We start from the raw sequence: 57,374 nt of genomic DNA, 5'->3' as shown, positions 1-57,374 counted from the left end.
GAACAATCGGTTTCGAAGGTCAGACGATTGCTGAAGTGCATCAGGGCGATGGCGGACGGGGCTGCGGGAATCTCGCGAACCAGGCTAGGCATGGGCTGTACTCCAAAGTCTCAGTGGGTGTGAGAAAACTTTATCTGCTCCGGCCTTGCCGCTACAGTGGCGCACAAGACACTCACCGGGAATTTTCCGCCAAATGCAGCCCACCCCAGGTTTAGTCGCGATTCTGGCCTACGACGGCCTCTGCACCTTCGAATTCGGCATTGCCGTGGAGATCTTCGGCCTGGCGCGGCCAGAGTTCGATTTCCCTTGGTACGAGCACCGCATCGTCGCCGTCGACCAAGGGCCGATGCGCGCCATGGGCGGCATTCAGGTGCTGGCCGACGGCGGGATGGAACTGCTTGAGCGCGCCCGAACCATCATCATCCCCGGCTGGCGCGACCGCAGCGCACCGGTGCCGGAGCCCTTGCTCGCCGCCCTGCGTCAGGCTCATGCCCGGGGCGCGCGGCTGCTGTCGATCTGTTCCGGGGTATTCGTACTGGCGGCCACCGGTTTGCTGGACGGTCACGGCGCCACCACCCATTGGCGCTACACCGCTGAACTGGCCGAGCGCTTCCCGAACATTCTGGTGGATCCGGACGTGCTGTATGTCGATTCGGGTCAGTTGATCACTTCGGCAGGCAGCGCCGCCGGCATCGATGCCTGCCTGCATCTGGTCGCGCGGGATTTCGGCACGCAGGTGGCCAACTCGGTGGCCCGGCGGTTGGTGATGTCGCCGCAACGCACCGGCGGCCAGGCACAGTTCATTCCGTCACCGGTCAGCCCGACGCCGCGCAGCGATCTGTCGCGGGTCATGCAGTGGGCGCGGGAACGTCTGCATGAACCACTGGAGGTTCGCGACCTCGCCAGCGAGGCGGCCATGAGTGAGCGCACGTTCCTGCGGCGGTTCACCGAAGCCAGCGGTATGCCGCCCAAAGCGTGGCTGCAGCATGAACGCCTGGCCCGGGCCCGCGAGCTGCTGGAGAGCACGAATCAAAACACTGACCAGATTGCCCAGCGCTGCGGTTATCGCTCGGTGGAGAGTTTCCGGGTGGCATTTCGCAGCGTGGTCGGCGTGCCGCCTTCGGTGTATAGGGAACGGTTCGGGCGCAAGGTCAGTGCTGTTTGAATCATCTCAGTCCGGGGGCGTTACAGACCGCCCCATCACTCTTTATCAATGGCGATAAAAACAATAAGGACTCATGAGGAATCGCACTAACTTATCGCCAATCTTAATATCAAATATCTCGACTGCTCACCCACCGCGATAAATAAAACAATATTAAAAATTACTCTTGCGCAGCCCATTGCATATTTATCGGCGCCTGCTTAACTGCAAAAACTGCTGATGACAGCAGTGCCCGCAAACACCACGGAAGGAATCGTTATGAGCACTTCAACTCGCCATAGCATGCCCCCCTATGGGGTGGCCATCCAAGGCGCGATCAAGGCAGGCGACCTGCCGCAAATGAAGACGCTGTTGAAACAACGCGATGCATCCACACCAGAAAATAAAGAGCTAAAAACTGCTTACGAGCAGTTGGTTAAGGAAATCGCACGCCTGGAAAAGCACTAATAGCTATTTCCGCTCCCCTTATTGCAACGGAGGCAATAATTATGTCTGGTTCTAATCAGCAACCTGTCGGCTTGTTCCCGCTCTGCTACCGAATTGGTACTTCGGCCGCGGGCGCACAAAACCTGGCACTCAATCTTCTGGTTTTTACCCCAGATCAAACGGTAAGCGGCACTGCCGAAATTACTCAGGCCACTAACCCGCCATTGGATGTGCACTCCGATGTCTGGGGCGAATACACCTACCTGACGGTCATGAGCCCTGGCGTCAGCAAGATCCTGATCACCGCTCAAGGTAATAACGGCGGCCCAGGCTCGAACTCAATCGTGAATTTCAAGCTGCACTTGGTGGTCGGTAGCGACTGGAGAGAAGGCGTCGCCAATTACGAGTACTTCAATGGTGAACGGTGGGTCCAGGTCACTGCTCCCGCTCATCTTGTCGAGGCGGTACCCTCCAACGCTTATAAATCGGTGCCTTTGGAGCCCGGCCCGGTCATTCCAGCCTATCCACCGATCATGCCGCTGTACGCCGCACCGATTCAAAGTGCCATTGCCAGCGGTGACCTGGCCCAGATGAAAAACCTGGCCCGCCTGGCCCAACAACAACTGGATCAGCAACCCCAACTGCAGAGCGCGCTTGAAACGGCCAAGGGCGAAATCAGCCGGCAGGAACGCCGCTGACCCGCTCACGAAACATGCCCGAGTTGTCCAGAATACAAATAAGGGAGTAGCACCATGTCAATCGGACTTTTTCATACCCGCCTGAATGTCAGTAGTCACCTATTGGGCGCACCGGTTTTAACCCTGGACCTGCTGGTAGATACCGTAAAGAAAAAAGTCAGCGGGGTTGCCAGCATTTTCCAAAGCACCTATCCGCCTCTCAACTTCCGTGCCCGTGTATGGGGTGAATACTCCGAGGCCAAACTGGTGCCGACGGCCGAAAACCACATCATCCTCACCTTGGCGGGCAGCCCGAGCGGCCCTCTCAGCCAGATCGCCCAGACTTTCGGCTTGAAAGGCATTTTAGGCGCCGACTGGGCGAGCGGTTATGTCGACTACAAGTACCAGGACCAGGGTATCTGGCATTACGTGAAACACGCAGCTGTCAGCCAGGCCCCAGTGATTGAGCGCCCAGAGCATCCGCACCATGCGGTGCCGCTCTATGCCGTCGCGGTACAGCAAGCGCAAACCAGCGGTGACCTGGCGCAACTGAAGTCCGTGGTGAGCCAGGGTGAACAGCAATTGGCCAACAGCGGTGCCCTGCGCAGCGCTCTGGAGCAGCTGAACGCTGAAATCGCCCGCCTGGAGGCCCGCTAACCCCAGGCAGTTAAGCGCAACCCCCTGTGGGAGCAGGCAAGCCCGCTCCCACAGACTCCGCGCTATAGACCAACAACAAAAGGTAAATCCGGTCGCGCCATTGACTCAAGGAAGGCGCGAACACTTCGATGGATTCGTGCCGCGCACGCGTTGGTGCGCAAGGATTTCCCATGTCAGACAGTCGCCCTGCCCGCTACCTCAGTGAAACCGACCTCAAACGCTACGTGCCGGTGCATGTGGTCTGGGAAATCACTCTGGCTTGCGATCTCAAATGCTTGCATTGCGGCTCACGCGCCGGCCATCGACGCCCCGATGAACTGAACACCCGGGAGTGCCTGGACGTCATCGATTCCCTGGCGGCACTCGGCACCCGCGAGATCACCCTGATCGGCGGTGAAGCCTATTTGCGCAAGGACTGGACCCAACTGATCCAGGCTATCCACGATCACGGCATGTATTGCGCGATACAAACCGGTGGGCGCAACCTGACGCCCGCAAAAATGCAGGCAGCGGTGGACGCCGGACTCAATGGCGTCGGTGTGTCACTGGATGGACTGGCCCCACTGCATGACGCAGTGCGCAATGTTCCGGGCTCGTTCGACAAGGCGGTGGACACCCTGCGACGCGCCAAACAGTCCGGGCTTGCGGTGAGCGTCAACACACAAATCGGCGCGGTCACGTTGCCCGACTTGCCCGAGCTGATGGACCTGATCATCGACCTCGGCGCCACTCATTGGCAGATCCAGCTGACGGTCGCCATGGGCAATGCCGTCGATCACCCGGAGCTGCTGTTGCAACCCTACCAACTGCTGGAAGTGATGCCGTTGCTGGCGCGCCTCTACCGCGAAGGGGTTGATCGCGGCCTGCTGATGAACGTGGGCAACAATATCGGTTACTACGGCCCTTACGAGCACATGTGGCGTGGCTTCGGCGACGAACGCGTGCACTGGAGCGGCTGCGCCGCCGGCCAGACCGTGCTGGCGCTGGAAGCCGACGGCACGGTAAAGGGGTGCCCGTCATTGGCCACGGTGGGGTTTTCGGGCGGCAACGTACGCAACATGAGCCTGCACGATATCTGGCATTACAGCGAAGGCATGCACTTTGGCCGCCTGCGGTCGGTCGACGACCTGTGGGGCTACTGCCGAGGCTGTTACTACAACGACGTCTGCCGTGGCGGCTGCACCTGGACCTCGCACTCCCTGCTCGGCAAACCCGGCAATAATCCCTACTGCCATTACCGCGCGCTGGACCTGCAAAAACGCGGGCTACGCGAGCGCATCGTCAAACTCGAGGACGCGGCAAAAACCTCCTTCGCCGTCGGACGTTTTGATCTGATTACCGAGCGCATCGATACCGGCGAGAAGGTGAACAGCGTCAGCGACAGCGGCCAGGTGATCAAACTGGCCTGGGCGAACCAGGGCCAGAAATCGCCTGACGAAGGACGTATTCCACCGCAACTGGCGCTGTGTCGTGGCTGCTTGCAGTACATCCATGCACACGAAGTGACGTGCCCCCACTGCGACGCTGATGTCGCCGCCGCGGAAGCCGCGCACCAGACAGACCGTGCCCGGCAACAAGCGATCATCAACACCCTGACCGGCCTGCTGGGGTTGCCGCAAAATAACTTGATGTGACGTTTATGCCGACGCATCACCAGGGAAGCGACCTCGAAGATCGCTTCCCTGGCACATCACCCGGCATGCGGGTCTGCGCATTGCGAAAAGGACGGTTACTGAGCCGTCGGGTGTTCGACGATCAGCGATTCGATGTTCATCTTTTTCGCCCGGGTCAGCGCCGCCGTTATTTCAGCTTGCCTGGCCTGCGCCTCGGCTTGCGAACCGAACGGCCCGACCAGAATACGAACCTTTCCATTTTCCTTCACGACGTTGGGAACGAAGCTGTGCTCAATCAACCAACCGCTCAGGTCACTGACCGCCTGGGGTGTCTCGCCGCGCACTTCGACATCCCACTGCGGGCCCGTTACCGCCGCGGGAACGGAGGCGACTGCCGGTTGCGGCTTTTGAGCGTCAACCCCTTTATCCTCACCGCATCCGGCCAGCGTCAGTACCGCGATTACCAAGACCATTTTGCGCACAACGCTTTCCTCCGAATGCTTAAAGCGGCGATTTTAACATCCATGGATCCATCCCGAGTGCCGCAAAATGGGCTCAAAACAACGAGAATGATGGTGGCGGCCTCTGTATAGTTACACCTTGGGAATTAATGCAGCATCTGCGCGTCAGAAAGAGGCACCCAAACCGTGAAACTTCGCACTAATCTATATCTAATACCGACCTCTGCACTGTCCGAATCAGGTGCCCTACAAAGCAATCAAGGAGAAAACCATGCTGATACTCACCCGCAAAGTCGGTGAAAGCATAAACATCGGTGATGACATTACGATCACCATCCTGGGCGTTAGCGGCCAGCAAGTCAGGATTGGCATCAACGCCCCGAAAGACGTTGCGGTGCATCGCGAAGAAATTTATCAACGCATCCAGGCTGGCTTGACCGCCCCGGACAAGCCGCAAACGCCCTGAATCCTGCTGCAGTCAGTAGCCAGCCCATTCTGCCTCGAGTAACGGCTGGCTAAGATTCAAGTGCCGCATCGTTCTGCGCTCCGTCTCTCTTTGCGATGCCATCGCAACACGGAGCCGATACTACTGCCCTGGCTCCTGCCATGACTGTCAGACGTTTCGGATTTGCAGCGAGAAAGAGCGCTCCCCTGCCCGGTTAGCCAAACGTCACACCACGCGCCATGCCCGTGGCCGCCACGACCATCAGCACCAGCAACAGCGCCTCGATATGACTGATACGGGCAAACAGCGTTGCGCGCCCGGTATCTATAGCCGCGCCGCGCCCCAGCGCAATCCGCCATTTGATCAGCGTCACCATCGGTGCAATCTCAAGCAACAGGATGAACACCAAGAGCGTCATCTTGAGATGAAACAGGGGTTGGTGAAGATAGTAATCAGTGCCTTTTTCGTACCCGCCAAAGGCTCGTAGCCCACCCGTGATCAGCAGAGTGACTGCAGAGATCCCCCACAGATTATCTGCAATCAAAACACGGCGAGCGTCCCCTGCCCCGGCACTCAGACGACGTAACGCCGTACCGCGGGTCAGTACAGCCCAAAAACCCAGACCAAAGGCCAAGAGGTGAACCGCCGCCAGAAACCAGTGAGCCAGCATCGACATACTCCCATCAGGACAAAGTTGAATCAGCCTTACAGTAGTAGTCCATCGTGTCGGATTTGCTCACGCATGTAGCTGGGCTGATCTCCCGCACCTCGCCATCGGGCAAATTGCAGGCGAAAAAAAACCGGGTTCCTGATGGATACCCGGTTTTTGAGAGTCCTGGACTTAATCCAGTCGTTTCGAGATCGAAGTACGAGCGCTGCTCAACCCTTTCGTGTTGTGATCGCCAGGCGTAGTGGCCGAAATGGCAGAGGCCTTGGCAACTCCTCGCGTGTCCCTGGAATGCGCAATGCCCGAAGTGACTGCGCCATGGCCACGGTCACTGTTACGTTCGCTACCAAAGTGGTTGCCATTGACGCCACGGTCCCGGACGGCTTTGCCGGCGTGATCACTGCTCAAGCCTGCGCCACGGCCGACATGGGTGCCACTCAAGCCTGCGCCACGGCCGACGTGGTCGCTGCTCAAGCCTGCACCACGACCGACATGGGTGCCACTCAAGCCTGCGCCACGGCCGACGTGGGTGCCACTCAAGCCTGCACCACGGCCGACATGGGTGCCACTCAAGCCTGCACCAAGGCCGACATGGTCGCTACTCAAGCCTGCGCCACGGCCATTGCTACTGACGCCGCCGGAATGGCCGGAACCGCCGTTGCCACCATGACCACCGCCGTTACCGCCGCCATTGCCACCACCGTTACCACCGCCGCCACCACCTCCATTGCCACCATCCTTCGCGTAGGCGGAGCTCATGATGGACAGTTCAGCGGGCAATAACGGGGCGGCTGCAAGCATCATCACGCAGGACATGACGGCAACAAAACTCTTGTTTTTTAATAGCATGGTGAGGTTCCGTGGAGGTTGATATTGCACGGAATAATTGACCGTCTCCACCCCACACAGTTCAAAGGCCGGCGACCAGCGGGCAAGCAATGTGCAGTGATCGAACCGGCACACTGCTTCCCGCGATGTTGCTGGTCGTTATACGGCAAGGGCGCAATTGAAATTTATCGCCCTCACATCAATCGAACGCACCATTGAGCACCTCGTAGATGATCCCGGTAGCGATGGCCACCAAAATCAAGTCAGTGCCAGCCTGCTGCCACTCATAGCCATCGTAGTGGGGAAGCTGGCCGAGCAGACGGCCATCGAGTTTTTTGGCGATCCCCGGCGGCAGAGGTTTACCGCGCGCGAGGTTTTTCTGAATACCGGGTGGCAAGGCGGGCCCGGGGCTCCAGTAGCCACGATAACCACCCACGATGCCAAGGACGTTACCGTGGTCGATGCTCGGGCCGTGACTCCAATCGCCCCCCCCTGAACCTTTCCCCTTGTTTCCATGGCCGGAGTTGCCATGGTCCTGGTTGTATTGTGGATTTCCCTTGCCACCTCCCTGGCCTTTCCCGTTTCCCGGGTCGGCCAATGCAGTCACTGAACCAGACACCAAGGCAAGACACGTCATAGCGGCGATCAACGAGCGAGATCTAAACATATCCATTCTCTCCGAAAGGGGATGTCCCCTGAAGAATGTAGACGGCTATGGCGGTATTAGTTCAGCAACAGTGTTTACTGGAAGTGAGGCGCCGAGTTGGCGTTTTTGAGGATTTTGCAAAAACCAGGTAAATCGCAGACAACAAAAAAGGGCCCACCTTTCGGTGAGCCCTTCTAGACCGCCCAGCAGAGCGGATTTTGTTTGGTAGGCGCGATTGGACTCGAACCAACGACCCCCACCATGTCAAGGTGGTGCTCTAACCAACTGAGCTACGTGCCTGCTGTGAGGCGGCATTCTACGGAATTCCGGAGGGGTGTCAACACCTTTTTTTCACCTAACCCTATGAATATGCAAAATATTTAATTTCTCTGTGGCAAAGAAGATTTTCCGGTGGCTGGCGGTCGATTTTTAACTCGGGTAGGATCAATGCACTCGTAAAATATATTAAACAGAGGCTGCAGGATGGCGAACACTCCCTACCCAGAGTCCTATTACGCCGCGTCGGCCAATGCGGCACCAGCGCGCCCGGCCCTGCAGGATGATGTAGAGACTGATGTCTGTGTAATCGGCGCCGGTTACACCGGCCTGTCCTCTGCTCTGTTCCTGCTGGAAAACGGTTTCAAGGTTACGGTGCTGGAAGCCGCCAAGGTCGGGTTCGGTGCGTCGGGACGCAACGGTGGCCAGATCGTTAACAGCTACAGCCGTGATATCGATGTGATTGAGCGCAGCGTCGGCCCCAAGCAAGCTCAGTTGCTGGGGCAGATGGCGTTCGAAGGTGGGCGGATCATTCGTGAGCGAGTGGCCAAATATAATATCCAGTGCGACTTGAAGGATGGCGGTGTGTTCGCCGCCATTACCGACAAGCAGATGGGCCATCTGGAGTCTCAGAAGCGCCTGTGGGAGCGTTTCGGTCATACGCAGCTTGAGCTGTTGGATCAGCGTCGCATCCGCGAGGTAGTGGCTTGCGATCAATATGTCGGCGGCATGCTCGATATGAGTGGCGGGCATATTCATCCACTCAATCTTGCCTTGGGCGAAGCAGCAGCCGTGGAGTCGTTGGGCGGCACTATTTACGAGCAATCGCCGGCAGTGCGCATCGAGCGCAGTGCCAACCCGGTGGTGCATACGCCTCAGGGCAAGGTCAGGGCCAAATTCATCATCGTCGCCGGCAACGCGTACATCGGCAATCTGGTGCCGGAGCTGGCGGCCAAGTCGATGCCCTGCGGGACTCAAGTGATCACCACCGAACCCTTGGGCGATGAATTGGCCAAGCGCCTGCTGCCTCAGGACTACTGCGTCGAAGACTGTAACTACCTGCTCGACTACTACCGCCTGAGCGCCGACAAACGCCTGATATTTGGTGGCGGCGTGGTGTATGGCGCGCGGGACCCGGCGAACATCGAGGCGATCATTCGACCGAAGATGCTCAAGGCCTTCCCGCAACTCAAGGACGTGAAGATCGATTACGCCTGGACCGGCAATTTCCTGCTGACCCTGTCACGTCTGCCTCAGGTCGGGCGACTGGGCGATAACATCTACTACTCCCAGGGCTGCAGTGGCCACGGCGTGACGTATACGCACCTGGCGGGCAAGGTATTGGCCGAAGCATTGCGTGGTCAGGCTGAACGCTTCGACGCCTTCGCCGACCTCCCCCACTACCCGTTCCCCGGCGGGCAATTGCTGCGCACACCGTTCGCCGCGTTGGGCGCTTGGTATTACGGGTTGCGGGACAAGCTTGGGGTCTGATCGACCGACTCAGGAGCGGCGACTTCTTGTAGCGAAGTCGCCGTCGAAGCCCAACAGATGTCAGTGGCGCGCAAAGTGACTCGGCCGTTGTAGCGCCGAGACTGGATGCAGAAGGATCAGAGCGCAAAGGCGCGAAAGAAGAAAAAGCCAAATCGCAGACACAAAAAACCCCGGTCTTTCGACCAGGGTCTTTGCTATCGACTCGAAGATTGCCAACGGCCTTCTTCGTAGCTTCAAGGCGTTCAGTGGGCCTTGAGGCAGATATGGCGCAGCGGACGGGACTCGAACCCGCGACCCCCGGCGTGACAGGCCGGTATTCTAACCGACTGAACTACCGCTGCGTATCGCTTTGAGCTGACGCTCAAGTAACTCGTCTGATTGAAACTTCGAGACTTTTCAATCTCGCTTTTCAATCTCGAACCAGGGTAAACCTGACTCGGAAAATATGGCGCAGCGGACGGGACTCGAACCCGCGACCCCCGGCGTGACAGGCCGGTATTCTAACCGACTGAACTACCGCTGCGCGTCGGTGGAGGCTTTTCAGCTTCCCTCTTGCTTACACAAGAGTCTCAAGAGTTGGTGGGTGATGACGGGATCGAACCGCCGACATTCTGCTTGTAAGGCAGACGCTCTCCCAGCTGAGCTAATCACCCTTTGCATCTCTGAGGCCGCGAAATTTACGCAGGTACCGAAGCTAAGTCAATACCCCGCTTGAAGTTTTTCTAAAAAAGACAAAATCGTGTCATTCCGGACTAGGCCGACAACCGTCAGACCGCTTTCGCGAGCACGCTCGCCCCCACAGTGGACCGCGCCTCTTCAGACAACAGGTTTTCTAATGTGGGAGCGACCCGACTCTCGGCGGCGAGCCGACGATGATGGCAACACATTCAACATCAATGCCGGGGACGGCGCCCCTGCCCTGTTACTCGCTGTAAATCATCTTCTTGGTCATGCCACCATCGACCACAAACTCCTGGCCCGTGACAAAACCAGCGTTCTTCGACAACAACCAGGCCACCATTGCCGCCACGTCCTCGACAGTCCCTACCCTGCCCGCCGGATGCTGCGCATGATCGGCGTCAGTCAGCGGTTCGGCGCGCCGTGCCGCTGGATCCCGCGCATCGATCCAGCCGGGACTGACCGCATTGACGCGAATCTCTGGCCCCAAACTGATGGCCAGGGCGTGAGTCAGGGCCAACAGGCCGCCCTTGCTCGCCGCATAAGCCTCTGTGTCGGGTTCCGACTGCGCGGCGCGGGTCGAGGCCAGGTTGACGATGGCGCCGCTGTGAGCGCGCAGGTACGGCGCACAGTGCTTGGCCAACAGCATCGGCCCACTGAGGTTCACTGCCAACACCCGGTTCCAGTAGGCCAGGTCGAGGCTTTCCAGGGTGATGTTGTGCGGATCGGCCACCGCCGCATTGCACACCAGCGCATCCAGACGCCCGAACTGCCCCAGCACCTCGGCCACACCCAGCGCCACCTGCGCTTCATTCGCGACGTCCATGGCGATGAACCAGGCGTTTTCGCCGAGCACCTTCGCCACTTTCGAACCACGCTCGCGATCCAGATCGGTCAACACCACCTGCCAGCCTTCGCTGATCAGCCAGGCCGCAATGCCCAGGCCAATGCCGCGCGCGGCACCGGTGACCAGCGCGACGCGGCCATGGGTACCCGTGGTCGGCGACGACAACTCGATCACAAGGCAGCCAACCCGCGCGCCAGATCGGCTTGCAGGTCTGCCACGTCTTCCAGACCGACCGCAATGCGAATCAGGCTGTCACGAATCCCCGCAGCTTCACGCTCTTGCGGCGCCAGACGGCCGTGAGAGGTGGTGCTCGGGTGCGTGATGGTGGTTTTGCTGTCGCCCAGGTTGGCGGTAATGGAGATCAGGCGAGTCGCATCGATAAAGCGCCAGGCGCCCTCTTTGCCGCCTTTGACCTCGAAGCTTACGACCGCACCGAAACCCTTCTGCTGACGCTGGGCCAGTTCGTGCTGCGGATGGCTCTTGAGGCCGGCGTAATGGACTTTCTCGATGCCGTCCTGCTGCTCCAGCCACTCAGCCAGTTGCTGGGCATTGGCGCAATGCGCCTTCATGCGCAGGCTCAGCGTTTCCAGGCCCTTGAGGAAAATCCAGGCATTGAACGGACTCAGGGTCGGCCCGGCAGTGCGCAGGAAACCGACGACTTCCTTCATCTGCTCGCTGCGACCCGCCACGACACCGCCCATGCAACGACCCTGGCCGTCGATGAACTTGGTCGCCGAGTGCACGACAATGTCCGCGCCCAGCTTCAGTGGCTGCTGCAGCGCAGGCGTGCAGAAGCAGTTGTCGACCACCAGCATCGCGCCCTTGGCGTGAGCGATTTCCGACAGGGCGGTGATATCCACCAGCTCGGCCAGTGGGTTGGAAGGCGATTCCACGAAAAGCAATTTGGTGTTGGCCTTGATCGCCGCATCCCAGCCGGACAAGTCCGCCAGAGCTACGTAATCGACTTCGATGCCAAAGCGCTTGAAGTACTTCTCGAACAGACTGATGGTCGAGCCGAACACGCTGCGCGACACCAGCACGTGATCGCCGGCACTGCACAGGCTCATTACCACCGCCAAGATCGCGGCCATGCCAGTCGCCGTAGCCACTGCTTGCTCGGCGCTTTCCAGCGCGGCAATGCGCTCTTCGAACGCGCGCACGGTCGGGTTGGTGTAGCGCGAGTAAACGTTACCCGGCACTTCACCGGCAAAACGCGCAGCCGCGTCGGCGGCGGTACGGAATACGTAGCTGGAAGTGAAGAACATCGGATCACCGTGTTCGCCTTCCGGCGTGCGGTGCTGACCGGCGCGTACGGCCAGGGTATCGAACGCTACACCTTCGAGGTCGCTGTCCAGCCGACCGGCATCCCAATCCTGACTCATGCTGTCACTCCTTGCCTTGCTCTTTATTTAGTAGATACAAAACCGGCCCCTCAGGGCCGGTAGTTACTCAGTTGTTGTACAGATCAATGATCGCACTGACTGCCTGGGTCTTGACCTTGGAGGCATCGTTACGTGCCTGCTCGATCTTGTTCAGGTAAGCCTCATCGACGTCGCCGGTGACGTAATGGCCGTCGAACACCGCGCAATCGAACTTGTCGATCTTGATCTTGCCGCCACCGACCGCTTCGATCAAGTCAGGCAGATCTTGATAGATCAACCAGTCAGCGCCGATCAGGTCGGCAACGTCCTGGGTCGAACGGTTATGGGCGATCAGCTCGTGAGCGCTCGGCATGTCGATGCCGTAGACGTTCGGGTAACGCACGGCCGGGGCCGCGGAGCAGAAATAGACGTTTTTGGCGCCGGCTTCGCGAGCCATCTGGATGATCTGCTTGCAGGTGGTGCCGCGAACGATGGAGTCGTCCACCAGCATCACGTTCTTGCCGCGGAACTCCAGTTCGATGGCGTTGAGCTTCTGGCGTACGGATTTTTTCCGCGCAGCCTGACCCGGCATGATGAAGGTCCGACCGATGTAGCGGTTCTTCACGAAGCCTTCGCGGAACTTGACGCCCAAGTGGTTCGCCAGCTCCAGGGCCGCGGTGCGGCTGGTGTCCGGAATCGGGATGACCACGTCGATGTCGTGGTCCGGACGCTCGCGCAGGATCTTCTCGGCGAGCTTCTCGCCCATGCGCAGACGCGCCTTGTAAACCGAAACGCCGTCGATGATCGAGTCCGGACGTGCCAGGTAGACGTGTTCGAAGATGCACGGGGTCAGCGACGGGTTGGTCGCGCACTGACGGGTGTGCAGCTTGCCGTCTTCAGTAATGTAGACCGCTTCGCCCGGTGCCAGGTCGCGAATCAGGGTGAAACCGAGCACGTCCAGGGAGACGCTTTCGGAGGCGATCATGTACTCGACGCCTTCGTCGGTATGACGCTGACCGAAAACGATTGGGCGGATGCCGTGCGGATCGCGGAAACCGACGATGCCATAACCGGTCACCATCGCCACGACTGCGTAACCACCGACGCAACGGTTATGCACGTCGGTGACGGCCGCGAACACGTCTTCTTCAGTCGGCTGCAACTTGCCACGCTGGGCCAGCTCGTGTGCGAACACGTTGAGCAGCACTTCCGAATCGGAGTTGGTGTTGACGTGGCGCAGGTCAGATTCGTAAATCTCCTTGGCCAATTGTTCAACGTTGGTCAGGTTACCGTTGTGCGCCAGGGTAATGCCGTACGGCGAGTTGACGTAAAACGGTTGAGCTTCGGCCGAGGTCGAGCTGCCCGCGGTCGGATAACGCACATGGCCAATGCCCATGTGGCCGACCAGGCGCTGCATGTGACGCTGATGGAACACGTCACGCACCAGGCCATTGTCCTTGCGCAGGAATAACCGGCCATCGTGGCTGGTCACGATACCGGCAGCGTCCTGGCCGCGGTGCTGGAGGACGGTTAGCGCGTCATACAGCGCCTGATTGACGTTCGACTTACCGACGATACCGACGATGCCACACATGCGACGCAACCCCTACTTAATGGATCTGAACTGAACACAACTCACTGAGGCGTTTTGGCCGTCGGCAAGAGGTGCTCCTTGAACGGAATATCAGCGGGTACGCTGATTCCGCTGGCAAGCCACTGACTGCTCCACCCGAGGATCAGGTTTTTGGACCAGTCTGCGACCAATAGAAATTTTGGCACGAGCTGTGACTCTTTCCACCACTCGTCCTGCTGTACCGGCCCCAGGCTCAACAGCCCGACCGCCACGACCACCAGCAACACGCCACGCGCCCCGCCGAAAGCCATGCCGAGGAATCGATCGGTCCCGGATAGCCCGGTGACGCGAACCAACTCGCCGATAAGATAATTGATCATTGCGCCTACGATTAAAGTGGCGACAAACATGATGGCACAGCCCGTGATCACACGAGCCGACGGCGTAGCAATGTATCCGCCCAGGTACTCGGACAATGAACCACCGAACATCCAGGCAACGACTCCTGCGATGATCCAGGTCAGCAGCGAGAGTGCTTCCTTGACGAAGCCGCGGCTCAGACTGATCAAAGCGGAGATGGCGATGATTGCAACGATCGCCCAGTCAACCCAGGTAAATGGCACAGTGCAGCCTACAGACAGATGAGGCGGCGCATTTTAGCAGAGCCCATGGCTGTCGGTAAGCTGAGATTGTCAGTGCTTTTCAAATCGGGGTGATAGATTTAGCCGCGCTCAGGCTGGAAACGCACCACAAAACCCTTGAGGTTCTGCTGGCGACTCAACAAATCACGCAGACGATCGGCTTCCGCACGCTCGATCAGCGGCCCGACGAACACTCGATTCTTTCCATCGGCGGAGCGAATGTAGGCGTTATAGCCTTGGCTGCGCAGGGTTTTCTGCAAACTTTCAGCGCTCTCACGGCTCGCCAGGCTGGCCAGTTGCACCGACCAGCTGACCGACAGGCCATTGGCATCGACGCGACTTGGAGTAGCGACCGGCTTGGTCGGTGCAACCGCGATTGGCTGGGCAGGTGCCGGCACAGGCTTGGCAACTGGCGCTGCTGGCGGCGCGACTGGCTTGGCAGCCGGCGGCGCTGGCGCTACGGGAGCCGTTGGTGCAATCGGTGCCGACGGCGCTTGCTGCTCGGCAATTTCATCGTCGCTTGGCACAGGCTCTTGCGGCAATGCCTGTGGTTCAGGCACCGCGACCGGCTCGATCTGCACTTGCGGTAACGAGGAGGCATGCGGTGCGGCAGGCGCGTCGACCCTTACCTGGCGCTGTTCGTCCTGACGGGAAAACAGCATCGGCAAGAAAATCACCGCCAGCGCCACCAGCACCAAGGCACCGACCATGCGCTGCTTGTACGCCTTATCCAGCAAAGCCATTTGCCGCTTCCTCCGTGGAGTGCCGGGCCAGCCACTCAAGGGCCTCGGCGACACAATAAAATGATCCGAATAACAGAATCTCGTCGTCGCTCGTCGCCTGCGCGCACTGCCCTTCCAGGGCAGCGGCCACGCTGTCATAGCACGTAACCGAGGCGCCAAGGTTCTGCAACGCTGCGTGCAACTGAGCTACCGGCCGTGCTCGCGGCGAATCCAGCGGCGCGACGGCCCAATGCTGGACACTAGCATTCAATTCACCGACAACACCATCCAGGTCCTTGTCCGCCAACAACCCGAACACCGCCAGACGCTTGCCGGCCAGCGGTCGACTGGCCAGACGCCGAGCCAGATATTCTGCCGCGTGAGGGTTGTGCCCCACGTCCAGCAGCAGATTCAGACGCTTGCCCTGCCAGTCGAACTGCCGACGATCAAGACGACCGACGATCCGCGTCGCTTTCAACGCTTCAATAATCTGCGCATCCACCCAAGGCAAACCGAGCAGAAGGTAAGCCTGCAACGCCAGTGCAGCGTTTTCCATCGGCAGATCGAGCAATGGCAGATCGTGCAATTCGACCGCACGCCCTTGAGCATCAACGCCGCGCCATTGCCAGTTGTAATCGGTGATACCGAGGTCGAAATCGCGCCCACGCAGGAAAAACGGGCAATTGAGCTCGCGCGCCTTATCCAGCAGAGGTTGAGGAGGATTCAGATCGCCGCACAGTGCAGGAGCGCCCTGGCGGAAGATTCCGGCCTTTTCGAAGGCCACGGATTCGCGGGTATCACCCAGGTAATCCGCATGGTCGACACCAATGCTGGTGACCAGCGCGATATCGGCGTCCACCACGTTGACCGTGTCCAGGCGCCCGCCCAGACCGACTTCCAGCACCACCGCATCGAGACCGGCCTGTTGAAACAGCCAGAACGCCGCCAGGGTGCCCATTTCGAAGTAAGTCAGGGATGTTTCGCCGCGACCCGCCTCGACCGCGGCAAAGGCTTCGCACAGCTGCGCGTCAGTGGCTTCGACACCATTGACCTGCACCCGCTCGTTGTAACGCAGCAGGTGCGGAGAATTGTAGACACCCACGTTCAGGCCCTGCGACCGCAGCAATGAAGCCACGAATGCGCAGGTAGACCCTTTGCCGTTGGTGCCGGTGACCGTGATCACCCGAGGCGCCGGCTTGCCCAGCCCCATGCGGGACGCTACCTGTTGCGAACGCTCCAACCCCATGTCGATGGCCGAAGGATGCAACTGTTCAAGGTAGGCGAGCCACTCGCCAAGGGTGCGCTCGATCATAGGTTCGCAGGTACCGGTGGGACCACGATCGGCTCGACTGGCGCGGCGACGAATTTAGGCGTCGGCTTGCCGGTCAGTTGCGCCAACAGGTTGCCCAGACGGGGACGCAGCTCCTGACGAGGGATGATCATGTCGATCGCGCCGTGCTCCAGCAGGAACTCGCTGCGCTGGAAGCCTTCCGGCAGTTTTTCGCGAACGGTTTGTTCGATCACGCGCGGACCGGCGAAACCGATCAGGGCTTTCGGCTCACCGACGATCACGTCGCCGAGCATCGCCAGACTGGCGGAAACACCGCCGTAGACCGGGTCGGTCAGCACCGAGATGAACGGAATGCCTTCTTCGCGCAGACGTGCCAGCACCGCGGAGGTCTTGGCCATTTGCATCAGGGAGATCAGCGCTTCCTGCATCCGTGCACCGCCGGAAGCGGAGAAGCAGATCATCGGGCAACGGTTTTCCAGGGCGTAGTTGGCGGCGCGCACAAAGCGCTCACCGACGATGGCACCCATCGAGCCACCCATGAAGGAGAATTCGAAAGCCGACACCACGACCGGCATGCCCAGCAAGGTGCCGCTCATGGAGATCAGTGCGTCTTTTTCGCCGGTCTGCTTTTGTGCAGCGGTCAGGCGATCCTTGTACTTCTTGCCGTCACGGAACTTCAGACGGTCAACCGGCTCCAGGTCCGCGCCCAGTTCGGCACGACCTTCAGCGTCGAGGAAGATGTCGATGCGCGCGCGTGCGCCGATACGCATGTGGTGGTTGCACTTGGGGCAAACGTCCAGGGTCTTTTCCAGCTCCGGACGATACAGCACCGCCTCGCAAGACGGGCATTTGTGCCACAGACCTTCAGGCACCGAGCTCTTCTTGACCTCGGAACGCATGATCGAAGGGATCAGTTTGTCTACTAACCAGTTGCTCATGCTTTCTTTCTCCAGTACCGGCGGCCCGAACGCTCTGGTTCGCAGCCCCGCGTATGCCCTTGAGCTAAATTCATATGTGTAGCGATGATCGATGGATTGCCGGGTCAGCGAGACGCTGACCTGCGTACGACCCAAAAATTCTCAGCCATGCCTGCTTTGTGCAGGTGCACCTCTTTTGTACAGAGCAGTGGACGGCGGCAGTCTGCCAGCCGTCACATCAACGACGTGCTACCGCGTACCGCTTTGATGAATGCCTGAATCTTTGCGTGATCCTTGATGCCCTTGCTCGCCTCTACCCCTCCGCTGACGTCCACCGCGTAAGGCCGAACCCGGGCAATCGCCTCGGCGACGTTATCTGGCGTCAAGCCACCCGCCAGGATGATCGGCTTGCTCAAGCCTTGCGGTATCAGTGACCAGTCGAAGGCTTCACCGGTTCCACCAGGAACACCTTCGACATAGGCGTCGAGCAAAATACCGCTGGCACTTGGGTATGCGTCACAAGCTGCCGCGATGTCATCACCGGCCTTGACCCGCAATGCCTTGATGTACGGTCGGTGCCAGCCTTCGCAATCAGCGGCGGTTTCGTCGCCATGGAACTGCAACAGGTCCAGTGGCACGGCGTCGAGGATTTCCCCCAACTCGCAACGGCTGGCGTTGACGAACAAACCCACGGTGGTCACGAACGGCGGCAAGGCCTTGATGATCGCCCTCGCCTGCTGGAACGTCACCGCCCGCGGGCTTTTGGCGTAGAACACAAATCCGATGGCATCGGCCCCGGCCTCAACCGCCGCCAACGCATCCTCTATGCGGGTAATCCCACAAATTTTGCTGCGAACGGCCGACATGTCGATAGAACCTCAGGGCAATTGCGGGAAAGTCCCGGATGGTATCAAAAGCGTTCGAAGGCGTCAGCCGTCAAGTTCCGAGAAGCCGGTGAGGAAGTGTGGGCCGATGTAACGCTCGGGCAATTCGAACTCGTCGCGATACTCGACCTGCACCAGATACAGGCCAAACGGATGAGCCGTCACCCCACCGGAACGGCGAATGCGACTCTCCAGCACCTCTTTCATCCACTCCACGGGACGCTCGCCAGCACCGATAGTCATCAAGACGCCTGCGATGTTGCGCACCATGTGGTGCAGGAACGCACTGGCACGGATATCCAGCACGATCATTTTGCCATGGCGGGTAACGCGCAGGTGATGCAGCTCCTTGATCGGCGACTTGGCCTGGCACTGGCCGGCGCGGAAAGCACTGAAGTCGTGGGTGCCGACCAGATACTGGGCGGCCTCGGACATGCGCTCAACGTCCAGCGGGCGGTGGTTCCAGGTGATTTCTTCGTTCAGGTGCGCCGGGCGGATCTGATCGTTGTAGATCACGTAGCGATAGCGCCGGGCGATGGCTTTGAACCGCGCATGGAAATGCGCCGGCATGACCTTGGCCCAGCTGACGCTGATGTCGTGCGGCAAGTTGATGTTGGCACCCATGACCCAGGCCTTCATCGAGCGCTCTACCTGGGTGTCGAAATGCACCACTTGGCCGCAAGCATGCACACCGGCGTCAGTGCGCCCGGCGCAATGCAGCGACACGGGTGAGTCGGCGACTTTGGACAAGGCCTTTTCAAGAAGCTCCTGCACCGTGTCCACACCGGAGGCCTGACGTTGCCAGCCGCAATAACGCGAACCTTTGTATTCAACGCCCAACGCGATCCGGAAAAAGCCGTCGGCCGCCATTTCGGCGGCCGGATTATCTATATTTGCCAAGGGGTGACAGCCTGCTGATCTACGCAAAGGCAGGCATTATAAGGCCGCTGGACCGGGATGCCAGTGTAACTGTGACACGGCGTTGAATGTACCAACCCTATCGCATCCCCCAAACAAAAACGGCAGCCTGGATGGGCTGCCGTTTTGTTTAAGCTTTACCGACGATTCACGCCAGACGCGAGAGCATTTCCTTGGCTTCGCTCTTCTGCCCCGCATCGCCCTCGGTCACCACCTCATTGAGGATGTCCCGAGCACCGTCATTGTCGCCCATGTCGATGTAGGCCTGGGCCAGGTCGAGTTTGGTGGCGACTTCGTCAGCGCCAGAGAGGAAATCGAGCTCGTCATCTGACGCGACCAACGCATCTTCCTCGGTGAAGCTTGGCTCGCCGAGGCTCTGGGACAAACGATCCAGCTCGGCATTGACGTCGTTGAGTTCGTTTTCAAAGGCGTCAGGCTTACCCTGGGCGGCGTCCATTTCATCGGCCAGCGACAGATCGAAATCAGCCGGCAACTCCAGATCGTCGAGCGGCGCCTCAGCCACCGTTGGCGCCTCAGTGACGGTCGGCACTTCAGCGACAGGCAAGTCCTTGAGGTCGTCATCCAGGCTCAGCAGGAAGTCGTCTTCAGCCAGAGTCTCCGGGGAAGCATCGCCGCCCAGATCCATGTCCAGGTCAAAGTCCGACAGGTCGTCGAGGCTTTCCTTGATTTCAGTCTGTTGTTGCAACACCGACTCAAAGCTCAGGTCGTCGTCCAGCGGAAACTCATCCAGCTCAGCCAGAGACTCTGGTTCTGGCTCAGGCTGTGGCTGCGGTGCCGGCTCGACTGCAACCGCAGGCGTGATCGGAGTAGCCGCTTCCAGATCGTCGAGACTCAGATCGAAAGCACTGTCAAAGTCAGCCAATGCCGGTTCCGGGGCTTGCGGCTCGTCCAGCAGCAGGTCCTTGACGTACTGTGCGTCCAGCTCGGCGGCGACAGCTGCGGCGGCCAGACCGCCCACCGCCGCGACCACCATGGCCGGGAAGCGGCTTTTCAGCTGTTCGACCCGGGCGAAGTTGTCGCCGTTGGCCACCAGTTGACGCTCCTGAGCGACGAACGCATCGCGATCGCCCTGCTGACCGTAGACTTCCATCAGCTTCAGGCGCAGGTCGCTACGTTGCGGCTCTTGCTTGATAGCGTCTTCCAGCAGCGCGGCAGCCTGATTCAGGCGACCAGCCGCGATGTGCGACTGAGCCTGGGCCAAGACGTCGTCAGAGCGTTCGGCGGCAGGCGCAACCAACGGTGCAGCGATCGGTGGCGTCATCACAACCGGGGCAATCACCGGGGCCGGTGCAGGTGCAGGCGTTGGTGCGGTCGCGAGTTTCACGCTTGGCGGCGGGACTTCCAGACCTTCGAAGCTGCTTTCCGGCAGGTCGAGGTCGGCGGAGAACTCTTGCTCCTCAGCCAAGGCACGGGCCATGCGCAGATGTTTTTCTGCTTCTTGCTGAGCTTTGCGGCGACGGGCCAGCAACAGCAGCAAGAGCAGCAGAACCACTGCACCGCCACCCACCAGACCCAGCAGGATCGGGTTGGTCAGCAGTTCGTTGAATTTCTGCTCGTCGGACGCCACAGGCGTCGGCTCGACGGCTGGCGCCGGAACGACTTCCGGCGCAGGAGCCGCCGGAGTCACCTCAACAGGCGTTGCCGCCGGGCTGGCTGCCAGCTCGGCCGACATCGCCGGAGCGGTCGTAGCCGCCGGTGCGCCCGCGCCGCCTTCGGCTTGCAGCTTGGCCAACTGATTATTCTTCAGTTCGATCAGGCGCTGCAGCTTGTCCAGCTGGCTTTGCAGGTCGTTCATGCGGCTTTTCAGTTCAGCGTTGTCACGGCGAGCCGTGTCGAGGCTTTCCTGGGTCACGGCCAGCTTGTTGCTCAAGGCTTTCGCATCACCGGCGGCACCTTTGCCACGGCCCTTGCCGGTGTCGGCAGAGACCAGGCTCAGCTTGTCCGTGGCGATTTGCGACGAAGCGCCGTCACCGCGAGCACGCTTGGTGGCGTCGAGTTGCTGCTGCCCGCTTCCAGGCTTCGCCACATAGCGACGACCGTGGCGCCATGCAGAGTTCTGCGCCGCGACTTCAGCGATGGCCTTGGGTTGCGGCAGGCTGGCGCTTTGCACCTGATCCGGCAGACGCAGCACCTGGCCGGCTTTCAGCCGGTTGATGTTGCCGTCGATAAAGGCATCCGGGTTCAGCGCCTGGATGGCCAGCATGGTTTGCTGGATCGATCCACCGTTACGCGCCTTCGCGGCAATTTCCCATAAGGTATCGCGCGACGTGGTGGTGTATTGCGTCGATTTGGTCGCGCCGGTGACTGGCGCGGTCACCGCCCGGGCTGGCGCCGGTTGCGCGGCGGCATCGGCGGTTTGCGGCGAGAATTTGGACGGATCGAGCAGCACGCTGTAATCACGCAGCAGACGACCGCTTGGCCACATCACCTGAACCAGGAATTTCACCATCGGTTCGGACAGCGGTTTGCTGGAGGTGATGCGCAGGATGCTTTTGCCGCTGGCGTTAAGCACCGGCGTGAAAGTCAGGTCGTTGAGGAACGCCTGACGATCGACACCGGCCTTGGCGAAATCTTCGGGCGAGGCCAGGCTCGGCACCACTTCGGCAGCCGTGAGATCCTTGACGTCGAGCAACTCGATTTCTGCTACCAGAGGCTGGTTCAGCGTCGATTTCAGGGTCAATTCCCCAAGCCCGAGGGCATGCGCCATACCGGAGGACAGCGCCGAGGCGGCCGCTATTGCTAACACCAGTTTGCGAACTTGAACCATAGCCTCATCCTTTGTTTGAACATTCCTCGGCCAGCGAGAAGGTGTTGATTGCCGCTGCCGTAAGGCGTTGCGCGCAACGGCGAAGGGTCGTCGCGCGCGATCGTTTCATTCATGCGACGAAAGCCCTGCGGGATGGCTCGCCTCAAGCATTCCAGCCAAACAGGGTGTTCGGCTGGAACCACTAGAAAAAATTGTTGCCAAGTATCTTTTACAGCAGGTCTTTTATCAACAATTCAGCCACCTGCACAGCATTGAGCGCGGCGCCTTTGCGTACGTTATCTGACGTCAGCCACACGTTAAGTTCCGCCGGGTCGTCGATCCCGCTGCGAACCCGACCAACGTAAACCACGTCCTGCCCTACCGCATCGCCTACCGGAGTCGGGTAATCGCCCGCCTCGACCAGCTCGATACCGGGCGCCGCTTCCAGTGCCGCGTTGACTTTCGCCAGGTCGACAGCGCTCGATGACTGCAAGGTCACGCTATAGCTATCGCCAAAAAACACCGGGGCTTGAATGCAAGTGACGGAAATCTTTAATAAAGGCAGCGACAAGACCTGACGCAGCTCGCGCACCAGACGCTTTTCCAGCAACGTGTGGCCCTGAGCATCGGGCGCACCGACTTGCGCCAACAGGTTAAAAGCCATCTGCCGATCGAAGAAAGCCGGCTCCAGCGGACGCACGTTGAGCAGTTCGGCGGTTTGCCGGGCCAGCTCGCTGACCGCTTCGCGGCCCTGGGCGGATACCGCCAGGCACGCCGTCAGGCTGATGCGTTGCAGGTCGAGCAAGTCGAGCAGCGGCGCCAGCACCACCGCCAGCGCTGTCGTCGAAGGGCTTGGGCTGCTGACCTGGAAGGGCTTTTTCAGGCCGGCAAGAATTGCAGCATTGGCCTCGGGCACCACTTGCGGCGCCTGATCGGCCGGCAACGCGCCGGACAGGTCGATCAGCGAGCAACCGGCGGCCGTAGCGCGCGGGGCGAAACTGAGGGTCACCGCCGGACCGGCGGCGAAGAACACCAACTGGACTTTGCTGAAGTCGAACTCATCGACTTCGCGCACCCGCACGTTCTTGCCGCGAAACGGCACCGAGTGTCCGGCCGATTCACTGCTCGCCAGCAGGTGCAGATTGCCGACCGAGAAGTCGCGTTCTTCGAGAATCTGGACGAGTGTTTCGCCGACAGTACCGGTGGCGCCGATCACGGCAATATCGAAGGACTGGCTCATGGTTCTACCTCTGGCGAAACGGGGGGAGCGGCACTTTACCGGGTGGTTGGTGGTGAGGCAATGAATGGGGAAGCCTTGTAGCAGCTGCCGAAGGCTGCGTTCGAGGACGAAGTCCTCGTCATGGCGATCCCGATCATTCAGGCAAACCGCGCGCGCAGGGTTTACGACTGCTGCGCAGCCGGACGCAGGCTTCGCCAGCTGCTACAGAAGTTGGATGGCGCGCATAAAAAACCCGCACCTCTTTCAAGGCACGGGTTCTTTCATTGCATCAATCGATCAACGCTCAAGCAGGATCCGCAGCATGCGACGCAGCGGCTCGGCCGCGCCCCACAGCAGTTGGTCGCCGACGGTGAAGGCACCGACGAATTGCGAACCCATGTTCAGCTTGCGCAGACGACCGACCGGCACGTTCAGGGTGCCGGTGACTTTCGTCGGGCTCAGCTCCTGCATGCTGATTTCACGGTTGTTCGGCACCAGCTTGACCCAAGGGTTGTGCTGGCTGATCAGCCCTTCGATATCAGCGATCGGCACGTCTTTGTTCAGCTTGATGGTCAGCGCCTGGCTGTGGCAACGCATGGCGCCGATGCGCACGCAGATACCGTCCACCGGGATCGGGCTCTTGAAGCGACCGAGGATTTTGTTGGTCTCGGCCTGGGCCTTCCACTCTTCACGGCTCTGGCCGTTCGGCAGTTCCTTGTCGATCCACGGGATCAGGCTGCCGGCCAGCGGTACGCCGAAGTTTTCGGTCGGGTACGCGTCGCTGCGCATGGCTTCGGCAACACGGCGGTCGATGTCGAGGATGGCGCTGGCCGGATCGGCCAGTTGATCGGCGACAGCGCCGTGGGTCACACCCATTTGCTTGATCAGCTCACGCATGTGCTGCGCGCCGCCACCGGAGGCCGCCTGATAGGTCATGGCGCTCATCCACTCCACCAGACCGGCTTCAAACAGACCGCCCAGGCCCATCAGCATCAGGCTGACGGTGCAGTTGCCGCCGATGTAGTTCTTGGTGCCCGCGTCGAGCTGCTGGTCGATAACCTTGCGGTTCACCGGGTCCAGCACGATCACCGCGTCATCCTGCATGCGCAGGCTGGAAGCGGCGTCGATCCAGTAACCCTGCCAGCCGGCTTCGCGCAGCTTCGGGAACACTTCGCTGGTGTAGTCGCCACCTTGGCAGGTCAGAATCACGTCGAGGGTTTTCAGCTCTTCAATGCTGTAAGCGTCCTTGAGCGGAGCAATGTCCTTGCCCACGGACGGGCCTTGGCCACCGACATTGGAAGTGGTGAAAAACACCGGCTCGATAAGATCGAAATCCTGCTCTTCCAGCATCCGCTGCATGAGCACGGAACCGACCATGCCGCGCCAACCGATCAGACCTACACGTTTCATCGCAACTACACCTTCTTGAAAAGTGGGCCGCTGCTTTCAAGGTTGAAAATTGCAGCGGGCCAGAGAGATTACAGATTCCGCAGCGCGGCGACTACTGCGTCGCCCATTTCCTGCGTACCGACCTTGGTGCAACCAGCCGACCAGATGTCTCCCGTACGCAGACCCTGATCCAAAACCAGGCTCACGGCCTTCTCGATGGCGTCGGCCGCATCCTGCAGATTGAAGCTGTAACGCAGCATCATCGACACCGACAAAATGGTCGCCAACGGGTTGGCAATGCCCTTGCCAGCGATGTCTGGCGCCGAACCGTGGCACGGCTCGTACATGCCTTTGTTGTTGGCATCCAGCGACGCCGACGGCAGCATGCCGATGGAACCGGTGAGCATCGACGCTTCGTCGGAAAGAATGTCGCCGAACAGGTTGTCGGTGACGATCACGTCGAACTGCTTCGGCGCACGCACCAGTTGCATGGCGGCGTTGTCGACGTACATGTGGCTCAGTTCGACGTCCGGGTAGTCCTTGGCCACTTGCTCGACGATTTCACGCCACAGCTGGCTGGAGGCCAGCACGTTGGCCTTGTCCACCGAGCACAGCTTCTTGCCGCGCACGCGCGCCATGTCGAAACCGACACGGGCGATACGGCGGATTTCAGTTTCGCTGTATGGCAGCGTGTCGTAGGCCTGGCGCTCGCCGTTTTCCAGCTCGCGCACGCCACGTGGCGCGCCGAAATAGATACCGCCGGTCAGTTCACGGACGATGAGGATGTCCAGGCCAGCAACGATTTCTGCCTTCAGGCTGGAAGCCTCGGCCAGTTGCGGGTACAGGATCGCCGGACGCAGGTTGCCGAACAGGCCCAGTTGCGCGCGGATTTTCAGCAGACCGCGCTCAGGGCGGATGTCACGCTCGATGGTGTCCCATTTCGGGCCGCCCACGGCGCCCAGCAGCACAGCGTCGGCTGCGCGTGCACGGGCCAGGGTTTCATCGGCCAGCGGCACGCCGTGCTTGTCGATGGCGGCGCCACCGATCACGTCATGGCTCAGTTCGAAGCCCAGGCTGTACTTGTCGTTCGCCAGCTCCAGCACCTTGACCGCTTCGGCCATGATTTCCGGGCCAATACCGTCGCCTGGGAGAATCAGAATCTGCTTGCTCATGCTTTCCTCATGTCATCAGTCGGCGCACCCGCGGGTGCGCCCGGAAAAATTCTATCGTTCAGCCATCAGCACCAGTACATCGGTGCTGAACGAACCATCGGCTTCAATCTCAAAATATTCGCGCACCTCGTTGCCCATCGATTGCTGCAACTCGAGGATCGCCGCGCGCATCACCTGCGGCGTACGCATGCGCTCGACCCAGGAGGTGTACTCCAGGCGCAACCGTTGACGCGTGGTACTGCGGGTATGCAACCCCGCTTCGCTGACCTGACGCAACCACTCGCCCGCAGAATAATCGCGCACGTGACTGGTGTCGCGCAGCACTTCGACGCTTTGCAGGTAAGTGTCGAACAACGGGCTGCCCGGCGACAACACATCGATGAACGCCGCCACCCCGCCCGGCTTCAGCACCCGGCGAACTTCGCGCAGGGCCACACCGAGGTCGCTCCAATGGTGCGCCGAATAGCGGCTGAAGACGAAATCGAACTCGCCATCGGCGAACGGCAGACGCTCGGCGGCGCCGTTGACCGTGGTCACATTGCTCAAACCCCGGTCGACAGCGGCGGCGGCGACCACATCGAGCATCTGCTGGGACAGGTCGTAAGCGACGACTTCCTTGACCAGCGAGGCCACATGAAAACTCACATGACCGGCACCGCAACCCAGGTCCAGTACCCGGGCATCGCCCTGCCCCGCCAGTTCAGCCTGTAGCAGCGCGAATTCGGTGCCTTGAGCGTGTACGGCGCTGCTCAGATAGGCCGAGGCCTGTTCACCGAATTGTTTTTGGACTACCTGGCTGTGCTGCGCGGTGCTGGTCATCGGGACTTCCTTTTTAGGTTTAACCTTGCGCTGTCTGGGCCTGCCCGCGAAGAGGCCGGCCCTGATTACATCGATTCCAGATCAATCTCAGGCGTCGCGAAACAACCATGGCTGGCTCGCGCGGTGCTTGGCTTCAAACGTGGCAATCGCCTCGTGATCCTGCAAAGTCAGGCCGATATCGTCCAGGCCATTGAGCAGGCAGTGCTTACGGAAGGCATCGATCTCGAAACTCAGCACTTTGCCGTCCGGACGGGTCACGGTCTGGGCCTGCAGATCGATCTGCAACTGGTAGCCCGGGTTCGCTTCAACCTGCTTGAACAGCTCATCGACTTCAGCGTCGCTCAAGATGATCGGCAGCAAGCCGTTCTTGAAGCTGTTGTTGAAGAAGATGTCGGCGTAGCTCGGCGCGATGATGCTGCGGAAACCGTACTCTTCCAGTGCCCACGGCGCGTGCTCGCGGCTGGAGCCGCAACCGAAGTTCTCGCGGGCCAGCAACACGCTGGCGCCTTGATAACGCTCGGCGTTGAGGACGAAGTCCTTGTTCAGCGGGCGCTTGGAGTTGTCCTGATACGGCTGGCCAACGTCCAGATAACGCCACTCATCGAACAGGTTCGGACCGAAACCGGTGCGTTTGATCGACTTCAAGAACTGCTTCGGGATGATCTGGTCGGTGTCGACGTTGGCACGATCCAAAGGCGCGACAAGACCAGTGTGCTGGGTAAAAGCTTTCATGCTGCGCTCCTTTAGATCAATTCACGGACGTCGACGAAACGACCGTTCACCGCGGCGGCGGCGGCCATGGCCGGGCTGACGAGGTGGGTACGACCACCGGCGCCCTGACGGCCTTCGAAGTTACGGTTGGAGGTCGACGCGCAATGCTCGCCCGACTCCAAACGGTCCGGGTTCATCGCCAGGCACATCGAGCAGCCAGGCTCACGCCATTCAAAACCGGCCTCGATAAAAATCTTGTCCAGGCCTTCGGATTCGGCCTGAGCCTTCACCAGCCCCGAACCCGGCACCACGATGGCCTGCTTGATGGTCGAAGCCACTTTGCGGCCCTTGGCGATCACCGCGGCGGCGCGCAGGTCTTCGATCCGCGAGTTGGTGCAGGAGCCGATGAATACACGGTCCAACTGAATGTCGGTGATCGCCTGATTGGCGGTCAAACCCATGTATTTCAAGGCGCGTTCGATGGAATCGCGCTTGACCAGGTCCATTTCCTTGGCCGGATCCGGTACGTTCTGATCCACGGCCAACACCATCTCAGGCGAGGTGCCCCAGCTGACTTGCGGCTTGATCTGAGAGGCATCGAGCTCGACGATGGTGTCGAACTTGGCATCGGCGTCGGAGACCAGGTCTTTCCAGGCTTCGACGGCCAAATCCCATTCCGCGCCCTTCGGAGCAAATGGACGGCCCTTGACGTAAGCCACGGTTTTTTCGTCGGCAGCCACCAGGCCAACACGGGCGCCGGCTTCGATGGACATGTTGCAGATGGTCATGCGGCCTTCAACGGACAGGTCGCGAATCGCGCTACCGGCGAATTCGATGGCGTGGCCATTACCGCCGGCGGTGCCGATCTTGCCGATCACGGCGAGGACGATGTCCTTGGCAGTCACGCCGAACGGCAATTTGCCCTCGACCAACACCAGCATGTTCTTCATTTTCTTGGCGACCAGGCACTGAGTGGCGAGCACGTGCTCGACCTCGGAGGTGCCGATACCGTGAGCCAGGGCACCGAATGCGCCGTGGGTCGAGGTGTGGGAGTCGCCGCAGACCACGGTCATGCCTGGCAAGGTGGCACCCTGCTCCGGGCCGATGACGTGGACGATGCCTTGGCGGACGTCATTCATCTTGAATTCGACGATGCCGTATTCGTCACAGTTATCGTCGAGGGTCTGAACCTGCAAACGCGAGACCTGGTCGACGATCGCTTCGATGCCGCCCTTGCGCTCCGGGGTGGTCGGTACGTTGTGGTCCGGGGTCGCGATGTTGGCATCGATGCGCCAAGGCTTGCGCCCGGCCAGACGCAGGCCTTCGAAGGCTTGCGGCGAGGTCACTTCGTGGATGATGTGACGATCGATGTAGATCAGCGCAGAGCCATCGTCGCGCTGCTTGACCAAATGCGAATCCCAGAGCTTGTCGTAGAGCGTTTTGCCGGCCATCAGACGGTTTCCTCATCAGCTTGTTTCTATGCCCCGGATCTTGAGTAATTCAATAACCCCTTGGCTTGTGAGGTCGATCCTAGGGGGTTACATTAAATAACTCAAATTCATATTTTTTATGCTTTGCATAACCAACTGGAATGTCACTGAGACCTCATTATGGACCTCGCCAACCTCAACGCTTTTATCGCGATTGCCGAGACCGGAAGCTTCTCCGGCGCCGGTGAACGACTGCACCTGACGCAACCGGCCATCAGCAAGCGCATCGCCGGGCTGGAGCAGCAATTGAAGGTGCGACTGTTCGATCGACTGGGCCGGGAAGTCGGCCTGACCGAAGCCGGCCGCGCCTTGCTGCCACGGGCCTATCAGATCCTCAATGTACTGGATGACACCCGCCGCGCCCTGACCAACCTGACTGGCGAAGTGACCGGTCGTCTGACATTGGCCACCAGCCATCACATCGGCCTGCATCGCTTGCCGCCCTTATTAAGGGAGTTCACCCGACGTTACCCGCAAGTGGCGCTGGATATTCAGTTCCTCGATTCGGAAGTGGCCTACGAAGAAATCCTCCATGGCCGCGCTGAACTGGCAGTCATCACCCTTGCACCGGAACCTCACACATTGGTCAAGGCCACGCCCGTGTGGGACGACCCACTGGATTTCGTGGCCGCCCCAGAGCATCCGCTGATCAGCAACGGTGCGGTCAGCCTGGCGGACATTGCCTTGCACCCCGCGGTTTTCCCCGGCGGCAACACCTTTACCCACCACATCGTGCAACGCCTCTTCGAGGCCCAGGGCCTGACGCCGAACATCGCCATGAGCACCAATTATCTGGAGACCATCAAGATGATGGTCTCGATCGGCCTGGCCTGGAGCGTTTTGCCGCGCACCATGCTGGATGAGCAAGTGGCGCGCATACCTTTGCCGGGCATACAGCTCACTCGCCAGCTAGGCTATATCCTGCACACCGAACGGACGCTGTCGAACGCGGCAAAGGCCTTCATGGCTTTGCTGGATGCACAAATCGATCAGCCAGGGACTCGCGGCTAAGCTGTGCTTCTTCTTTTGTGCTACGCCTATAGAGCCCCAAAACCCTGTGCCTAACGCCCAATTCAGCCCAAGGCCTGTCATCCATGCCCAAATCTGTTGAACGTATGCCGCCAATGCCGCGAATTCAGGCAATTGACCCAAAACGGTCCGAGCAGAGCTGGGAAAGCGCCCCACAGTTGCTCGCGGCCCTCAATGGCGCCCGACTGGGCGCCTGGTATTGGGACATCGAGCGCGGGCAGATCAGCTGGTCACGGGGTACTCAGGCGTTGTTCGGCTTCGATCCCCGGCAACCGTTGCCCGAGGATCTGGAATACCTCGACCTGCTGCCCCAGGAGGATCGGGCGAAAGCCATCCGCGCCTTCAATGCAGTGATCGCCGGCGCTCCGCTGGAGCAGGCCATGCACCACCGCATCCGCTGGCCCGACGGCAGCCTGCACTGGCTGGAAATCAACGGCAGCCTGCTACCGGACAAAAACGGCCGGCCACGAATGATCGGGGTCATCCGTGAAATCACCCACCAGCGCCAGCGTGAACAAGCGCTGAGCAGCTCGGAAAAACGCTTCGCCACGCTGTTTCACCTGTGCCCGAATATGGTGCTGCTGACCCGTCAGGAAGACGGCCTGATCAGCGAAGCCAACCAGTATTTCGAAAGCCTGTTCGGCTGGCCGGTGCAAGACGCAATCGGCCGAACCACCCTGGAACTGGGCCTTTGGGTCAACCCGGAGCAACGGGCGGAACTGGTCAAGGCCACCAAGGCCAAAGGTGAGCTGATCAACATGGAGGTGCAATTTCGCGCCAGCAACGGGCAGGTTCACGACGGCATTCTCAGCGCGCAAAAGGTCGAGCTCGAAGGCCAGCCCTATCTGCTGAGCACATTCCTTGACACCACCGAACGAAAAATCGCCGAGCACGCCCTCAAAGACAGCCAGGAACGCCTCGACCTGGCCCTGGATTCAGCACAACTCGGCACTTGGGACTGGCACATCCCCAGCGGCATGCTTTATGGCTCGGCGCGGGCCGCCCAGCTGCATGGTCTGGAGCCCAAACCCTTCCATGAATCCTTCGATGCGTTTTTCGAAGGTGTACCCGGTGAAGAACGCGACACCATGCGCGACGCTTACCGCAGCTTACGCGAAGGCCCGGCCGGCAATTATCAACTGACGTACCGCGTGCAACTGCCGGACGGCAGTTCGCGCTACCTGGAAAGCCGCGCCAGACTCTACCGCGATGATAGCGGCAACCCGCTGCGCATGGCCGGCACATTGCTGGACATCACCGAGCAAGTGGAGCGCGAGCAGCAACTGATAGCGTCGGAAGAGAAATTCGCCACGTTGTTCCAGGTCAGCCCCGACCCGATCTGCGTCACGCGTCAGGACACCGGCCACTTCATCGAGATCAACTCCAGCTTCACCCAGACGTTCGGCTGGAGCACCACCGACGTCATCGGTCGCAGCGCCGACGAAATCGGCCTGTGGGACGCCTCGGCGAAAAGCCTGCAAAGGATTGAGCGAGTCATCCGCGAACAGGGCCTGAACAATGTGGCGATCATCGTTCAACACAAGGACGGGCAATCCCTGACCTGCGTGATCTCCAGCCGCCAGATCAGCGTCGGCGACCAGCCGTGCATCGTCACCACCCTGCGCGACATCACCCAACAGCAACGCTCGGAAGCGGCGCTCAAGGCCAGCGAAGAGAAGTTCGCCAAGGCCTTCCACTCAAGCCCCGACGCCATCACCATTACCGAGCGCGACACTGGACGCTATCTGGAGGTTAACGACGGCTTCTGCCGCCTGACCGGCTACCGTGCCGATGAAGTGGTGGGCCGCACGGTGTATCAGGTCGGCATCTGGGCCGAGGAGAAACAACGCTCGGCGTTGCTGGCCGAACTACAGATCAAGGGCCGGGTTCACCACCTGGAAATGCTCGGGCGCAACAAGCGCGGCGAGTTGCTGACCGTCGAAGTCTCGGTGGAACCGATCACCCTCAACGAAACTGCCTGCCTGCTGCTGACCGCCCGGGACGTCAGCCTGCTGAAAAATGCCGAAGCGCAGATCCGTCACCTGGCCTACCACGACCCGCTGACCAACCTGCCGAACCGCGCGCTGTTGATGGACCGCCTGAGCCAGCAGATCGCCCTGCTCAAGCGCCACAACTTGCGTGGCGCCCTGATGTTCCTCGACCTCGACCACTTCAAGCACATCAACGACTCCCTCGGCCACCCGGTGGGCGATACAGTGCTGAAAATCATCACCGCGCGCCTTGAAGCCAGCGTACGCATGGAAGACACCGTCGCACGCCTGGGCGGCGATGAGTTCGTGGTGCTGCTCAGTGGCCTGGAAGGCTCACGCAGCGACGTCAGCGCTCAAGTCCGGGAACTGGCGGATACCTTGCGCGAATTGCTGTCCGAACCGATGTTCCTCGATGGACAGCGCCTGCAAGTGACGCCGAGCATCGGCATCGCGCTGATCCCCGACCACGGCTCGACCCCGACCGACCTGCTCAAGCGCGCCGATATCGCCCTCTACCGCGCCAAGGACTCGGGCCGCAACACCACGCAGATGTATCACAACACCATGCAGAAGGCCGCCAGCGAACGCCTGCGCATGGAGACCGACCTGCGCCTGGCCCTTTCCCGGGGTGAATTCAGCGTGCAATACCAGCCTCAGGTGGACGCCCGCAACAACCGCATTACCGGCGCCGAAGCCCTGGTGCGCTGGCACCATCCGCAACTGGGCGCGCAATCGCCGACCGAGTTCATCAAGGTGCTGGAAGACAGCGGGCTGATTCTGGAAGTCGGCACATGGATCCTCGACGAAGCCTGTGCGGCCTTCAAACGCCTGATCGCCAAAGGCCTGATTGACCCGCTCAATTTCAGCCTGTGCGTGAATATCAGCCCGCGGCAATTCCGTCAGAACGACTTCGTCGAACGCATCGAGCACAGCCTCGGCAGCCACGACCTGCCCTGCTCGTTGCTGAAACTGGAAATCACCGAAGGCATCGTCATCCAGAACCTGGACGACACCATCAGCAAAATGCGACGCCTGAAAAAACTCGGCGTGAGCTTTGCCATGGACGATTTCGGCACCGGTTACTCCTCGCTGACCTACCTCAAGCGCCTGCCGGTCGACACCCTGAAAATCGACCAGTCATTCGTCCGCGACGCCACCACCGACCCCAACGATGCCGAAATCATTCGCGCCATCGTCGCCATGGCCCGCAGCCTGGAACTGGAAGTGATTGCCGAAGGGGTGGAAACCGAGGAGCAACTGGAGTTCTTGCAAGGGCTGGGCTGCCATTTGTATCAGGGGTATTTGCACAGCCGGCCGTTGCTGGTGGAGGAGTTTCAGAAACTGCTCAAATGAGCCCTGCTACCAACGGACAAAAAAAGGGCGCCAGTGGATGGCGCCCTTCTCATTTGCTCTGACCGATTAGTGTTGCAGAGCCGGTTTTTCCGCCCCATTGATCGGGATGCGTTTGGCTTTCGCTTCTTCCGGAATCACCCGCAACAGCTCAATATTCAACAAACCGTTGCGCAGTTCGGCGGCCTTGATTTCGATGTGGTCCGCCAGACGGAACGACAGTTTGAAGGCGCGCTGTGCGATGCCTTGGTACAGGTAAGTGACGTTTTCGTCCGCGTCACGTTTGCCGCCACTGATGGTCAGTACACCTTTTTCTACTTGCAGGTCCAGGTCGTCTTCCTGGAAACCGGCGGCCGCCACAACGATGCGGTATTGATCATCACCGTATTTTTCAACGTTGTAGGGTGGATAGGTGCTGCCTGGCTCATTGCGCAGGGCGGTTTCGAACAGGTCGTTGAAACGGTCGAAACCTACCGAGGAACGGAACAGTGGGGCCAAGGAAAATGCAGTACTCATGATTCAAATCTCCTGAACATAATCAGCAAGTTTTTTTGTCTCCGCGACCCGAATTCGGCATCGCGTAATCCTTAGATAAGGACCGCTGATTACTTTTCAAGAGATTATTTTCAGATTTTTTTCAAGCAGACTCAGGCGGCTTCAGACACCGGCAGCCCCAGTAAACGCGAGACCTGATCCAGCTCGGTTTCACGACGCAGGACGCCGAACAACTCTACTGCTTCGGGATAATTACGGGTCAGCATTGCCAGCCACTGCTTCAGGCGACCCGGCGATTGGCGTGGTGTCATCTGGGCCTTGGCTTGCAGCCAGAAATCCTGAATCAGCGGCAGCAGCTCGGTCCAGGTCATCTCGACGACCTCCTCACCGGCCCGCGCCGCAGCGATCTGCCTTGCCAGATCCGGACGCGACACCAGGCCACGACCGAGCATGATGTCTTCGACGCCGCTGATCTCGCGGCAACGGCGCCAGTCCTCGACGCTCCAGATGTCACCGTTGGCAAACACTGGCACCTTGACCACGTCCTGCACCCGCGGGATCCACTCCCAGTGAGCTGGCGGCTTGTAGCCATCCGTTTTGGTCCGCGCGTGAACCACGATGTGCGCCGCGCCGCCTTCGGCCAGGGCTGTGGCGCAAACCAGCGAACCATCGGGACTGTCGAAGCCCAGGCGCATTTTGGCGGTTACTGGAATGTGTGCTGGCACCGCACGGCGGACATGTTCGACGATTTCGTTGAGCAGCTCTGGCTCTTTGAGCAGAACGGCGCCACCGCGCGACTTATTGACGGTCTTGGCCGGGCAGCCGAAGTTCAAATCGATGACTTCGGAACCCAATTCGCAGGCCAGCGCAGCGTTTTCCGCCAGGCACACCGGATCGGAGCCAAGCAGTTGCACCCGCAGCGGCACGCCGGAGGCGGTACGGGCGCCGGTCAGCAGTTCCGGGCCGAACTTGTGGTAGTAGGCAGGCGTGAGCAACTGATCGTTGATCCGAATGAACTCGGTTACACACCAATCGATACCGCCCACACGGGTCAGCACGTCCCGCAGGATGTTGTCGACCAACCCCTCCATGGGCGCCAAAGCAATTTGCATGAAAAACACACTCGACGAAAAACGTGCGGCAGTTTACTGGTTTCGGCGTACAGAAGGTATTTCGTCAGACCGGGCGCTAGCAAATGTGCGGACTGTGTCAGCTTGGAACTTGCAACGCCGAGCCATAGCCCTCGATGAATTCCGCCGGCATGCGCTTGGGCTTGCCGGTCGACAGTTCGATGCACACGAACGTGGTCTGCGCCCGCAGCAACGTCGAGTTGTCACTGGGGCGGATCAGCTGGAAGTGTCGGGTCATTCTCAGGCGCTGGTCCCAATCGACGATCCAGGTCGCCAGCTGCAGCTCATCGCCTTCGTAGGCCGCCGCCAGGTAATCAATCTCGTGCCGCACCACCGCCATCGCCCGGTCCAGCCGCCGATACTCGACCAGGTCCAGGCCCAGCCGCTGCGAGTGACGCCAGGCACAGCGCTCGAGCCAGGTCACGTACACCGCGTTGTTCGCGTGGCCCAATCCGTCGATGTCTTCGGCGCCCACTTCCAGATCAATGATAAACGGCGTTGCCCGATCCCAGCCCATGCCCCACTCCCGGTCAGATTATTTCGACCGGGGCAGTGTAACGGAAGCTCAGGCCGATTGGCGCGATTGCAGGCTGCGACCGGCCAGCAGCGAGAGCACGCCATCGATCACCCGCGGATCGGCCAGGACCCGCTGATGACCGCCCTCTTCCAGGCGCAACAAGCGACTGTCGAACCAGGCTTCGTGAATCAATTGGGACTCCTTGACCGAGACAAAGCTGTCGTCCTCGGCATGGACAATCAGGCCTGGCATGTCGAGCTGATAGTGCGCGACATCCAGAGCAGCAGCACGCATGCCAACGTCTTTTTCGACCTGACGAATGAACGCCGAACGGGCTTTGGGCGGCAGGCGCACATAACGCGCAAAACCGCGCAACACCCCAAGGATTCGCGCCGGGGCGGCGATCGAGACCAGAGTTTCGGTGCGCAAGCCCAACTGCACCGCGAGCATGGCGCTGGCGCCGCCCATCGAGTGACCGATTACCGCTTGCAGCGGCGGTAGTTCAGCAGCTGCTTCAAGCATCGCCCGGGCGAACAGCACCACATTGGCTTCGCGTCCAGGCGAGCGACCGTGAGCCGGGCCGTCCAGGGCGACCACGGTGTAACCGGCATCGACCAGCGCCGTGATCAGCGCGGCAAACTGCGTTGGCCGGCCCTCCCAGCCGTGCATCAACAACACTGCCGGGCCCTGCCCCCAACGCAGCGCCGAGAGGCCGAAGCGCAAGGTGATCCGCTCGGATTTCGCCAGCAGCGGCAATTCCCAATCACGCGGCGGCAACTCCCGCGGGGTCATGAATGCCAGACGCATCTTGCTCGCCACCAGCTTCGGTGCGAACCAGCCCAAGGTGCCATTAACGCCACGAACCCAGCTCAACGTGTTCATCGCCCATCTCCTCAGGCTGGATGCCTTTAGGTCACAGCACCGCCGATTTGGCGGCGCGCAGCAATCGATCGGACAACTCTCCTGGCCCCAGCGCCCGCGCCAGCGCCAAACCACCCACCATCAAGGCGACGTCGGCCAAGACCTTGTCGATGTCTTCCGGACTGGCTGCCAACTGCGCGACCATCAATTCAATATGTTCATTCAACGCCACACGAAATTCGTCCGGCAGACGGCCCAGTTCACTGATCGACGCTGGAACCGGGCATGCCTGCTCGGTGGAATCACGGTGTTTGCGCGACAGGTAGAACGCTGCGACCAACGCGCGACGCTCTTCGCCGGTCAACTCGGCATCCATGTCGGCGATCAAGTCACGACGATGGCTGAGCAGCTGCTTGAACGCTTCCAGCATCAACGCGTCCTTGCTCTCGAAGTGCGCGTAGAAACCGCCGACCGTCAGCCCGGCCGCGCCCATCACTTCACCCACGCTCGGCTCGGCCGGGCCGCGCTGGATCAGCGCTGCACTGGCAGCCTTGAGGATGCGTTCGCGGGTTTGAGCTTTTTTATCGTTCATCGTTGCCTCCGAATATTACGACTAGAATATTATTCTCATAATAATTTTCCGCAAGTCGTGGATGTGACCGCTGGTCTGAAGAACAGTGTTGGGGAAAAAGGAGATTTGGCCAAACGCCAGACAAACAAAAGGGCCATTCAATAATTGAATGACCCTTAAAAATCCCGCAAAGCGGGTAATCGTGGCGTCCCCTAGGGGACTCGAACCCCTGTTACCGCCGTGAAAGGGCGGTGTCCTAGGCCACTAGACGAAGGGGACACAAACCCTTCTATACAACTGATCAGTGCTGAGAGCTGATCGATTCAAGGCCGGTGTGGCCAGACCTTGAACTGTAAAATTGGTGGAGCTAGACGGGATCGAACCGTCGACCTCTTGCATGCCATGCAAGCGCTCTCCCAGCTGAGCTATAGCCCCGGATTTTTCGCCTCGCGGCGGAGCGACATCTTGCAACATCGCTTCTGTAAAACTGGCGTCCCCTAGGGGACTCGAACCCCTGTTACCGCCGTGAAAGGGCGGTGTCCTAGGCCACTAGACGAAGGGGACGCAAACCCTTCTATACAACTGATCAACGCTGAGTGTTGATCGCTTCAAGGCCGGTGTGGCCAGACCTTGAAGTGTAAATTGGTGGAGCTAGACGGGATCGAACCGTCGACCTCTTGCATGCCATGCAAGCGCTCTCCCAGCTGAGCTATAGCCCCTCATCGCTGAGGACGGGGCGAATCTTAATGGCGCATCGGAAAGCTGTCAAACTTATTTTTCAAAAAATTTAAAATTTTTTGCCGACATAACAATCACTTACCGCCCTCCCCCCGTAAATTCGGGGGAAGCGCCGAAGATCAGGATCAAAAGATCGCGGCCTTCGGCAGCTCCTACTGAGTCAAACGCCGTCAGGCAATCGCGCCCAGAAGCTTTTCCCACTCTTTGTTTTCTTTCTTCGACACGCCGCCCAGCAGGTCAATGGCCTGGCGCAGACGGAAACGGGTCAGGTCCGGACCGAGGATTTCCATCGCGTCGAGTACCGATACCGAACTGGCCTGCCCAGTGATCGCGGCAAACATCAGCGGCATGGCGTCACGCAGCTTCAGCTCCAGGGATTCGACCACCGCCTGAATCGTTGCGGTGATGCTGTCCTTCTCCCACTGACGCAGGCTTTCCAGCTTCCACAGGATCAATTGCATCAACTGACGAACCTGATCGCCCGAGAGCTTCTTGGATTCGAACAGTTTAGCGTCCGGATTCACGCCACCAGCGAAGAAGAAGCCAGCCAGCGGTGCGACCTGGCTGAAGGTTTCAACCCGGCCCTGCACGTGCGGCGCGATCTTCATCATGTATTCAGGGTTCAGCGCCCACTTCTGCACGCGAGCGGCGAACTCTTCCACCGGCAGGTCACGCAGCCACTGGCCGTTGAGCCACGACAGTTTCTCGATGTCGAAAATCGGCCCGCCAAGCGAGACACGGCTCAGGTCGAAGTTGTCGACCATTTCCTGCAGGGAGAACTTCTCGCGCTCGTCCGGCATCGACCAGCCCATGCGGCCCAGGTAGTTGAGCATCGCTTCCGGCATGAAGCCCATGCGCTCGTAGAACGTCACCGAGGTCGGGTTCTTGCGCTTGGACAGCTTGCTCTTGTCCGGATTACGCAGCAGCGGCATGTAGCACAGCTGCGGCTGTTCCCAGCCGAAGTACTCGTACAGCAGGATCAGTTTCGGTGCCGAAGGCAGCCATTCTTCACCGCGCAGCACGTGGGTGATGCCCATCAGGTGGTCGTCGACCACGTTGGCCAGGAAGTACGTCGGCAGGCCGTCGGTCTTCATCAGCACTTGCATGTCCATGCGATCCCACGGGATCTCGACATCGCCACGCAGCATGTCCGGCACCACGCACACGCCTTCGGTCGGCACTTTCATGCGGATCACGTGGGGTTCGCCGGCAGCCAGGCGGCGCGCGACTTCTTCCTTGGACAGCAACAGCGCACGGCCGTCGTAACGCGGGGTCTCACCGCGGGCCATTTGCTCGGCGCGCATCTGGTCCAGTTCTTCGGCGGTGCAGAAGCATGGGAAGGCATGGCCCATGTCTACCAGTTGCTGGCAGTACTTCTGGTAGATATCGCCGCGCTCACTCTGACGGTAAGGACCGTGCGGGCCGCCGACATCCGGGCCTTCGCTCCAGTCGATACCCAACCAGCGCAGGGCGTCGAAAATCTGCTGTTCGGACTCGCGGGTCGAACGCAGTTGGTCGGTGTCTTCGATCCGCAGGATGAACTCACCGCCATGCTGCTTGGCAAAGCAGTAGTTGAACAAAGCGATGTAAGCGGTACCTACGTGGGGGTCCCCGGTAGGCGATGGCGCGATGCGAGTGCGGACGGTGGTCATGGCATGTCTCAAAAAGAATGAAAAGCGAAGATCAAACAAGGGGCGAATGGTAACAGGCGATAGCCGCCCGGCTCCAGTGAGTGCGGGATTTAAGCGCTGCAGGAGCTGCCAAGGCTGCGATCTTTTGACTTTGCCTGTAAAAACAAGATCAAAGGATCGCAGCCTTCGGCAGCTTCTACAGAGGGAGCGTCAAACCGCGATCAACCGCTCCCGCAGCTTGCCGATTTCGTCGCGCAGCTGCGCCGCGGCTTCGAACTCCAGGTCGCGGGCGAGCTGGTACATCTTCTCTTCCAGCTGACGAATGCGCTTGGTGATCTCGCTCGGCGAACGCAATTCGGCTTCGTATTTGGCGCTTTCCTCGGCAGCCTTGGCCATGCCTTTGCGCTTCTTGCTGCGCGAACCCGGCACAGTCGCGCCTTCCATAATGTCGGCGACGTCCTTGAACACCCCTTTGGGCGTAATGCCGTTGGCCAGGTTGAAGGCGATCTGCTTGTCGCGACGACGCTCGGTTTCGCCGATTGCCCGCTCCATGGAACCAGTAATCCGATCCGCATACAGAATCGCCCGGCCATTAAGGTTGCGTGCCGCCCGGCCAATGGTCTGGATCAGCGAGCGCTCGGAGCGCAGGAAGCCCTCCTTGTCGGCATCGAGAATCGCCACCAGCGAGACTTCCGGCATGTCCAGGCCTTCACGCAGCAGGTTGATCCCCACCAGCACATCGAAGGTGCCGAGGCGCAAGTCACGGATGATCTCGACCCGCTCCACGGTGTCGATGTCCGAGTGCAGATAACGCACGCGCACGCCGTGATCGGCCAGGTAATCGGTCAAATCCTCGGACATGCGTTTGGTCAGCGTGGTCACCAGCACCCGCTCTTCCAGGGCTACGCGCTTGGTGATTTCCGAGAGCAAGTCGTCGACCTGAGTCAGCGCCGGACGGATTTCGATCTGCGGGTCCACCAGGCCAGTCGGGCGCACCACTTGCTCGACCACGCGCCCTGCGTGCTCCGCCTCGTAATTGCCCGGCGTGGCCGAGACAAATATTGTCTGCGGGCTGATGCCTTCGAACTCGTCGAAACGCATTGGCCGGTTATCCAGCGCCGATGGCAGGCGGAAGCCATATTCCACCAGCGTTTCCTTACGGGACCGGTCGCCCTTATACATGGCGCCGACCTGCGGCACGCTGACGTGGGATTCGTCGATCACCAGCAAGGCGTCGGCCGGCAGGTAGTCAAACAAGGTGGGCGGCGCCTCGCCGGATGCACGGCCCGACAGGTAGCGCGAGTAGTTTTCGATGCCGTTGCAGTAACCCAGCTCCAGAATCATCTCCAGGTCGAAACGAGTGCGTTGCTCCAGCCGCTGGGCTTCCACTAGCTTGTTGTTGGAGCGCAGGTATTCCAGGCGCTCCTGCAACTCGACCTTGATCCCCTCGACGGCGTCGAGCAGGGTTTCCCGAGGCGTCACGTAATGGCTCTTCGGATAGAAGGTGAAGCGCGGCAGCTTGCGGATGACTTCGCCCGTCAGCGGATCGAAGGCGGACAGGCTTTCCACCTCGTCATCGAACAGCTCGATGCGGATCGCCTCAAAATCGGATTCCGCCGGGTGGATATCAATCACATCGCCGCGCACCCGGAAAGTCGCCCGGGCGAAGTCCACGTCGTTGCGGGTGTATTGCAAATCGGCCAGGCGACGCAACAGCGCACGCTGGTCGAGCTTGTCGCCGCGATCCACGTGCAACACCATCTTCAAATAGGTTTCCGGGCTGCCCAGACCGTAGATGCACGACACCGTGGTGACGATGATTGCGTCTTTGCGTTCCAGCAGCGCTTTGGTCGCGGACAGGCGCATCTGCTCGATGTGGTCGTTGATCGAGGCGTCCTTCTCGATGAAGGTGTCGGACGACGGCACATAAGCTTCGGGCTGGTAGTAGTCGTAATAGGAGACGAAGTATTCAACGGCGTTGTTCGGGAAGAACGCCTTGAACTCGCCGTACAACTGCGCAGCCAGGGTCTTGTTCGGCGCCAGCACCAGCGTCGGGCGCTGCACTTGGGCGATCACGTTGGCGATGCTGAAGGTCTTGCCCGAGCCGGTCACACCGAGCAGCGTCTGGTGCGCCAGCCCGGCCTCGATGCCCTCGACCATCAGACGGATGGCTTCCGGCTGATCGCCGGCGGGCTCGAAGCGGGTGACTAGCTGGAATTCAGACATACATACCTCTGGTTCACTCTTGCCCGGTTAAGCCGGACAGGAACGAGAAAGACCGCAAACGACCGATGTCGCCCGAGGAAAAAACTGGATTGTGCTCAATGTGGAGCCGATTGCCATCCCTTTCAAGGCAAACGTCCTACATCGGGTAAAACCTTTGACGACGTCGCTCGACCAACGATCGAAAAATAATTGGAAAAACTTACCGTAAAAGCCGAATCGCCTGTCGCCATCAATCGCTGATGGCCTCTATACTAGCTCCCCGTTTGTGCACCGCTCTAGTGCATTCGGCTGGAGCGCGACACGTCCCTCCACACTCCATTCAGAGCCGCCGCAATAATGAGCCTGTTCTCCGCTGTCGAAATGGCACCACGCGATCCAATCCTGGGCCTCAACGAAGCATTCAATGCCGATACCCGTACCACCAAGGTCAACCTGGGGGTCGGTGTTTACTGCGACGAGCAAGGGCGAATCCCTCTCCTGCGCGCCGTTGTCGAAGCCGAGACGATTCGCGCCGCTCAACACGTTTCCCGTGGCTACTTGCCGATCGACGGCATCGCCGCCTACGACCAGGCCGTGCAGAAACTCCTGTTCGGCAATGACTCGCCACTGATCGCTGCTGGCCGGGTCATCACCACCCAGGCCGTCGGCGGTACTGGCGCGCTGAAAATCGGTGCCGATTTCCTCAAGCAACTGCTGCCGAACGCCGTCGTGGCGATCAGCGACCCGAGCTGGGAAAACCACCGCGCACTGTTCGAAACCGCTGGTTTCCCAGTACAGAACTATCGCTACTATGACGCCGCCACCCACGACGTTAACCGCGCCGGCCTGCTGGAAGACCTGAACGCCCTGCCGTCCGGCTCCATCGTTGTGCTGCACGCTTGCTGCCACAACCCGACTGGCGTCGACTTGAGCCCGGCGGACTGGAAAAACGTGCTGGACGTGGTGAAAGCCAAAGGTCACGTTCCATTCCTCGACATGGCCTACCAGGGCTTTGGCGACGGTATCGATGAAGACGCTGCCGCTGTGCGCCTATTCGCCGAATCGAACCTGACCTTCTTCGTTTCCAGCTCGTTCTCCAAATCCTTCTCGCTGTACGGCGAGCGCGTTGGCGCCCTGTCGATCGTCAGCGAATCGAAAGAAGAAAGCGCGCGCGTGCTGTCGCAAGTCAAACGCGTGATCCGCACCAACTACTCCAACCCGCCGACCCACGGTGCAAGCATCGTCGCCGCTGTGCTGAACAGCCCGGTATTGCGTGCCCAGTGGGAAGAAGAATTGGCAGAAATGCGTCTGCGGATTCGTGGCATGCGCACCCAGATGGTCGACCTGCTGGCGAAAAACGCTCCACAGCGCGATTTCAGCTTCGTCGGTCGCCAGCGCGGCATGTTCTCCTACTCCGGCCTGACGGTTGAGCAAGTGACCCGTCTGCGCAACGAGTTCGGCATCTACGCCCTGGACACCGGCCGCATCTGCGTTGCCGCGCTGAACCAGAGCAACATCAACGCCGTGACCAAGGCCATCGTTCAGGTGATCTGAGTCGTCGCGTGACATGAAAACGGGAAGCCAAAATGGCTTCCCGTTTTTTATTGGCCTCAGATAAATCTCAAAGCAGCCGCTGCGCCCTTTAAACTCCCACAGGCTTTATGTACACCCGAGAATTCTTGCGAGAACCCACATGAAAAACGACGACCTACGCGCCGACCGCGATGAACTGGACCACTTCGTGCCCCGCTCCTCGGCCAAACGCGGTAATAACCTGGTGCTGCAAGTGGCCGCGGGCGTGTTCCTTGGCGGCCTGGCCTTGTGGCTGGTGCAACTGGCCGCCACGATGCTGTATGCCAAGCTGATGCTCGGCACTATCACTTTTGGCGGTTAGGCCAATTCGCTCGCACGCTGGCTGGCCGCGTCGTCATAGGCGACATAAAGCGACTCGGCCACCTGACTTTTGATCGCCTTGGTGCTTTCCAGGCCCAGGACAAAACCTTCGGCCTTGCCGCCTGCGCGGTTCAGTTCTTCAGCGGTGCTGGCCTGAGTGATTGCGTCGAACAGTTTCTCGGCGTGCGGGCCGACACCTTTGGGCAAGCTGATCTGAGCAATGCTCATGGGAACACCCCACTGTTTCGGGGTGTGAAGGCTGGGTGATTCATGGCGCGTACCTTTTCGGCTGAGGGCCGGCAGCGCGTGTCACCACTTCCGGGCAGCCATGGTAGACCTCTCCCGCGCTTCTGGTAACCGCCGATGGCCGATAAACCTCCCTCTGATCCGATGAAAACATAAAATTGCCAACAGAGGCTTGACTTCTCTTTTTGAATCAGTAACATACACGCCATTCCGCGATAGCTCAGTTGGTAGAGCAAGTGACTGTTAATCACTGGGTCCCTGGTTCGAGTCCAGGTCGTGGAGCCAGACAGCAAAACCGAAAAGCCCCTGAATCGAAAGATTCAGGGGCTTTTTTTGTGCTTGCCATAAAGTCAAAAGATCGCAGACCGCAATCTTTTGACTATCTATCTTTAGACATGCTCACTGCTTTTCGCATGCACCGCACGCAGCTCGGCATGCCCATGATCCGTCTCCACCACCGGAATCTCATTCCCGTCGCAGTCGCGCAGTTTACCCTCACTGAAGTAATCCCCTTCCCGCAGCGCCGCCAGGTCTTGATAACGCAGGACTCGTTCAGTACCGGCGGCAAATACCGATTGCTGGTCCGAGTTGCCGGCCGTGAGGTGGTTGAAGGTCAGGTTCAGCACGATGGCCATGATCGCCGAGGAGCTGATGCCCGAGTGGAAGATCGTCGAGAACCAGCTGGGAAAGTGGTCGTAGAAGTTCGGGGCGGCGATGGGGATCATGCCGAAACCGATGGAAGTGGCGACGATGATCAGGTTGACGTTGTTGCGGTAGTCGACCTTGGACAGTGTCCGAATGCCGCTGGCGGCGACGGTACCGAACAGCACGATGCCGGCGCCACCAAGTACGGAGGTTGGCACGGCGGCGATGACCCGGCCCATGAACGGCAGCAATCCGAGCACCACCAGAAACACACCACCCGTGGCCACCACGAAGCGGCTCTTGATCCCGGTGACCGCCACCAGCCCGACGTTCTGGGCGAAGGCGCTTTGAGTGAAGGAGCCGAAGATTGGCGCGATCATGCTCGACAGCATGTCTGCACGCAAACCGTTGCCCAGGCGTTTTGAGTCGACCTTGGTGCCGATGATTTCACCGACGGCGAGGATATCGGCCGAGGTTTCCACCAGGGTCACCATGATCACGATGCACATCGACAGGATCGCGGCGAAGTGGAAGGTCGGCATGCCGAAATGGAACGGCGCCGGAAAGCCGAACATCGGCCCTTGGGTAACGGACGAGAAATCCGCCATGCCGAGGAACACAGCGATGACCGTGCCGATGACCATCGCCAGGAGGATCGACAAACGGGAAACGGTCGCGCTGCCGATCTTGCTCAATAGCAACACCAGCACCAGCGTCATCGCCGCCAGACCGATGTTCGCCATGCTGCCGAAATCCGGCGCATGGCTGTTGCCACCCATGGCCCAGCGCGCGGCCACCGGCATCAGCGTCAAGCCGATAGTGGTGATCACAATGCCGGTCACCAGCGGTGGAAAGAACTTGGTAATCCTTGAGAACACCGGCGTGATCAGCAAACCGATCAACGACGCGGCAATCACCGCCCCGAGAATCGACTGAAAGCCACCCTCCCCGCCACTGCTGACTATCGCGACCATGGTCGCAACGCCGGAGAACGACACGCCCTGCACCAGCGGCAACTGACAACCGAAAAACGGCAAACCCAGGGTTTGCAGCAATGTCGCCAGCCCCCCTGCAAACAATGAAGCAGCAATCAACAAACCGATGTCTGCCGGCGAGAGCCCGGCCGCCTGGCCGATGATCAAAGGCACCGCGACGATACCGCCGTACATGGTCAGAACGTGTTGCAGGCCATAAGCCATATTCGCGCCGATCCCAAGGTTTTCGTCCTCGGGCCGCTGGTGTGAAACATGGGGCGTTTTCATGGTTGGGGGGTTCCCTGGTTTTTGTTATGCGCACACTGTATTCAATACTCAGGACAACTGTCTATAGAGTTGTATACAACTGCCCAGTCAGATTATGGACACTTGTCCACGCCACCCTTTGGCCATAGCGCGCCTCCAACCCCAAACGTCTTGAAATACATCCCTGCGCCCCTATCCCTCCTCACCGCTAATCTTTTGCTTTCCAAGCGACCGCCGGCACGGACGCCTCCTCGCTTATACATATAAAGTATGCATAATGAAGTCATTCGAGATTCAGTATCACAGGGCAAAGAACGCGGCCAACAAACTAAAACATCAAGGCATCAGCCTCGCAGAGACAGAACCGGTGTTTTATGACGAACGAGCCCTGACTTTTCAGGACAACCATCATGATGAGCAGCGGTGGATCATCATGGGGCTGGATGCCAAAGGTCGCTTGCTGGTCGTTGCGTACACCTATCGCGACCCGAATTTCGTGCGAATCATTTCCGCACGCGTCGCCACCAAAGGCGAGCGTCGCCACTATTTGGAGGCTTGAACGATGAAAGACGAATACGACTTCAGCAACGCCAAGCGTGGAGCAATTGCCACAAGCAAAGGCAAGACCCGAATCACCATCATGCTCGACGATGTCGTCATAGAGGCTGCACGCGCTCTGGCAGAAAACGAGGGGTATGGCTACCAGACAGTGATCAACAATACTTTGCGCCAGGTGTTGCTCAGCGATAAAGGTAAAGCGGCGAAGCCCGATGAGAACGCCGCAGGTACAAACGTCGGGCATTTCAAAAAAGGCATAACCGCCTCGGAGCTGAAAAGCCTGGAGAAAAAATTGTCAGAGGCCCTCAGCGAAATCCATCACGTGATGGAGCTAGAAGTTCGTTCCTAGACACAAACCGCTTGAGTCGGCCAAATAAAAAAGGGCGGATTGATCAGATCCGCCCTTCGCGTGGTGCTCAGTTTGCCTGCGGCACCGGCTCGATCAACCGCTCCAGCACCGGCTCCAACGCCTCCTTCGCTGGCACCCGAATGTCGAACTCACGTTCCAGCAACCCGATCAACTCATCCACATCCGTCACCTGCCGCCGCTCGCTCTCGCTGCCCAAGCGGTGAATGGCAAAACTGCCATTGTTCAGCGTGCGTCGCCATCCCTCCCCCGTCCGCGCCACCATCAATTGTTTGACGAAGGGCGATTCAGGATGAGTCGAGACGTACCAGTTACCGAGGGTGTAATCGATGTCTTCCTGACGTTGCAGATCGAAGATGTACATCGCCCGCCATTCACCGCCGACGTTGGCACGCAGGGTGTAACCGTCTGCATGCTGTTCGATGCGATAGGGTTCGTGGGGAGTGAGCTGTTCGTCCTCGGTGTCGAGGATCAGCGGTGCGGTGGGCACCATGCCGCCGAAGCCGACGTCGGTGATGTAGCGCACGCCGTCAAGGATCACCAGGCTCAAGCGGTGAGTGCGTGCGGTCCATGCGCCTTCGGGCTGGTTCATGACCACGCGACCGGTGATGCCGCGCGCCTCGAAACCCAGCGTCTGCAGCAAGGCCAGGAACAGGTTGTTGAGTTCGTAGCAGTAACCGCCACGGCCGTCGTGCAGGACTTTCTGCTCGATGGACGGCAGGTCGATGAGTACCGGTTGCCCTAACAGCGTGGTGAGGTTTTCGAACGGAAAAGCACCGGTGTGGCGCAACTGCAATTGATGCAGGGTTTCCAGGGTCGGCGCCGGGGGCGCGTCGAAACCCAGGCGTTGCAGGTACAGCGCAAGATTTGTCAGTCGTGGTTCGCTCATCGCTCAATCCTTATGCATGGAGCCCGCGGATCGCTCCGCCGATGGCCGCCATGTATAAGGGAAAAAGTGCTCGGGCCGATAATTGATTTCGCCAATCGCCGCTCACGCCAAAACTATCGCCGTTTGCGTGAACCCAATCGAATCCACGTCGGCGCGTGATCGCTGGCATGAGACTCGTTACGAACCCAGGCGTCGACGCCGGCCTCTTGCAGATAAGGACTCGCTGCCTGATTGAGCAGTAGATGATCGATGCGCAGTCCCGAGTTTTTCTGCCAGTGCTGCCGGAAGTAGTCCCAGAAGGTGTAGATCCGCTCCTCTGGATACAGATGACGCAGGGAATCAGTCCAGCCCTGATCCAGCAGACGCTGATAACACGCACGACTCTCGGGTTGCAGCAGCGCGTCCTTGAGCCAGGAGCGTGGGTTGTAGATGTCCATATCGGTGGGCACCACGTTGTAGTCGCCGGCCAGCACCACCGGATGCTCGCTGCCTTGCAGGTCCTTGGCGTACGAGATCAGCCGCTCGAACCACGCCAGTTTGTAATCGAACTTCGGCCCCGGCTGCGGATTGCCGTTGGGCAAGTACAGACACCCCACCAGAACCCCGTGCACGGCCGCTTCGATGTAGCGGCTATGGGTGTCACTGTCATCGCCCGGCAGACCACGCCGACGCTCCAGCGGTTGCGCATCGCGCGCCAGAATCGCCACCCCGTTCCACGCCGCCTGGCCCTGCCAGATAGCGCCATAACCGGCCGCCTCCAGCTCAGCGGCAGGGAATGCCCCGTCCACCGATTTGAGTTCCTGCAGGCAGGCGATGTCTGGCTGCTCCCGCGCCAGCCACGCCAGTAGATTGGGCAGGCGTACACGCATGCCGTTGACGTTGAAGGTGGCGATTTTCAGGTTGTTCATAATCCGATGCTCGCGCCGGATGGGCGGTATCCAATTGTGACCGGGGGCTGCCCCGGCAGTTGCCGCGGCGGATGTAACAGGCGACTAAAGGTGCGCGCTCTGCAGCGGGAAATCTTCCTGCGAGACCTTGAGCAACGGCAGCAGCGCATACCTGTCCACCGGACGACTGAGGTAAAAACCCTGCACTTCATGACACTGATCCGAGATCAGGAAGTCCAGTTGCTCCAGCGTCTCGACACCTTCTGCAGTGACGGTCAGGCCCATCGCCTTGCCCAGGTTGATGATCGCCTGCACCACGGCGCGATCATTGCTGCCGCTGCTCATGGACGAAATAAAGCGTTTGTCGATCTTGATCCCGTCGAACGGATACGTGCGCAAGTAACCCAGCGAGGAATAACCGGTGCCGAAGTCGTCCATGTTCAGGCGCACGCCCAACTCCTTGAGCGCATTCATGGTCGCCAAGGCGCCATCGACGTCGATGAGCATCACGTTTTCAGTGATCTCCAGCTCCAGCCGACTGGCGGGCAAGCGGGTCTGGATCAACGCTTCGCGCACGTCCTCGATCACATCGCTACGGGCGAATTGAACCGGTGACAGGTTGACCGATACCATCATCGCACCGGGCCAGGTCAGAGCGGTCTCGCACGCCTCGCGTAGCACCCAGCGGCCCAATGGCACGATCAGATCGGTTTGCTCGGCCAGCGGGATAAACGCGTCGGGACTCAACAAGCCTTGCACTGGATGCTGCCAGCGCAGCAGCGCTTCGACCGAGACGATGCGCTTGCCATCGACGTGATAACGCGGCTGGTAATGCATCACGAATTCGTTGTTCTTGATCGCCCGACGCAGGTCGTTTTCCAGTTGCCGGCGATGCTGGATCTGATCGTTCATGTGCGCGGCAAAATAGCACCAGGTCTTCTTGCCATCGGATTTGGCCTGATACAACGCGATATCGGCACACCGAATCAGCTCCTGTGGAATATGCCCCTGGCGCCGGCTCAAGGCGATACCGATGCTCGCGCCGATGTGCAGCGAGTGATGGTCGTAGTGAATCGGCTGATGCAGGCTGTCGAGCAAGCGCTCGCAAAACCGGTCGATTTCCGCGTGGCTGTCCATGCCATGGAGCACCAGCACGAACTCGTCGCCCCCCAGTCGGGCGACCAGATCAATTTCTCGTGTGCTCTCGCGCAAACGGGTGGCGACTTCCAGCAATACTGCATCGCCGGCCGGGTGGCCGAGGGAATCGTTGATCGGCTTGAAGTTATCCAGGTCGATCATCAACAACGTCAGCGCCGTCGACTGCTCTTTCAGTGCCAGCGCCTCATCGAGAAAACGCGCCAGTTTGTTGCGGTTCGGCAGGCCGGTCAGGGCATCGTGCAACGACAGATGCTGGATCTGCGCATGGGCGGCGACTTCGTCGGTGATGTCGCTGGCCGTTCCGCGATAGCCCAGCACTGCGCCCTTGCGCTGGATCGGCCGTGCCGACACCCGACAGACCCGCTGTTGCCCCGATTGATCGCGGTAGGAACAGCGCAAATGGCTGACGGCTTGCTCTTCATCGAGTTTGTTCAGCCACAGCGACAACGGCGTCGTATCGCAATTGAGCAATTGCCCGATGTTCTGTCCCAGCCACTGCTGATCGGAGAACCCGGTGACGGTGCTGAAGCGTCCCGACAGATAAGTGATGCAATGCTGGTCATCGATTTCCCAGATCCAGTCGGACGCGGCCTCGGCTACCGCACGAAAACGCTCTTCACTGGCCTCCAGTGCCTGGTTCGACAAATCGAGGCTGGTGTAACTGGCATCCACATGCCCGGACGTGCGCAGGACATAGCGAAAGAAATAAGCGGTCAACAACGCCAGAACCAGCAGCGCCCCGCCCAGTGGCGGCAAGAGTGACCAGAGCAATTGATGACCCGGCCGCTGGAGCCGGGAGACCAGACTGTAACCGGTGCCAGCGAGGGCAATAGCGGGCTGACCGGGAGCGATGACGTTGTCGGGCGTCAGGCTCAAGTCGTGCAAACCGTAATCGACGCTCAAGGCGCTGAGCTTTTCAGGGTTCAGCTGGTCAACGTATATAAGCACCGAAGTGCTTTTGGGATCGACCGCCGGGCGTTCGTCATTGGGCACAATCGCGGCGGCCGACAGCAGCGCGGGTTTGCCCTCGAACAAGGTGTAGTGGCTGACGGGCTTGATGAGGTTCTCCTGACCCTGAACCTCGTCAATGAGCGTCGCCATCGAGGTCGACAGATAGGCCGCCGCCTCGTCCTGCACCTGAAGCCCACGCACCACGGCGTATTTTGTTCGCTGGGGATCGACCACGAAAACACCCTCGTAGTGGTCCATGGTGAACAGGGTCTTACCCAGGTTCTGCTCGACGTAGGCCCATTCCACATCGACCTCGCCGTTCAGGTGATCATAGGCCGACGTCCAGTTGGCATAACTGGCAATGTAGTTTTTCGTGGAGGTAATGCGGTTTTCCAGCGCGCGCTGGGTATAAAACGTGGTCTTGGCCAGATCCTCGGCATCGAGCCGCCCGGCAATACTGAACAGGGCGATCAGCGCGATCAGCACCCCAACCACAAACAACAGACCGACCACCAACATCAGGTTGCGGGTAATCGGGGTATGGCGCGCAGGTGCAGCGGTGGTAACGGCAGACAAATCCATGCACTTGATCCTGTCAATCGATTGCTCGATCGGAATGAGACCGTTGGGCCGGTCGGTCAGGTGTGACAGCCAGGCTCTCTGCACTGACCATAGCAGGCATGCCCGATCATCGCTCCTGGACTGTAGCAGCTGCCGAAGGCTGCGTTCGGCTGCGGAGCAGTCGTAAAATCAGAGAGATCGCGGTACATCTGGCAGATCGCATTAGCCGGATTCACGACTGCTCCGCAGCCGAACGCAGCCTTCGGCAGCTGCTACACAGTGTGCATCGTTTTACCCCCCAGCCATGGTGGAAAGCGTCATCGATCCGAGCGCATCAGCGCCTCGACGCCCCCTTCCATCGACAACACCGCCGAGCGATTTCGCCCTGAATGCTTGGCCTGGTACAGCGCCGCATCCGCGCGCTTGATCAACACTTCGGTGCTGTCGTGCGCCGTCGGCACAAACGAATAACAGCCAAGACTGACCGTCAGATAGCCCGTGGGCGAACCGCTGTGGGTGATGTTTTTGTCCATGACGCTGCGGCGGATTTGCTCGGCGATCGTCAGTGCTCCATGAATGTCGGTGTCCGGCAGCAACACCGCGAACTCTTCACCGCCGTAGCGCACCGCCAGATCGGCTTTGCGGTGACAGCAACTCTTCAGGGCCCGCGCCACTTCAGCCAGGCAATGGTCCCCGGCCACATGACCGTAAGTGTCGTTGTAGCGCTTGAAGTAATCGATATCGAGCATGATCAGGCCCAGCGAACTCGACCGCCGGGCACCGCGCCCGAACTCTTTCTCCAGCGCCCGTTCGAACAAGCGGCGGTTGGCCAACCCGGTCAGGCTGTCGTGGGTGGCGATCAGTTCCAGGGTTTTCTGCGCCTCGCGCAAATCCGCCTCGATGCGCTCGCCCGCGCGAACCTGATGAATGAACACCCAACCGAACAACCCCACGCCGAGGACAACCAGAGCGACGATCACACCGGATTGAATCGCCGTGTCGTACCAGTCCTTGAGGACCGCGTCTTTGGAGGATGCCGCCGCGACCACCACCGGATAGGCATCGAGCTGACGATAGCCATACAGCCGAGGGATGCCATCCACCACTGAGTCGATCATGGCATTGCCGGATGTGGCGTTGGGCAAGAGTTTCTGAAAAATCTCGCCCTTAGCCAATGACCTGCCGATCTGCGATTCCACAAACGGCCGCCGCGCCAGCAGTGTTCCATCGGTCAATGCCAAAAACATCGCGCCGTTGTCGTCGAGGCTGAAGCTTTTGAAGAACTGATCGAAGTACGACATCTTGATCCCGGCCAGCAACACACCCTGGAAATGACCGCTCTGATCGTTTATCCGCCTGGAAACCGGAATGATCCACTCGCCATTTTCCCGACTACGAATGGCCGGGCCGATGTGCGCCAGGGTTGAGATGTTTTGCTGGTGAAACCTGAAATACTCGCGATCCGCCACACCAGCCCCGCGGGGTAGATCCTCGAACGACGTCACGGCCCATTGCCCCTGCCTGTCGAACAGAAATATCCCGTGCAACTGATGCAGCGCCTGCACCCGCCGGGCGAAGGTTTTCTGCAGGCGTGGCGTCTGGGCAGCGTCGAAACCTTCAGCCTGAATCCAGTCCACCAGACTGGTCAGTACCAGATCGGCCTTCATGAACGTGTCTTCGGCCTGCTGCGCCATGGCCCGGGTCAGGTTCGACGACGACACCTCGGCCAACGCCAGGTCATGCCGACGCGACTGCTCCAGTTGCAGGTAAAGCAGCCCACAGAGACAAAGGCATACCGCCGCAATGAACAGCACCGCAGCCTTGAGCAAAGGCAGTCGCTTCAAGGCACCACCGGACGCGTGCTGCAGATCGTGAATGGGGATAGGCAAAAGTGAGTCCTGGAAAAGGGTAAGACATGGGCAACGGCCCAAAGCCCCTATTTTTTTGAGCGTAGTCTACGGGGTTGTGCGGGATAAACAGAGGATTGAGGGATAAATGGTTGTGTTTTAATTCCATGACGCAAGGCAAAACCACATGACCTTGAAGAAGCTACGATTAACTGACATCACGACAGGAAATCGAAATGAGTAAGGTAGACGAGCTCGCCGCGAAGCTTAAACAATCCCGGCAAACCAGTGCCGACGCGACCATCGCCGATCAAGCCATCGACAGCTGGCCCGCCCAGGTCTACGAGCTGTATCACCAGATCGAAGCCTGGCTGCAACCACTGATCGAGGTGGGCCTGAAGCTGCGACGCAATTCCACCCATGTATTCGAGAGTGCGCCGGACGGCGCGACTTACGATTACGCCATCGACCAACTGCTGATCGAAGGCAACCACCACGGCATCACCTTCGATCCCGTCGCGCGCCTCACCGTCGACGGTGCCGGGCGGATCGAAATCCACTCGACAGGCAAGGAGCTCGCCTTGTTACGAACCGTGAACGAACACGGCGAGACGCAGTGGTGGCTCCAGGCGAGCGAACAATCCGGACAACAACCGGATGCGATCGCGCTGACGGAACACAATTTGCTGCTGGCCGTGCAGGAAGGCTTGGGGCTTTAAGGCCTACAACTTGCTCTGCTCCGCTGCCACCGAGGGAGGCGCCGTTCGCCTCCCGTCCAGCGCCGGCCGCTCCGAAGGCAGATTCAACGCCCGCAATACCGGGGAGTCATAGCCATACACATCGGGCTTGAATGTCACGCGCCCATCAAGACTCAGGTCCACCGTCCAGTAGGCCAACAGCACCGGCACTTTCACCGGGAGCCTGATGTTCTCTGTCTTGCCGTTGGCTAACTGTTTTTGAATCCCTTCGCTGTTCCAGTGAACTGGATCGTTGAACAACAGCTCCACCAATTGCAGCGGGTTTTCTACCCGAATACAGCCGGAGCTGGTCGCGCGATTGGATTTCGCGAACAAATCTCGATGCGGCGTGTCGTGCAGATAAATCGAATACTCATTGGGAAAACGAATCACTACCTGCCCCAGCGAGTTATCCGACCCCGCATCCTGCCGCAAGGTGAGACCGCGCGGGTTGTCCCAATCGACAGTGGACGGATCAAGCACATTGCCATCTCGATCGATCACGCGAATCCGGCTTGCCTCAAGGTAACCAGGATTGTCGCGAATCTTCGGAAGCATGTCCTTGAGCAGAATCGTCGGTGGTACGGTCCAGGTGGGGTTGAACGTGACGTAGGTGATCGCGGATTGAAAAATCGGCGTGCTGCGAAACGGTTTACCGACCTGCACCCGTGAGCGCCAGATCGGTTTGCCATCGCGATAGAACGCGACTTTATACCCGGCGATATCGACCACGACGAAGGTGCCCTGAAGCTTGTACAGCAGCCATCGCGCCCGCTCCATGTTCACCCGCACCTGATCGATTCGCGCCTCGACTGGTACATTCAGCTCCGTGAGTGTCGCCGGCCCCGCTACGCCGTCCGCCCCAAGGTATTGCTCCGTCTGAAACTTCTTCACCGCCGCGGTGACGGCGTCGTCGTAGTCGGTGCGAGCAGTTCCTTGCGCGGCGAGATAACCGCCCGCCGCCAAACGCGTACGCAGTAGAGCAACCGAGGCGTCGTCCATGCCGGGCCTGAGCGTCTGCCCTTCCGGGATCTTTGGCCAGCCACCCCGATCACGAACCTTGCGCAGTTGCGCCAGGCCATGGCGCAACGTGCCGTAAACCGCTTCTTGGGGCGGCGCCTGGGCAAAGGCGCGCGCAATGTCATGGCTATCGAGGGCGGCAAAAAACTTATTGACGTCCTCCCGAGGATCGACGCCAGCGGGGTCGAAGTTCCAGTGGATGTCCAACCGCGAAGGGTCGACCTTGCCGCGCCGCAACTGCAGCAGCGCCGTGATGAACGTCCGAGTGGCGGAGATATCAAAGGCTGCCCGTTGCCCGGGGGTTGGGGAGGTTGTCTGCATCAGCGTGTGGGCCTCGGCCAACTCGGCGATCCGGAAATCCGCGGGGTTCAGGCCATCGGCCTGGGTATCACCCAAGCTTTTCAACAACTGGGCGACATCGTCATCGTCCGTCCAGGCGGCGCGATAGCCACGATGGCTATAAAAATCCAGCACGACTCGGTTCACATCGACCCGTTGATGACGCGGCGAGGTGAGCAGCGGCGGAAACGCCGAACTCAATGGCGCCAACTCCGCCTGAATCGCTTGGCCGACATAATCACCGGGAGCCGCTTCAGCCACAGTGCTAACGGGAGATGCCGGCTCAATCGGCGAAGTTTGCGCGATCGCAGTGCCGCTTATCAGAAAGCCCATAAAAAATATGCGGCTTATGACGAATAACCTTGTTAACTGCCCCATGGATAATCCTTAATCTTCCGTTTTCAACCGGCTAGCGTCGTGCGCGCTGCTAGACTCGAAATATTCAGATGAGACTTGCATATGGCCCCACACCGCTTTGGCTGCTTAATGACGGCCCTGCTGCTGACTGCTTTTTTTTCATTACCGGCAGCCTACGCCGATTCGCTTGAAGCTGCCTTGGTCAAAGCGGCCCCCGATGCCAACGCCAAAGTCATTGCCCTGGCCGTTCGCGCCTCCCAATGCAGCCGGGCCCAAGGCACGTCCCCGGTGCAGAGACTCGCAGTGATCGATTATTCCCTGCCCTCGACGGTGCAACGTCTTTGGGTATTCGACCTTAAACAACGCAAATTGTTGTTCCATGAACTGGTCGCCCACGGTCGCAACAGTGGCGAGAACATGGCCAGCCAATTCTCCAATCAGAATGCCAGCTACGCCACCAGCCTGGGCTTGTACCGTACCCAATCCAGCTATGTCGGGCAGAACGGTTATTCCCTGCGCATGGAAGGTCTGGAACCGGGTTTTAACGACAACGCCTTCGAACGGGCGATCGTCATTCACGGCGCGCCTTACGTCAGCCCTGCCCTGGCGCGGGCCAATGGCCGGATTGGCAGAAGTCTCGGCTGCCCTGCGGTGAGGCCTGCGATTGCACATCGGCTGATCGACTCGATGAAGGATGGGCAGTTGTTATTTTCTTACTACCCGGATCAGCGTTGGTTGAAGTCTTCTTCGTATATCAATTGCGGTAACGCCACCGTGGCGGATTCGTCCAGGTCCAATAGCAGTCCTTGAACACCGCGTGAAACTGTCAAAACTGTAATCTTGGCCTCAGCCTGCTGAAAGGCACCGCCCGTTAGCCTCCTCCCCATTGAGTTCTCTTCCTTCCGCTCAGGATGGACCTGAGGGCTTCATCAGGCTGACGGACGGGATAAAACGGCATGCATTCCAACACCTCAAGACGCACCTTTGTGAAGGGCCTGGCCGCTGGCGGGGTGCTCGCTGGCCTCGGGCTTTGGCGCACGCCAGTCTGGGCGGTCACCAGCCCCGGCCAACCGAATGTGCTGGCCGGTACCGACTTCGACCTGTTCATTGGCGAATCCCCGGTCAACATCACCGGCAACCCTCGAACCGCGATGACCATCAACGGCGGCATTCCCGGCCCCCTGCTGCGCTGGCGTGAAGGCGACACCGTCACGCTGCGGGTGAAAAACAAACTCAAGGACAGCACGTCCATTCACTGGCACGGCATTTTGCTGCCGGCCAACATGGACGGTGTGCCGGGCCTGAGTTTTCACGGGATCGAACCGGATGGCATGTACGTCTACCAGTTCAAGGTCCGGCAGAACGGCACTTACTGGTACCACAGCCACTCGGGCTTCCAGGAACAGTCCGGGGTTTATGGGCCGTTGGTGATCGACGCCAAGGAGCCGGAGCCGTTCCAATACGACCGCGATTACGTGGTGATGCTCACCGACTGGACCGACGAAGACGCCGTCGGCCTGATGAAAAAACTCAAGAAACAATCGGACTACTACAACTACAACAAACGCACTGTGGGCGACTTCATCCACGACGTCAGCGAGAAAGGCTGGGGGTCGACGGTGGCCGATCACAAGATGTGGGCCGAGATGAAGATGAACCCCACCGACCTGGCGGACGTCAGCGGTGCCACTTACACCTACTTGATGAACGGCCAGGCGCCGAACATGAACTGGACTGGCCTATTCCGTCCCGGCGAAAAGCTGCGCCTGCGTTTTATCAACGGCTCGTCCATGACCTATTTCGACGTACGTATCCCGGGCTTGAAAATGACCGTGGTCGCGGCGGATGGCCAACACGTCAAACCGGTGAGCGTCGACGAGTTCCGCATCGCGGTGGCGGAGACGTTCGATGTAATTGTCGAGCCGACCCAGGACGCCTACACGCTGTTCGCCCAATCGATGGATCGAACGGGTTATGCGCGAGGCACCCTGGCGGTGAAGGCAGGGTTGTCGGCGCCGATTCCAGCGCTGGATCCGCGACCGCTGCTGACCATGGATGACATGGGCATGGGCGGCATGGATCACGGCAGCATGGGCGGTGACATGGCGGGGATGGACCACGGTGCCATGCAAGGCATGAACGGTGGTGACATGCAGGGCATGGACGGCGGCGACATGCAGGGCATGGACGGCGGCGACATGCAGGGCATGGACGGCGGCGACATGCAGGGCATGGACAGCATGGCCGGAATGGATCACAGCAGCATGGCCATGGGTGGCATGGCCGGAATGCAATCCCATCCCGACACGGAAAAAAACAACCCGCTGGTGGACATGCAAGCCATGAGCACCACGCCAAAACTCGACGACCCGGGCATCGGCCTGCGCAACAACGGCCGCCGTGTGCTGA

Annotated in this window: 50 protein-coding genes, 9 tRNA genes and 2 pseudogenes (2 of these 61 only partly in view); 17 read left to right on the top strand and 44 right to left on the bottom strand. The window is 59.8% G+C overall.

What is annotated here, in order from left to right; genetic code table 11:
• On the bottom strand, nt 1–92 hold the 5' end (the start) of the coding sequence (locus F475_RS09660; protein WP_018928075.1) for a rhodanese-like domain-containing protein. The gene continues 343 nt to the left of window position 1, outside the view; only the first 92 of its 435 coding nucleotides appear in the window; it begins with the start codon at nt 90–92; its stop codon lies off the left edge, out of view.
• A 101-nt stretch (nt 93–193) separates the two neighbouring features.
• Here F475_RS09660 and ftrA point away from each other — a divergent pair, with 101 nt between their 5' ends.
• From ftrA to F475_RS09635, 5 genes are all read left to right on the top strand, one after another.
• Complete coding sequence (ftrA, locus tag F475_RS09655) at nt 194–1,165, top strand: transcriptional regulator FtrA (RefSeq protein WP_111453797.1); 972 nt, start codon at nt 194–196, stop codon at nt 1,163–1,165.
• A gap of 258 nt (nt 1,166–1,423) precedes the next feature.
• Nucleotides 1,424–1,612, top strand: a complete 189-nt coding sequence (locus tag F475_RS09650; protein WP_018928077.1) for a DUF1843 domain-containing protein — start codon at nt 1,424–1,426, stop codon at nt 1,610–1,612.
• 41 nt (nt 1,613–1,653) lie between these two features.
• Entirely contained in the window at nt 1,654–2,289 is a 636-nt protein-coding gene (locus F475_RS09645) for a DUF1842 domain-containing protein (RefSeq protein ID WP_018928078.1), read from the top strand.
• A gap of 54 nt (nt 2,290–2,343) precedes the next feature.
• Nucleotides 2,344–2,925, top strand: a complete 582-nt coding sequence (locus F475_RS09640) for a DUF1842 domain-containing protein (RefSeq protein ID WP_018928079.1) — start codon at nt 2,344–2,346, stop codon at nt 2,923–2,925.
• 170 nt (nt 2,926–3,095) lie between these two features.
• Entirely contained in the window at nt 3,096–4,559 is a 1,464-nt protein-coding gene (locus tag F475_RS09635) for a GDL motif peptide-associated radical SAM/SPASM maturase (protein ID WP_111453796.1), read from the top strand.
• Between the two features lie 95 nt (nt 4,560–4,654).
• Here the strand turns inward: F475_RS09635 and F475_RS09630 are convergent, their stop codons facing one another.
• Nucleotides 4,655–5,020 carry an SPOR domain-containing protein gene (locus F475_RS09630; protein WP_007938113.1) on the bottom strand — a complete coding sequence of 122 codons (366 nt, stop codon included), beginning with the start codon at nt 5,018–5,020 and terminating at the stop codon, nt 4,655–4,657.
• A gap of 250 nt (nt 5,021–5,270) precedes the next feature.
• On the opposite strand from F475_RS09630, the gene csrA reads away from it, so the two are divergent.
• Nucleotides 5,271–5,465: a carbon storage regulator CsrA gene (gene csrA, locus F475_RS09625; protein WP_007938114.1), complete on the top strand. Its 195-nt coding sequence runs from the start codon at nt 5,271–5,273 to the stop codon at nt 5,463–5,465.
• Between the two features lie 193 nt (nt 5,466–5,658).
• On the opposite strand, the gene F475_RS09620 is transcribed toward csrA, so the two are convergent.
• From F475_RS09620 to F475_RS09600, 5 genes and pseudogenes are all read right to left on the bottom strand, one after another.
• Nucleotides 5,659–6,114 (bottom strand): DUF2214 family protein, encoded by a 456-nt coding sequence (locus F475_RS09620; RefSeq protein ID WP_018928082.1) that lies wholly within the window; start codon nt 6,112–6,114, stop codon nt 5,659–5,661.
• 171 nt (nt 6,115–6,285) lie between these two features.
• Nucleotides 6,286–6,534 (bottom strand): annotated as a pseudogene (locus F475_RS31005) (hypothetical protein); the annotation flags it as partial.
• A 207-nt stretch (nt 6,535–6,741) separates the two neighbouring features.
• Nucleotides 6,742–6,960: pseudogene (locus tag F475_RS31000) on the bottom strand (hypothetical protein); the annotation flags it as partial.
• Nucleotides 6,961–7,138: 178 nt separating this feature from the next.
• Complete coding sequence (locus F475_RS09605) at nt 7,139–7,606, bottom strand: anti-virulence regulator CigR family protein (RefSeq protein WP_026286579.1); 468 nt, start codon at nt 7,604–7,606, stop codon at nt 7,139–7,141.
• A gap of 202 nt (nt 7,607–7,808) precedes the next feature.
• A tRNA-Val gene (locus F475_RS09600) sits at nt 7,809–7,885 on the bottom strand.
• Nucleotides 7,886–8,068: 183 nt separating this feature from the next.
• On the opposite strand from F475_RS09600, the gene F475_RS09595 reads away from it, so the two are divergent.
• Nucleotides 8,069–9,352 carry an FAD-binding oxidoreductase gene (locus F475_RS09595; RefSeq protein WP_018928085.1) on the top strand — a complete coding sequence of 428 codons (1,284 nt, stop codon included), beginning with the start codon at nt 8,069–8,071 and terminating at the stop codon, nt 9,350–9,352.
• Nucleotides 9,353–9,616: 264 nt separating this feature from the next.
• Here F475_RS09595 and F475_RS09590 read toward each other — a convergent pair.
• The 19 genes from F475_RS09590 to leuC all read right to left on the bottom strand — a co-directional run bounded on the left by F475_RS09590 (nt 9,617) and on the right by leuC (nt 28,712).
• A tRNA-Asp gene (locus tag F475_RS09590) sits at nt 9,617–9,693 on the bottom strand.
• Nucleotides 9,694–9,798: 105 nt separating this feature from the next.
• Nucleotides 9,799–9,875 (bottom strand) — tRNA-Asp (locus F475_RS09585).
• 54 nt (nt 9,876–9,929) lie between these two features.
• Nucleotides 9,930–10,005: transfer RNA gene (locus tag F475_RS09580), tRNA-Val, on the bottom strand.
• Between the two features lie 269 nt (nt 10,006–10,274).
• Nucleotides 10,275–11,051 carry an SDR family oxidoreductase gene (locus tag F475_RS09575; protein WP_018928086.1) on the bottom strand — a complete coding sequence of 259 codons (777 nt, stop codon included), beginning with the start codon at nt 11,049–11,051 and terminating at the stop codon, nt 10,275–10,277.
• The gene (locus F475_RS09570) at nt 11,048–12,259 is read right to left on the bottom strand and encodes an O-succinylhomoserine sulfhydrylase (protein ID WP_111453795.1); all 1,212 of its coding nucleotides are present in this window, start codon (nt 12,257–12,259) and stop codon (nt 11,048–11,050) included. Before F475_RS09570 ends, F475_RS09575 begins: the two co-directional genes overlap by 4 nt.
• 67 nt (nt 12,260–12,326) lie before the next feature.
• Nucleotides 12,327–13,832, bottom strand: coding sequence for an amidophosphoribosyltransferase (gene purF / locus F475_RS09565; protein ID WP_018928088.1), 1,506 nt, complete (start codon nt 13,830–13,832; stop codon nt 12,327–12,329).
• 41 nt (nt 13,833–13,873) lie between these two features.
• Complete coding sequence (locus F475_RS09560) at nt 13,874–14,434, bottom strand: CvpA family protein (RefSeq protein WP_018928089.1); 561 nt, start codon at nt 14,432–14,434, stop codon at nt 13,874–13,876.
• Nucleotides 14,435–14,532: 98 nt separating this feature from the next.
• Nucleotides 14,533–15,195 carry an SPOR domain-containing protein gene (locus tag F475_RS09555; RefSeq protein ID WP_018928090.1) on the bottom strand — a complete coding sequence of 221 codons (663 nt, stop codon included), beginning with the start codon at nt 15,193–15,195 and terminating at the stop codon, nt 14,533–14,535.
• Nucleotides 15,179–16,486: a bifunctional tetrahydrofolate synthase/dihydrofolate synthase gene (folC, locus tag F475_RS09550; RefSeq protein WP_111453794.1), complete on the bottom strand. Its 1,308-nt coding sequence runs from the start codon at nt 16,484–16,486 to the stop codon at nt 15,179–15,181. Before folC ends, F475_RS09555 begins: the two co-directional genes overlap by 17 nt.
• Nucleotides 16,483–17,403, bottom strand: a complete 921-nt coding sequence (accD, locus tag F475_RS09545; RefSeq protein ID WP_007935172.1) for an acetyl-CoA carboxylase, carboxyltransferase subunit beta — start codon at nt 17,401–17,403, stop codon at nt 16,483–16,485. Before accD ends, folC begins: the two co-directional genes overlap by 4 nt.
• Before the next feature lie 212 nt (nt 17,404–17,615).
• Nucleotides 17,616–18,248, bottom strand: coding sequence for a phosphoribosylanthranilate isomerase (locus F475_RS09540; protein WP_018928092.1), 633 nt, complete (start codon nt 18,246–18,248; stop codon nt 17,616–17,618).
• Between the two features lie 63 nt (nt 18,249–18,311).
• Entirely contained in the window at nt 18,312–19,136 is an 825-nt protein-coding gene (gene truA, locus F475_RS09535) for a tRNA pseudouridine(38-40) synthase TruA (RefSeq protein ID WP_111453793.1), read from the bottom strand.
• Between the two features lie 196 nt (nt 19,137–19,332).
• Nucleotides 19,333–21,972, bottom strand: a complete 2,640-nt coding sequence (locus tag F475_RS09530; protein WP_111453792.1) for a FimV/HubP family polar landmark protein — start codon at nt 21,970–21,972, stop codon at nt 19,333–19,335.
• 208 nt (nt 21,973–22,180) lie between these two features.
• Nucleotides 22,181–23,191: an aspartate-semialdehyde dehydrogenase gene (locus F475_RS09525; RefSeq protein ID WP_111453791.1), complete on the bottom strand. Its 1,011-nt coding sequence runs from the start codon at nt 23,189–23,191 to the stop codon at nt 22,181–22,183.
• A 276-nt stretch (nt 23,192–23,467) separates the two neighbouring features.
• Nucleotides 23,468–24,580, bottom strand: coding sequence for an aspartate-semialdehyde dehydrogenase (gene asd, locus F475_RS09520; RefSeq protein WP_007935182.1), 1,113 nt, complete (start codon nt 24,578–24,580; stop codon nt 23,468–23,470).
• A 68-nt stretch (nt 24,581–24,648) separates the two neighbouring features.
• Nucleotides 24,649–25,731: a 3-isopropylmalate dehydrogenase gene (leuB, locus tag F475_RS09515; protein WP_007935187.1), complete on the bottom strand. Its 1,083-nt coding sequence runs from the start codon at nt 25,729–25,731 to the stop codon at nt 24,649–24,651.
• Nucleotides 25,732–25,782: 51 nt separating this feature from the next.
• A complete protein-coding gene (locus F475_RS09510; protein WP_007935188.1) occupies nt 25,783–26,550 on the bottom strand; it encodes a class I SAM-dependent methyltransferase in 768 nt (255 codons plus the stop codon).
• 87 nt (nt 26,551–26,637) lie between these two features.
• Nucleotides 26,638–27,282 carry a 3-isopropylmalate dehydratase small subunit gene (leuD, locus tag F475_RS09505; protein ID WP_018928097.1) on the bottom strand — a complete coding sequence of 215 codons (645 nt, stop codon included), beginning with the start codon at nt 27,280–27,282 and terminating at the stop codon, nt 26,638–26,640.
• Nucleotides 27,283–27,293: 11 nt separating this feature from the next.
• A complete protein-coding gene (gene leuC, locus F475_RS09500) occupies nt 27,294–28,712 on the bottom strand; it encodes a 3-isopropylmalate dehydratase large subunit (RefSeq protein WP_018928098.1) in 1,419 nt (472 codons plus the stop codon).
• 159 nt (nt 28,713–28,871) lie between these two features.
• Here leuC and F475_RS09495 point away from each other — a divergent pair, with 159 nt between their 5' ends.
• A complete protein-coding gene (locus F475_RS09495) occupies nt 28,872–29,762 on the top strand; it encodes a LysR family transcriptional regulator (protein ID WP_018928099.1) in 891 nt (296 codons plus the stop codon).
• A gap of 83 nt (nt 29,763–29,845) precedes the next feature.
• On the top strand, nt 29,846–33,124 hold the full coding sequence (locus F475_RS09490) for a PAS domain S-box protein (RefSeq protein ID WP_111453790.1): 3,279 nt from the start codon (nt 29,846–29,848) through the stop codon (nt 33,122–33,124).
• Nucleotides 33,125–33,190: 66 nt separating this feature from the next.
• On the opposite strand, the gene F475_RS09485 is transcribed toward F475_RS09490, so the two are convergent.
• From F475_RS09485 to uvrB, 11 genes are all read right to left on the bottom strand, one after another.
• Nucleotides 33,191–33,637: an Hsp20 family protein gene (locus F475_RS09485; protein ID WP_018928101.1), complete on the bottom strand. Its 447-nt coding sequence runs from the start codon at nt 33,635–33,637 to the stop codon at nt 33,191–33,193.
• 131 nt (nt 33,638–33,768) lie between these two features.
• The gene (locus F475_RS09480) at nt 33,769–34,728 is read right to left on the bottom strand and encodes a tRNA-dihydrouridine synthase (protein WP_111453789.1); all 960 of its coding nucleotides are present in this window, start codon (nt 34,726–34,728) and stop codon (nt 33,769–33,771) included.
• A 97-nt stretch (nt 34,729–34,825) separates the two neighbouring features.
• Nucleotides 34,826–35,263 carry a thioesterase family protein gene (locus F475_RS09475; RefSeq protein ID WP_019582115.1) on the bottom strand — a complete coding sequence of 146 codons (438 nt, stop codon included), beginning with the start codon at nt 35,261–35,263 and terminating at the stop codon, nt 34,826–34,828.
• A 48-nt stretch (nt 35,264–35,311) separates the two neighbouring features.
• Nucleotides 35,312–36,145, bottom strand: coding sequence for an alpha/beta fold hydrolase (locus F475_RS09470; RefSeq protein ID WP_018928104.1), 834 nt, complete (start codon nt 36,143–36,145; stop codon nt 35,312–35,314).
• A gap of 31 nt (nt 36,146–36,176) precedes the next feature.
• Nucleotides 36,177–36,716, bottom strand: coding sequence for a TetR/AcrR family transcriptional regulator (locus F475_RS09465; protein ID WP_111453788.1), 540 nt, complete (start codon nt 36,714–36,716; stop codon nt 36,177–36,179).
• A 182-nt stretch (nt 36,717–36,898) separates the two neighbouring features.
• Nucleotides 36,899–36,974, bottom strand: a tRNA-Glu gene (locus F475_RS09460).
• A gap of 80 nt (nt 36,975–37,054) precedes the next feature.
• Nucleotides 37,055–37,130: transfer RNA gene (locus tag F475_RS09455), tRNA-Ala, on the bottom strand.
• 53 nt (nt 37,131–37,183) lie between these two features.
• Nucleotides 37,184–37,259, bottom strand: a tRNA-Glu gene (locus F475_RS09450).
• 79 nt (nt 37,260–37,338) lie between these two features.
• A tRNA-Ala gene (locus F475_RS09445) sits at nt 37,339–37,414 on the bottom strand.
• A 189-nt stretch (nt 37,415–37,603) separates the two neighbouring features.
• Nucleotides 37,604–39,085 carry a glutamate--tRNA ligase gene (gene gltX, locus F475_RS09440; RefSeq protein WP_018928106.1) on the bottom strand — a complete coding sequence of 494 codons (1,482 nt, stop codon included), beginning with the start codon at nt 39,083–39,085 and terminating at the stop codon, nt 37,604–37,606.
• A gap of 189 nt (nt 39,086–39,274) precedes the next feature.
• Nucleotides 39,275–41,290, bottom strand: a complete 2,016-nt coding sequence (gene uvrB / locus F475_RS09435; protein ID WP_019582112.1) for an excinuclease ABC subunit UvrB — start codon at nt 41,288–41,290, stop codon at nt 39,275–39,277.
• A 336-nt stretch (nt 41,291–41,626) separates the two neighbouring features.
• Here uvrB and F475_RS09430 point away from each other — a divergent pair, with 336 nt between their 5' ends.
• Together F475_RS09430 and F475_RS09425 are read left to right on the top strand one after the other, a co-directional pair.
• Complete coding sequence (locus F475_RS09430) at nt 41,627–42,823, top strand: amino acid aminotransferase (RefSeq protein ID WP_111453787.1); 1,197 nt, start codon at nt 41,627–41,629, stop codon at nt 42,821–42,823.
• Nucleotides 42,824–42,962: 139 nt separating this feature from the next.
• Entirely contained in the window at nt 42,963–43,163 is a 201-nt protein-coding gene (locus tag F475_RS09425; protein WP_007935214.1) for a hypothetical protein, read from the top strand.
• Here F475_RS09425 and F475_RS09420 read toward each other — a convergent pair.
• Nucleotides 43,160–43,390, bottom strand: a complete 231-nt coding sequence (locus F475_RS09420; protein ID WP_018928109.1) for a hypothetical protein — start codon at nt 43,388–43,390, stop codon at nt 43,160–43,162. The two genes, F475_RS09425 and F475_RS09420, sit on opposite strands and share 4 nt — an antisense overlap.
• Nucleotides 43,391–43,617: 227 nt before the next feature.
• Here F475_RS09420 and F475_RS09415 point away from each other — a divergent pair.
• Nucleotides 43,618–43,693, top strand: a tRNA-Asn gene (locus F475_RS09415).
• Nucleotides 43,694–43,797: 104 nt separating this feature from the next.
• On the opposite strand, the gene F475_RS09410 is transcribed toward F475_RS09415, so the two are convergent.
• Entirely contained in the window at nt 43,798–45,315 is a 1,518-nt protein-coding gene (locus F475_RS09410) for a nucleobase:cation symporter-2 family protein (RefSeq protein WP_111453786.1), read from the bottom strand.
• A 256-nt stretch (nt 45,316–45,571) separates the two neighbouring features.
• Between F475_RS09410 and F475_RS09405 the strand changes: the two genes are divergently transcribed.
• Both F475_RS09405 and F475_RS09400 read left to right on the top strand, forming a co-directional pair.
• On the top strand, nt 45,572–45,853 hold the full coding sequence (locus tag F475_RS09405; RefSeq protein WP_111453785.1) for a BrnT family toxin: 282 nt from the start codon (nt 45,572–45,574) through the stop codon (nt 45,851–45,853).
• A 3-nt stretch (nt 45,854–45,856) separates the two neighbouring features.
• Complete coding sequence (locus tag F475_RS09400; protein ID WP_018928112.1) at nt 45,857–46,201, top strand: BrnA antitoxin family protein; 345 nt, start codon at nt 45,857–45,859, stop codon at nt 46,199–46,201.
• A gap of 67 nt (nt 46,202–46,268) precedes the next feature.
• On the opposite strand, the gene F475_RS09395 is transcribed toward F475_RS09400, so the two are convergent.
• From F475_RS09395 to F475_RS09380, 4 genes are all read right to left on the bottom strand, one after another.
• Nucleotides 46,269–47,108: an arylamine N-acetyltransferase gene (locus F475_RS09395; RefSeq protein WP_111453784.1), complete on the bottom strand. Its 840-nt coding sequence runs from the start codon at nt 47,106–47,108 to the stop codon at nt 46,269–46,271.
• A 113-nt stretch (nt 47,109–47,221) separates the two neighbouring features.
• On the bottom strand, nt 47,222–48,016 hold the full coding sequence (gene xth / locus F475_RS09390; protein ID WP_111453783.1) for an exodeoxyribonuclease III: 795 nt from the start codon (nt 48,014–48,016) through the stop codon (nt 47,222–47,224).
• A gap of 84 nt (nt 48,017–48,100) precedes the next feature.
• Nucleotides 48,101–50,686, bottom strand: a complete 2,586-nt coding sequence (locus F475_RS09385; RefSeq protein ID WP_111453782.1) for an EAL domain-containing protein — start codon at nt 50,684–50,686, stop codon at nt 48,101–48,103.
• 296 nt (nt 50,687–50,982) lie between these two features.
• The gene (locus F475_RS09380) at nt 50,983–52,554 is read right to left on the bottom strand and encodes a GGDEF domain-containing protein (RefSeq protein ID WP_111453781.1); all 1,572 of its coding nucleotides are present in this window, start codon (nt 52,552–52,554) and stop codon (nt 50,983–50,985) included.
• A gap of 194 nt (nt 52,555–52,748) precedes the next feature.
• On the opposite strand from F475_RS09380, the gene F475_RS09375 reads away from it, so the two are divergent.
• On the top strand, nt 52,749–53,231 hold the full coding sequence (locus tag F475_RS09375) for a hypothetical protein (protein ID WP_064616977.1): 483 nt from the start codon (nt 52,749–52,751) through the stop codon (nt 53,229–53,231).
• Nucleotides 53,232–53,234: 3 nt separating this feature from the next.
• Here the strand turns inward: F475_RS09375 and F475_RS09370 are convergent, their stop codons facing one another.
• A complete protein-coding gene (locus F475_RS09370; protein ID WP_086945453.1) occupies nt 53,235–54,986 on the bottom strand; it encodes a murein L,D-transpeptidase in 1,752 nt (583 codons plus the stop codon).
• An 81-nt stretch (nt 54,987–55,067) separates the two neighbouring features.
• Between F475_RS09370 and F475_RS09365 the strand changes: the two genes are divergently transcribed.
• On the top strand, nt 55,068–55,775 hold the full coding sequence (locus F475_RS09365; RefSeq protein WP_018928119.1) for a murein L,D-transpeptidase catalytic domain family protein: 708 nt from the start codon (nt 55,068–55,070) through the stop codon (nt 55,773–55,775).
• A 146-nt stretch (nt 55,776–55,921) separates the two neighbouring features.
• Nucleotides 55,922–57,374, top strand: the 5' portion of a protein-coding gene (locus tag F475_RS09360; RefSeq protein WP_111453780.1) for a copper resistance system multicopper oxidase. The gene runs 404 nt beyond the window's last position; 1,453 of the gene's 1,857 nt are visible here — the first part of the coding sequence; its start codon is at nt 55,922–55,924; the stop codon falls past the right edge of the window.

It is taken from the genome of Pseudomonas sp. URMO17WK12:I6 (genome assembly GCF_003253625.1).
GTDB lineage: Bacteria > Pseudomonadota > Gammaproteobacteria > Pseudomonadales > Pseudomonadaceae > Aquipseudomonas.
This window is presented reverse-complemented; position numbering and strand designations above follow the sequence as displayed.

Bases quoted from the DNA above. Each gene is read 5' to 3' on its own strand.
- ftrA (WP_111453797.1), top strand. From the start codon at position 194: ATGCAGCCCACCCCAGGTTTAGTCGCGATTCTGGCCTACGACGGCCTC.
- F475_RS09650 (WP_018928077.1), top strand. From the start codon at position 1,424: ATGAGCACTTCAACTCGCCATAGCATGCCCCCCTATGGGGTGGCCATC.
- F475_RS09645 (WP_018928078.1), top strand. From the start codon at position 1,654: ATGTCTGGTTCTAATCAGCAACCTGTCGGCTTGTTCCCGCTCTGCTAC.
- F475_RS09640 (WP_018928079.1), top strand. From the start codon at position 2,344: ATGTCAATCGGACTTTTTCATACCCGCCTGAATGTCAGTAGTCACCTA.
- F475_RS09635 (WP_111453796.1), top strand. From the start codon at position 3,096: ATGTCAGACAGTCGCCCTGCCCGCTACCTCAGTGAAACCGACCTCAAA.
- csrA (WP_007938114.1), top strand. From the start codon at position 5,271: ATGCTGATACTCACCCGCAAAGTCGGTGAAAGCATAAACATCGGTGAT.
- F475_RS09620 (WP_018928082.1), bottom strand. From the start codon at position 6,114: ATGCTGGCTCACTGGTTTCTGGCGGCGGTTCACCTCTTGGCCTTTGGT.
- F475_RS09605 (WP_026286579.1), bottom strand. From the start codon at position 7,606: ATGTTTAGATCTCGCTCGTTGATCGCCGCTATGACGTGTCTTGCCTTG.
- F475_RS09595 (WP_018928085.1), top strand. From the start codon at position 8,069: ATGGCGAACACTCCCTACCCAGAGTCCTATTACGCCGCGTCGGCCAAT.
- F475_RS09570 (WP_111453795.1), bottom strand. From the start codon at position 12,259: ATGAGTCAGGATTGGGATGCCGGTCGGCTGGACAGCGACCTCGAAGGT.
- purF (WP_018928088.1), bottom strand. From the start codon at position 13,832: ATGTGTGGCATCGTCGGTATCGTCGGTAAGTCGAACGTCAATCAGGCG.
- F475_RS09555 (WP_018928090.1), bottom strand. From the start codon at position 15,195: ATGGCTTTGCTGGATAAGGCGTACAAGCAGCGCATGGTCGGTGCCTTG.
- folC (WP_111453794.1), bottom strand. From the start codon at position 16,486: ATGATCGAGCGCACCCTTGGCGAGTGGCTCGCCTACCTTGAACAGTTG.
- accD (WP_007935172.1), bottom strand. From the start codon at position 17,403: ATGAGCAACTGGTTAGTAGACAAACTGATCCCTTCGATCATGCGTTCC.
- F475_RS09540 (WP_018928092.1), bottom strand. From the start codon at position 18,248: ATGTCGGCCGTTCGCAGCAAAATTTGTGGGATTACCCGCATAGAGGAT.
- truA (WP_111453793.1), bottom strand. From the start codon at position 19,136: ATGGCGGCCGACGGCTTTTTCCGGATCGCGTTGGGCGTTGAATACAAA.
- F475_RS09530 (WP_111453792.1), bottom strand. From the start codon at position 21,972: ATGGTTCAAGTTCGCAAACTGGTGTTAGCAATAGCGGCCGCCTCGGCG.
- F475_RS09525 (WP_111453791.1), bottom strand. From the start codon at position 23,191: ATGAGCCAGTCCTTCGATATTGCCGTGATCGGCGCCACCGGTACTGTC.
- asd (WP_007935182.1), bottom strand. From the start codon at position 24,580: ATGAAACGTGTAGGTCTGATCGGTTGGCGCGGCATGGTCGGTTCCGTG.
- leuB (WP_007935187.1), bottom strand. From the start codon at position 25,731: ATGAGCAAGCAGATTCTGATTCTCCCAGGCGACGGTATTGGCCCGGAA.
- F475_RS09510 (WP_007935188.1), bottom strand. From the start codon at position 26,550: ATGACCAGCACCGCGCAGCACAGCCAGGTAGTCCAAAAACAATTCGGT.
- leuD (WP_018928097.1), bottom strand. From the start codon at position 27,282: ATGAAAGCTTTTACCCAGCACACTGGTCTTGTCGCGCCTTTGGATCGT.
- leuC (WP_018928098.1), bottom strand. From the start codon at position 28,712: ATGGCCGGCAAAACGCTCTACGACAAGCTCTGGGATTCGCATTTGGTC.
- F475_RS09495 (WP_018928099.1), top strand. From the start codon at position 28,872: ATGGACCTCGCCAACCTCAACGCTTTTATCGCGATTGCCGAGACCGGA.
- F475_RS09490 (WP_111453790.1), top strand. From the start codon at position 29,846: ATGCCCAAATCTGTTGAACGTATGCCGCCAATGCCGCGAATTCAGGCA.
- F475_RS09485 (WP_018928101.1), bottom strand. From the start codon at position 33,637: ATGAGTACTGCATTTTCCTTGGCCCCACTGTTCCGTTCCTCGGTAGGT.
- F475_RS09480 (WP_111453789.1), bottom strand. From the start codon at position 34,728: ATGCAAATTGCTTTGGCGCCCATGGAGGGGTTGGTCGACAACATCCTG.
- F475_RS09475 (WP_019582115.1), bottom strand. From the start codon at position 35,263: ATGGGCTGGGATCGGGCAACGCCGTTTATCATTGATCTGGAAGTGGGC.
- F475_RS09470 (WP_018928104.1), bottom strand. From the start codon at position 36,145: ATGAACACGTTGAGCTGGGTTCGTGGCGTTAATGGCACCTTGGGCTGG.
- F475_RS09465 (WP_111453788.1), bottom strand. From the start codon at position 36,716: ATGAACGATAAAAAAGCTCAAACCCGCGAACGCATCCTCAAGGCTGCC.
- gltX (WP_018928106.1), bottom strand. From the start codon at position 39,085: ATGACCACCGTCCGCACTCGCATCGCGCCATCGCCTACCGGGGACCCC.
- uvrB (WP_019582112.1), bottom strand. From the start codon at position 41,290: ATGTCTGAATTCCAGCTAGTCACCCGCTTCGAGCCCGCCGGCGATCAG.
- F475_RS09430 (WP_111453787.1), top strand. From the start codon at position 41,627: ATGAGCCTGTTCTCCGCTGTCGAAATGGCACCACGCGATCCAATCCTG.
- F475_RS09425 (WP_007935214.1), top strand. From the start codon at position 42,963: ATGAAAAACGACGACCTACGCGCCGACCGCGATGAACTGGACCACTTC.
- F475_RS09420 (WP_018928109.1), bottom strand. From the start codon at position 43,390: ATGAGCATTGCTCAGATCAGCTTGCCCAAAGGTGTCGGCCCGCACGCC.
- F475_RS09410 (WP_111453786.1), bottom strand. From the start codon at position 45,315: ATGAAAACGCCCCATGTTTCACACCAGCGGCCCGAGGACGAAAACCTT.
- F475_RS09405 (WP_111453785.1), top strand. From the start codon at position 45,572: ATGAAGTCATTCGAGATTCAGTATCACAGGGCAAAGAACGCGGCCAAC.
- F475_RS09400 (WP_018928112.1), top strand. From the start codon at position 45,857: ATGAAAGACGAATACGACTTCAGCAACGCCAAGCGTGGAGCAATTGCC.
- F475_RS09395 (WP_111453784.1), bottom strand. From the start codon at position 47,108: ATGAGCGAACCACGACTGACAAATCTTGCGCTGTACCTGCAACGCCTG.
- xth (WP_111453783.1), bottom strand. From the start codon at position 48,016: ATGAACAACCTGAAAATCGCCACCTTCAACGTCAACGGCATGCGTGTA.
- F475_RS09385 (WP_111453782.1), bottom strand. From the start codon at position 50,686: ATGGATTTGTCTGCCGTTACCACCGCTGCACCTGCGCGCCATACCCCG.
- F475_RS09375 (WP_064616977.1), top strand. From the start codon at position 52,749: ATGAGTAAGGTAGACGAGCTCGCCGCGAAGCTTAAACAATCCCGGCAA.
- F475_RS09370 (WP_086945453.1), bottom strand. From the start codon at position 54,986: ATGGGGCAGTTAACAAGGTTATTCGTCATAAGCCGCATATTTTTTATG.
- F475_RS09365 (WP_018928119.1), top strand. From the start codon at position 55,068: ATGGCCCCACACCGCTTTGGCTGCTTAATGACGGCCCTGCTGCTGACT.